The sequence below is a fragment of the Mycolicibacterium insubricum genome, assembly GCF_010731615.1.
Taxonomy (GTDB): domain Bacteria; phylum Actinomycetota; class Actinomycetes; order Mycobacteriales; family Mycobacteriaceae; genus Mycobacterium; species Mycobacterium insubricum.
On sequence record NZ_AP022618.1, the window covers coordinates 1,202,038 to 1,256,507 of the forward strand.

Below are 54,470 nucleotides of genomic sequence, written 5' to 3' on the forward strand. Positions count from 1 at the left end.
AGCATCGGCACGTCGTTGTAGCTGTCGGAGTAGGCCGTGCAGCGGCGCAGGTTGAGCCCTTCGCGAATGGCCAGCGCCCGAACCGCGTGCGCCTTGCCCGGGCCGTGCAGGATCTCGCCGACCAGTCGGCCGGTGAACACGCCGTCGACGGATTCGGCGACGGTGCCCAGCGCCCCGGTCAGGCCGAGGCGGCGCGCGATGATCTCGGCCAGCTCATACGGCGTGGCGGTGACCAGCCACACCTGCTGGCCGGCGTCGAGGTGCATCTGCGCCATCGCCCGGGTGCCGGACCAGATCTTGTCCGCGATGATCTCGTCGTAGATCTGCTCGCCGGCCTCGGTGAGCTCGGACGTCGGGCGTCCCTCGATGAACGCCAGCGCCTTGCGGCGTCCCTCGGCGACGTCGTCGCTGTTCTCCCGGCCGGTCAGCTGGAACTTGGCCTGGGCGAAGACGAACTTCGCCACGTCGGCGTAGGTGAAGTACTTGCGCGCGGCCAGCCCGCGGGCGAAATGCACCAGCGACGATCCCTGGACCAGGGTGTTGTCGACGTCGAAGAACGCCGCCGCGGTCAGGTCCGACGGCGACGGGATCGCCGGGTCGGCCCGCAGATCGGCCACGGCACGTTCGGCGCTGGCATCGCCGGCCTCTGCCGCTTCGAAGTCGTCGGGCATTGCTCCCCCTGATCAAAGGCGCTCGGACCACAACCTTAGCGAAATGTCAGAATGCTGCAGATGCGCCGAGCCGAAGTCCAGCTGCTGACCCGGGCCGGGTGCGGACACTGCGTCCGGGCCGGCGAACAGTTGACCGCGCTGGCCGACGAGCTCGGGTTCGACCTGGCGATCGTCGACGTCGACGCGGCCGCGGCGGCCGGGAACTCCGCGCTGCGCGCCGAGTACGGCGACCGGCTGCCGGTGGTGCTGCTCGACGGCGCCGAACACAGCTACTGGGAGGTCGACGAACCCCGGTTGCGGGCCGATCTCGGATAATTTGGCGGGCCGGACGGTGAACGTCTACCTTGGAATGAGTTTTCTTCTCGGGATTTTGGCCGGTGAGGGCAAGGGAGCGGGCACGGTGATGGCCTCCAGGATGGCGCGATGAGTGTCCTGCTGTTCGGCGTTTCCCACCGCAGTGCACCCGTGTCGGTGCTCGAACAGCTCTCCACCGACGAGGCCGATCAGATCAAGATCATCGACCAGCTGCTGGAGTCGTCGCTGGTGACCGAGGCCATGGTGCTGGCCACCTGCAACCGGGTCGAGGTCTACGCCGTCGTCGACGCCTTCCACGGCGGCCTGTCGGTGATCGGCCAGGTGCTGGCCGAGCGCTCCGGCATGTCGCTGGGGGACCTGACCAAGTACGCCTACGTGCGCTACGCGGAAGCCGCCGTCGAGCACCTGTTCTCGGTGACCGCCGGCCTGGATTCGGCGGTGCTGGGCGAACAGCAGGTGCTCGGCCAGGTGCGCCGCGCCTACGCCAGCGCAGAGTCCAACCGCAGCGTCGGCCGCACTCTGCACGAGCTGTCCCAGCGGGCACTGTCGGTGGGCAAGCGGGTGCACACCGAGACCGGTATCGACGCCGCGGGCGCCTCGGTGGTCTCGGTGGCCCTCGGCATGGCCGATACCAGCCTCGGTGGGCTGGCCGGGCACAGCGCCGTCATCGTCGGCGCCGGGTCGATGGGCGCGCTGGCCGCGGCGCATCTGGTCCGCGCGGGTATAGACACCGTGCGGGTGGTCAACCGGTCCCTGCCGCGCGCACAGCGGCTGGCGGCCAACCTCACCGAGCAGGGCCTGACGGCCACCGCGGTCGACCTCGACGACGTGGCCGCCGCGCTGGTCGACGCCGACGTCGTGATCAGCAGCACCGGTGCGGTGCGGCCGGTGGTGTCGCTGGCCGACGTGCACCACGCCCTGGCGCAGCGCAGCGCGGGCCGGGAGGACCGCCCGCTGGTGATCTGCGATCTGGGCATGCCCCGCGACGTGGACCCGGCGGTCGGCGGGCTGCCGGGCGTCGTCGTCGTCGACATGGACCGCATTCAGCGCGAACCCTCGGCCCAGGCGGCGGCCGGCGATGCCGAGGCGGCCCGCGCCATCGTGGCCACCGAACTGGCGACCTACCTGGCGCGCCAGCGGATGGCCGAGGTCACCCCGACGGTCACCGCGCTGCGCCAGCGCGCCGCCGACGTGATCGAGTCCGAGCTGCTGCGGCTGGACAACCGGCTGCCCGGCCTGGACACCTTGCACCGCGAGGAAGTGGCCCGCACCGTCAAGCGGGTGGTCGACAAGCTGCTGCACGCACCCACCGTGCGGGTCAAACAACTGGCCAGCGCGCCGGGTGGGGACAGCTACGCCGAGGCGCTGCGCGAGCTGTTCGAGCTCGATCCCAATGCCGTCGACGCCGTCGCGACCGCGGGCGAATTACCGCTGGTCCCGGCCGATCTCGACGCCATCGGCGACAACACCGAGTAGGGGTCAGACCATCTCCGACTTCAGTGAATCGGCCGGATTCACCCGATCGACGCCGATCCGGATCGGTACCCGGGGGAGCCTGCTGGCCACCACCCAGGCCGGCACCATCCGCGACGCCCTGATCGCGCTGGGACACCCCGCCGAACTCGTCATCATCTCCACCTCCGGTGACCGCTCGGCCGCCCCGGTCGCCGAGATCGGCGTCGGGGTGTTCACCGCCGAACTGCGCACCGCGATCGCCGACGACCGCGTCGATCTGGCCGTGCACTCCTTCAAGGACCTGCCGACGGCGCCCGACCCGCGGTTCGTCATCGCCGCCATCCCGCCCCGCGCCGACGCCCGCGACGCCCTGGTCGCCCGGGACGGTCTGGTGCTCGGTGAGCTGCCCGCGGGTGCCACCATCGGCACCTCCAGCGTGCGCCGGGCCGCGCAGCTTAGAGCACTGGGTCTCGGTTTGGAAATCCGCCCCCTACGAGGCAACCTAGATAGCAGGTTGAACAGGGTAGGCAGCGGTGAACTCGACGCCATCGTGGTTGCCCGGGCGGGCTTGGCCCGGATCGGACGCCTCGAAGCGATAACCGAGACGCTGGAGCCGGTGCAGATGCTACCGGCGCCGGCTCAAGGGGCGCTGGCAATCGAGTGCCGCAGCGGGGACGCCGACCTGGTGGCGATGTTGTCCGAACTGGACGACGCCGACACCCGGGTGGCCGTCACCGCGGAACGTGTCCTGCTCGCCGAGTTGGAGGCGGGGTGTTCCGCACCGGTCGGGGCGATCGCGGAAGTGGTCGAGTCGATCGATGAGGACGGCAACGTCTTCGACGAACTGTCGTTACGCGCATGCGTGGCGGCAACCGACGGATCTGACGTGATCCGTGCCTCCGGGATCGGCACCGCCGACCGGGCCGCCGAGCTGGGACGCTCGGTTGCCGGGGAGCTGTTCGAACTGGGGGCGCGTGAACTGATGGACTCCCAGCGCTAGCGGGACTCCACGATTGCAGTGGGAGAGATGGATGACCACGCGAGGGCGTAAGGCCAAGCCGGGCCGCATCACGTTCGTGGGATCGGGGCCGGGCGATCCGGGCCTGCTCACGATGCGGGCGAAATCGGTGTTGTGCAATGCCGCGTTGACGTTCACCGACCCCGACGTGCCCGAGGCGGTGCTGGCCATCGTCGGCTCCGAGCTGCCGCCGACGGTCGGGCCGGCACCGGCCACCGACACCCCCGACGGCGATGCCCCGGCCGTGGTGACCGGCGGCGCCGACGTCCGCCCGGCCCTCGGCGCGCCCGCCGAGGTCGTCAAGACCATGGTCGCCGAGGCCCGCGCCGGCGCCGACGTCGTGCGGCTGGTCCTCGGTGACCCGCTGTCGCTGGACTCGGTGCTGGCCGAGGTCAATGCCGTCGCCAAGAGCCAGGTGGCCTTCGAGATCGTGCCCGGGCTGCCCGCCACCACCGCGGTGCCCACCTACGGCGGCCTCCCGCTGGGCTCCTCACACACCGTCGCCGACGTCCGCGGTGACGTCGATTGGGCCGCACTGGCCGCCGCGCCCGGACCGCTGATCCTGCAGGCCGGCCCCGAGCATCTTGCCGATGCCGCCCGCACCCTCATCGACTACGGCCTGTCCGACTCGACGCCCTGCGTGGTCACCGCGCAGGGCACCACCTGCCAACAGCGCTCGGTGGAGACCACGCTGGCCGGGCTGACCGAACGCGCCGCGCTGGGCAGCTCCGACCCGGCCGGCCCGCTGACCGGCCCGCTGGTGGTGACCATCGGCCGCACCGTGGCCCATCGCGCCAAGCTGAACTGGTGGGAGAGCCGCTCGCTGTACGGCTGGACCGTGCTGGTGCCGCGCACCAAGGACCAGGCCGGCGAGATGAGCGAGCGGCTGGTCGGCCACGGCGCCCTGCCGATCGAGGTGCCGACCATCGCCGTCGAACCGCCGCGCAGCCCCGCCCAGATGGAACGCGCCGTCAAGGGCCTGGTCGACGGCCGCTTCCAGTGGGTGGTGTTCACCTCCACCAACGCCGTGCGCGCGGTGTGGGAGAAGTTCGCCGAATTCGGCCTGGACGCCCGGGCGTTCTCCGGGGTGAAGATCGCCTGCGTCGGTGAGGCCACCGCGGACCGGGTGCGCGCCTTCGGCATCAGCCCCGAGCTGGTGCCCGCCGGTGAACAGTCCTCGCTGGGCCTGCTCGACGAGTTCCCGCCGTACGACGACATCTTCGACCCGGTGAACCGGGTGCTGCTGCCGCGCGCCGACATCGCCACCGAGACCCTCGCGGAGGGCCTGCGCGAGCGCGGCTGGGAGATCGAGGACGTCACCGCCTACCGCACCGTGCGCGCGGCCCCGCCGCCGGCGCACACCCGCGAGATGATCAAGACCGGCGGCTTCGACGCGGTCTGCTTCACCTCCAGCTCCACGGTCCGCAACCTGGTCGGCATCGCCGGCAAGCCGCACGCGCGGACCATCGTGGCGTGCATCGGGCCCAAGACCGCCGAGACGGCAGCCGAATTCGGACTGCGGGTCGACGTGCAGCCGGAGACGGCCGCCGTCGGGCCGCTGGTCGACGCGCTCGCCGAGCACGCCGCCCGGCTGCGCGCCGAGGGCGCACTGCCCCCGCCCCGCAAGAAGAGCCGGCGCCGCTAGAGAACTGCCGTAACCTCGCCTCATGTTTCCCCGGCACCGGCCCCGACGACTGCGGACCACCCCGGCGATGCGCCGGCTGGTCGCCGAAACCTCGCTGGAACCCCGCCATCTGGTGCTGCCGATGTTCGTCGCCGACGGCATCGACGAGCCCCGTGAGGTTCCGTCGATGCCCGGCGTCGTGCAGCACACCCGGGACTCGCTGCGGGCCGCGGCGGTGCAGGCCGTCGACGCGGGCGTCGGCGGGTTGATGCTGTTCGGTGTGCCCGGCGAGGACGACAAGGACCCCGTCGGCTCCGCCGGGTCCGACCCCGACGGCATCCTCAACCGCGCGCTGGCGGACCTGGCCGCCGAGCTGGGCGACGCCACCGTGCTGATGGCCGACACCTGTCTCGACGAATTCACCGATCACGGCCACTGCGGGGTGCTCGACGACCGCGGCCGCGTCGACAACGACGCCACCAATCTGCGCTACGTCGACCTGGCGGTGGCCCAGGCCGCGGCCGGGGCGCACGTGGTGGCCCCCAGCGGAATGATGGACGGCCAGGTCGGCGCCATCCGCGACGGGCTGGACGACGCCGGTCACACCAATGTGGCGATCCTGGCGTACGCCGCCAAGTACGCGTCGGCGTTCTACGGGCCGTTCCGCGACGCCGTCGGCTCCAGCCTGGTCGGGGACCGTCGCACCTATCAGCAGGACAGCGCCAACATCCGCGAGGCGCTGCGCGAGATCGACCTGGACGTCGCCGAGGGTGCCGACGCGGTGATGGTCAAACCGGCGCTGGCCTACCTCGACGTGCTGCGTGCCGCCGCCGAGGTGTCCCCGGTGCCGGTGGCGGCCTATCAAGTGTCCGGCGAGTACGCGATGATCGCCGCCGCGGCGGCCAACGGCTGGATCGACGGCCCGTCGGCCGCGCTGGAATCGCTGCTGTGCATCCGCCGCGCCGGAGCCGACATTGTGCTGACCTACTGGGCGGTGCAGGCCGCCGGCTGGTTGGCGTGACCTAGGCTGGCCCGACGATGACTTTGGGTGAATCGACTGCGGACGAATCCGACGAGGTGGACCCGGCCCGCGACGAGCCGGTGCTGTTCAGTGAGCGCGGGGCCAGCCTGCTGTGGCTGCTGGCCGGCCCGGCGGCCGGCGGGGCGATGCTCTACATCCAGTCCCGCACCGGCGGCCACCTGGACTGGCGGGTGCCGACGGCGTTCACCGTGCTGGTCGGCTTCTTCGTCGGGATCATGGTGTTCGCCGCCCGCACCCACACCTCGGTGCTGTTGACCCCGTCCATGCTGCGCCAGGGCGCCCAGACGACCTCCACCGATGAGATCCTCGCGCTGTTCCCGCCGGCCCCGCGCGGGTCGCGGCCGGCGCCGACCGGCCCGGTGCGGATGAACCCGCTGACCGCGCGGGCGCTGCGCAAGGCAGGGGTCGACCAGGAGGAGGACGAGCCGGAACCGGAACCCGAGCCCGGCTCGGACGACGAGACGCTGCGCAAGTGGCAGTCCTCGCGGGCGCTGGGGGAGCTGACCGGGGTGCCGCGCGGCCGAACCCCCATCGGGCTGCAGTTGGTGGACAAGCGGGTGGCTCAGGCCTGGGCGCGTGACCACCGCAAGCTGCGGGCGGCCCTGCTCGGACTGTTGGAGCGACGCGACGGCGAGGTGCCGCGGTGAACCGGCGTTCGCTGTGGTGGCTGCTGGTGTCGGTCGCGGCTGCGCTGGCCTGCGGGGTGAGCTGGTGGGCGGCGCAGACCCGGGTCGACGTCGCCCCCATCGCGGACGGCGCCCCGGCGACGGTGTCGGTGGTCTACGACCCGCAGTTGGTCACGTTGGCCCTGCTGGCCGCTGCGGTGGCCGGGATTGCCGTGGTGTGTGCGGTTGAGCCGCTGCTGGCCCGCCGCCGAGTAAGTAGGCTGAGTTGATGCGCAGGATTCTCGCGATCGGTGCCGTTCTGGCGGCGACGGTGCTGACCGGTGCCCCGATCGCGGCGGCCGACCAGGAGAACCCGGACCCGTTCAACCCGGCCGACTGCATGGCCAACGCGAACGCCATCTGCAACCTGGGTCCCTACGGTCCCAACAGCCTGACCAATCCCGCCAATATCAACAGCCCGCTGAACCCGAACAGCCCGTCGAATCCGAACAATCCGAACAACCCGGCCAGCATCAACAATCCGAACAACCCGGCCAATCCGAATTCGATGATGAACCCGGCGAATCCGCTCAGCCCGCTGAACCCGATGAACCAGCACCATTGATCGGGGCCGCGACCGGCATCCAGTCTGCGCACGAGCCAGCCAGGAACATCAAAGCCCAGGATGGCTCGACCCGAAGCGGACGTCACGGAGCACTCGTCGAGTAAGTGGTCTTTCGAGCTTGCCGTGGGGCGCGAGCGCCCAGTTATGTACGGGCGCTACCGTCGACGGGCGGCAAAACCGCAGTTCACGGGCACGGGGGTGGGGTGTGCGTGTTCGCAAGTGGTCGCTCGCCGGATCGGGAGACGCCCAGCGACCAGTTGCCTTACACCTGAGGCCGGAAACGCGTGCTTCGGGGTTGAGTTACCGATGATTGGTAGTTCAACGGGCCGGAGTTACCAATGATGTGCGTGGTCCGGTGTCGCTCCGACTCCGCCGGTTACCCCCGGGTCAGCAAAACCGCCTGCTCGAACGGGATCTTCCCGAATGCCCGACGGGCCCCGCCGGTGACGTGCCCGGCGGCTTCCTCCCGGGACACCACCCGGGGGTCGGTCACCCGGAAGGTCTGCCCGCGGCGTTTCAGGGTGCCGCCGCCGGCCACGGTGATGTTCTTCAACCAGTCCCGGTCCGGGCCGTAGCTGAGCAGGATGGCCACCCCGTCGTCGGTGCTGAAGACGTTCAATGGCGTGCGATAGGTCTTGCCGGATTTGCGGCCGGTGTGCTCCAGGATGCCGAATCCCGGTGCCCACCCAGCCCACATCCGCTGGATCGGGTTGGTGACGTGCCGGTTGAACCGGGCGAGTCGCTGAGGAAGTTGCATACACCCATTTAACGCGGGTGCTCGGGCAGCCGCACCACCTGCGCCGCGTAGGTCAGGCCGGCGCCGTAGCCCAGCAGCAGGGCCAGGGCACCGGGCTTTGCGGCGCCGCAGGCCAGCAGCTGCTCCATCGCCAGCGGGACCGAGGCCGCCGAGGTGTTGCCGGTCAACTCGATGTCGTTGGCGATCACGACGTCCGGGCGCAGCTCCAGCTGGTTGGCCACCAGCTCGTTGATCCGGCCGTTGGCCTGGTGCGGAATGAAGACGTCGAGGTCGTCGGTGGTGACCCCGGCGGCCGCCATCGCGCGCCGGCCGACGTCGCTCATCTGGAACGCCGCCCAGCGGAACACCGCCTTGCCGTCCATCCGCAGATAGGGCCGCATCATCGACGGGTCGAGGCTGTAGTCGATCCAGCTGGTGTCCTGCACGATGGCCTGCGACTGGGACCCGTCGCTGCCGGAAACTGTTGGGCCGACGCCCTGTTCGGCCGTCGGTCCGACGACGACGGCGGCCGCGCCGTCACCGAAGATGAAGGCGCTGCCGCGGTCGGTCAGGTCGATGGCGTCGGAGAGTTTCTCCGAGCCGACGACCAGCAGGGTGCGGGCACTGCCGGCCCGCACCATGTCGGCCGCCACGCCGAGCGCGTAGCCGAAGCCGGCGCAACCGGCCGCGATGTCGAAGGCGGGGGTGGCCTGGGCGCCGACGGCGGTGGCCACCTGCGGCGCGCACGGCGGTGTCTGCCGGAAGTTCGTGCTGGTGGCGACGATCACCGCGTCGACCTGCTCGCCGGGCACCTCCGCGTTGGCCAGCGCAATGCGGCAGGCCTCGACGGCCATCGACGTCGCCGTCTCGTCGGCCGCCCCGAAGTGGCGGGTCCGGATGCCGGTGCGGGAGAAGATCCATTCGTCGTCGGAGTCCAGCGTCCGGCAGATCTCCTCGTTGGTGACGACCCGATCGGGCCGGTACGCGCCCACGCTGAGCAGGCCGACATTGGGGACGCCCGACGCCGTCGAGATGAGTGTCATCAGAGGTGTCCCCTATCCAGCCGCACGTCGGCCGGTGTCAATGTAACCGCTTGCTGTAACGCCACACCGGGAAGTACCGCCATCCGACTTCCGGTACAGAGTGCGAAAACTGTAACATTGTGTCTATGACGGAATTGGCGCATGCCGAGACGCTGCCCGACGCTGCACCGCTGGACGCCGGCTCGCTGGTCTGGCGCTGGTTCGGCGACAACCGGATGTACCTGATCGGCCCGCGGCCGGCCGTGCTGCAGAACATGCTCGCCGAGCTGGGGCAGGGGGTGCTGGATCACTCGGTGTTCTTCGCCGACACCGCCGAGCGGCTCAAGCGCACCATCGGCCCGATCTTCGACACCGTCTACGGCTCGCCCGACGACAACGCCGGCATCCGGGTCCGCGACTTCCACACCGCGATCAAGGGCGACATGCCCGACGGTTCGCGCTACCACGCGCTGAACCCGGACACCTACTTCTGGGCGCACGCGACGTTCGTCGAAGGGGTGCTGTACTTCGCCGACACCTTCGTGCACCGGCTCAGCGACGCCGAACGCGAACAGATCTACGCCGAGTCGAAGACCTGGTATCGCCGCTACGGGGTCAGTGACCGCGGCCTGCCGCCCGATTACGCCGCCTTCCGCGAGTACTGGGACACCATGATGGACACCGTCGTCGTGCCGCACAAGACCGCGACCTATGGCGTCGGCTACGTCACCAAGGGCTTCCCCAAGCCCAAGGCGATCTCGGGGTGGGCGTGGAAAATCATTGCGCCGGTGTTCAATCCGGTCGCTGCCTTCCTCACCACCGGCGGACTGCCGCCGCGGGCCCGGGGCCTGCTGGGCTTGCCGTGGACCGACCGCCAGGAACGCCGCTACCAGCGCTTCGCCGCGCTGTGGCGCTCGCCGGCGGTGAACCGGATCTGGGACCGGCTGCCGATGACGGTGCGCTACAACGGTTTTGCCCGACGCGGCTACGCGCGCGAGGCGGTGCGGCCGTGACCGCCCCGGACGCCCGTGCCGCTGCGATCCTGGACGCCGCACTGGCCGAATTCGAACAGCACGGATTCCGCCGGGTGGCGCTCGACGACGTGGCGCGTCGCGCCCGCGTCAGCCGCACCACCATCTACCGCCGGTTCACCGGCCGCGACGAGTTGATCGCCGCGGTCATCGACCGGGAGAATGCCGCCCTGTTCGCCGAGATCGCCGACCACATCACCACCGTCGGTCCGCAGTCGAACATCTACGCCGAGGCGTTCACGGCGGCCATCGTGAAGTTCCGCGGCCACCGGGTGCTGGACCGGCTGATCCGCGACGACCCGGAACTCGCACTGACCCTGGCGCACCGGCACTACGGCGCGGCGCTGACCCGCGTCGTCGAGGCGCTGGAACAGATCTTCCCGGCTGGTTTCGCCGAGCGGGTCGGACCGCGGGCGGTCAACGAACTCGCCGACGCAATCCTGCGCTACGCGCTGATGGCGCTGCTGCTGCCGGGGCTGCGCCCGATGGAATCCGTCGAGGACATCCGGGCGTTCGCGACGGGCGAGTTCCTGCCGAGCCTGCCGGTCCAGCTGCGCGTCGCGCGGGCCTGAACTCAGATCACACTGCTGGCGATGGCCGCGACCAGACCGGCGACGGTCAGCACCCCGACCGCGGTCGCCGCGGTGATCGCGCGAGCCTTCTGGTTGCGGCGGACGTAGTAGATCGCCAGCGCGATGCCGACGAAGATCAGCGACGCGTAGAGCACCAGCCCGAGCGTCAGAAGTGCCGCCGTGTTCGGGTCGCCGGTCGGTGTCGTGTCGTCCACCCGTCAAGTATGGACACCCGGGTCAGAGGCCGAGCAACCCCCGCAGCTCGGCGCGCCGGGTCTCGTCCAGCGGCAGCAGCGGTCGGCGCGGATCTCCCACCCCGCGGCCCAGCAACTCCAGACCCGCCTTCACGGTGGTGGGCAGGCCGCCCGCGACGATGAAGCGCAGCAGCGGTGCCAGGTCGTCGTAGATCAGCTGCGCGCCGACGGTGTCGCCGGATCCCACCGCGGCATAGAGGTCCAGGCACGGCTGCGGGCGCAGGCACGGCGCCGCGGTGCACCAGCCCTTCGCGCCGGCCGTCAGTGCGTCGAGCACCAGCGGGTTGGAACCGTTGTAGAACGGCAACCGGTCGCCGGAAAGCTCCTTGATTGCCAGCATCCGGTTCAGCTCCCCGGTGGACTCCTTGACCATGGTGAGGTTTTCGATGCTCTCGAACATCGAGACCAGCAGCTCCGGGCTCATGTCGACGCCGCTGGTGGCGGGGTTGTTGTAGGCCATGATCGGGATGCCGATGGCCGCACCGATCGCCGCGTAGTGGGTGGCGATCTCCCGATCGTCGAGCTTCCAGTAGGACACCGGCAGCACCATCACGGCGTCGGCCCCGGCCCGCTCGGCCTTGCGGGCCCGCCGGATGGTGTTGGCGGTGGTCAGGTCACCGGCGCCGACGACGACGGGCACCCGCCGGCCCACCGCGTCGACGGTGACGTCGACGACGGTGTCGAACTCGTCCTCACTCAGATAGGCCGCCTCGCCGGTACTGCCCAGCGGCGCGACGGCGTGCACCCCGGAGTCCACCAGGGTGTCGACCAGCCCGGCCAGTCCGGCGGTGTCGATCGCGGTGCCGTCGGCGGTGAACGGGGTGACCGGATAGGCGATGATGCCCTGGATTTCGGTGCTCACGGAGTGTCCTTTCAAAGGGTGTCGGTCAGTGCGACAGCGCGTCGGGGTGCCGGGCCAGCGCGCGCCGGGCGTAGTAGGCGAAATTGGCCTGGCTGCGCTTGGGGGTCAGCGTCCAGTCGTGGGCCTCGCGGGCCAGTTGCGGCGGCAGTTCGGCGATGGTGCCCGCGGCCATGGCGGCCAGCTGTAGTTTGGCCGCCCGTTCGATCAGCATGCCCAGCGAGCAGGCCTCCTCCACGCTGGCGCCGGCGATGACGTGCCCGTGGTGGGCCAGCAGCACGGCCTTCTTGTCGCCGAGCGCCGCGGTGATGATCTCGCCCTCTTCGTTGCCCACTGGTACGCCGGGCCAGTCCTTGAGGAACGCGCAGTCGTCGTAGAGCGGGGTGGCGTCCATATGGGAGACGATCAGCGGCACCTCCAGCATGGACAGTGCGGCGACGTGGAACGGGTGGGTGTGCACGATGCAGTTCACGTCGGGGCGGCCGCGATAGATCCAGGAGTGGAACCGGTTGGCCGGGTTGGCCATGCCGGTGCCGGCCAGGACGTTGAGGTCCTCGTCGACGAGCAGCAGGTTGTCCTCGGTGATCTCGTCGAAGCCGAGGCCGAGCTGCTGGGTGTAGTAGGTGCCGGGCCGTTCGGCGCGCGCGGTGATCTGTCCGGCCAGCCCGGAGTCGTGGCCGGCGTCGAACAGTGCTCGGCAGGTCAGCGCGATCTTCGCCCGGGTGCTCAGCCCGGAGTCCGCGACGTGCCGGTTCAGCCCGTCGAGGGCGCGTCGCATGAGGTCGGGTTTGCTGTCGTCGAGCGTGCTCATCGGCGTCTCCGTCGGTTTCGTCGGTGGCACCGACCATAGGACACAATGTGTCATTACGTCAATATTGTTTCCTCTGGGCGGTATTCTTGCGGCGATCACCGGAACGGAGGAGCCGCATGACCGCGCTGATGCGCACGGTGCGACGGCAACGCGCCCAGACGCTCGACGAACTAGCCGCCGTCACCGGGCTGACCAAGAGCTACCTGTCCAAGGTCGAGCGGGGCAGGAGCACTCCCTCGGTCTCGGCGGCGATCAAGATCGCCCGGGCGCTCGACGTCGACGTCGCCCGGCTGTTCTCCGACGACCCCACCGCCGCGTCGCTGACCGTCGAACGCGCTGCCGACCACGCGGGTGGCCGCAGCCACGCCATCGCGGCAACCATGCTCGGCAAGGCGATGGCGCCGTTCGTCGTCCGGCCCGGGACCCGGTTCACCACCCATCCGCACGCCGCGGCGTCCGGCCACGCCACCCACCCCGGTCAGGAGTTCCTGTTCGTCCACCGCGGCCGCGTCGAACTCGACCACGACGGCCGGATCACCGCCCTGGACGCCGGGGACTGCGCATACTTCGACGCGTCGGTGCCGCACGGCCTGCGTCGGGTCGGCGACGAGTCCGCGGAGGTCGTCGTCGTCACCTACGACGAGCCACGCAGAACGTGAGGGGTGACGGGGTGCACATCGGTGCTCCTGGAACACTGGTGCCCATGAGCAAGACCGACCTGTCGGCCGCCCTGTTCGCCGACGCCTGTCAGGTGATCCCCGGCGGAGTCAACTCTCCGGTCCGGGCCTTCCAGTCGGTCGGCGGCACACCGAGGTTCATCAGCTCCGCCCACGGCTGCCGGCTGACCGACGCCGACGGCAACAGCTATGTCGACCTGGTGTGCTCGTGGGGCCCGATGATCCTCGGGCACGCCCACCCGGCCGTAGTGGAAGCGGTCCGCGCGGCGGCCACCGACGGCCTGTCCTTCGGCGCCCCGACGGCCTCGGAATCCGAGCTGGCCCGCGAGATCATCGACCGCGTCGAACCCGTGCAGCGGCTGCGGCTGGTGAACTCCGGCACCGAGGCCACCATGAGCGCGCTGCGGCTGGCCCGCGGCTACACCGGCCGCGCCAAGGTGGTGAAGTTCGCCGGCTGCTACCACGGCCACGTCGACGCCCTGCTGGCCGCCGCCGGATCCGGCGTCGCCACCCTCGGCCTGCCCACCTCACCCGGGGTGACCGGAGCCACCGCCGCCGACACCATCGTGCTGCCCTACAACGACATCGCCGCCGTCGAGGAGGCCTTCGATCGCTACGGGCATGAGATCGCGGCCGTCATCACCGAGGCCAGCCCCGGCAACATGGGTTGCGTCCCGCCGCTGCCCGGCTTCAACGCCGCGCTGCGCCGGATCACCGCCGAACGCGGTGCGCTGCTGATCCTCGACGAGGTGATGACCGGCTTCCGGGTCAGCCGCAGCGGCTGGTTCGGCCTGGAACCCGTCGACGCCGACCTGTTCACCTTCGGCAAGGTGATGAGCGGAGGGCTGCCGGCCGCGGCGTTCGGCGGCCGCACCGAGGTGATGGAACACCTCGCCCCGCTCGGCCCCGTCTACCAGGCCGGCACCCTGTCCGGGAACCCGGTCGCCGTCGCCGCCGGGCTGGCCACGCTTCGGCACGCCGACGCCGACGTGTACGCCGCGCTGGACGCAGGCGCCGACCGGCTGGCCGGGCTGCTGACCGGGGCGCTGAGCGCCGAAGGCGTCGCGCACCGGGTGCAGCGCGCGGGCAACATGCTGAGCGTGTTCTTCACCGAGTACCCGGTGTTCGACTTCGCCACCGCCCAGGCCAGCCAGACCTGGCGGTTCCCGCCGTTCTTCCACGCGGTGCTGGACGCCGGTGTGTACCCGCCGTGCAGCGCGTACGAGGCGTGGTTCGTCTCTGCCGCCCTCGACGACGCCGCCTTCGACACCATCGCCGCCGCCCTGCCCGCCGCCGCGCGGGCCGCGGCCGCCGCGACCGACCCGGAGATCACCGATGCCTGAGAAAACGATCGTGCACGTCATGCGCCACGGCGAGGTGCACAACCCCGAGCAGATCCTCTACGGCCGGCTGCCCGGCTACCGGCTCTCGGACCGGGGCCGCGGCCAGGCCGAGGCGGTCGCGCAGTGGTTGGCCGACAACGACGTCACCTACGTGGTGGCCTCCCCGCTGCAGCGCGCCCAGGAGACCGCCGCACCGATCGCCGCGGCGCACTCGCTGGAGGTCAGCAGCGACCCCGAGCTGATCGAGTCGCTCAACGTGTTCGAGGGCCAGCGGGTCTCACCCGGCGACGGTGCGCTGCGCGACCCGCGCAACTGGCGCCACCTGCGCGACCCGATCACCCCGTCCTGGGGTGAGCCGTACCGCGACATCGCCGCCCGGATGACCGCCGCGATCGAGCGGGCCCGGATCGCCGCGGCCGGCCACGAGGCGGTGTGCGTCAGCCATCAGCTGCCGGTGGAGACGGTGCGACGGGCCCTGACCGGCAGCCGGCTGGCGCATTTCCCCACCCGGCGCATGTGCAATCTGGCCTCGTTGACGTCGTTCTATTACGACGACGACCGGCTCGTCGGGTGGGGTTACGCGGAGCCCGCCGGACGGTGAGGGCCTGGCTTGCCCTGGTGCTGGGCGCGGTGCTGCTGACGCTGACCGGATGCGCGACGGGAGACGACGCCGTCGCCCAGGGCGGCACGTTCGAATTCGTCTCACCGGGCGGCAAGACCGACATCCTCTACGACCCGCCGTCGGCCCGCGGGACCCCCGGCCGGATCGCCGGACCCGACCTGATGAACCCGGACCGCACCCTGTCGGTCGACGACTTCGCCGGGCAGGTCGTCGTGCTCAACGTGTGGGGTCAGTGGTGCGGGCCGTGCCGCACCGAGATGGGGGAGCTGCAGCGGGTCTATGACGCGACCAAGGCTTCCGGGGTGGCGTTCCTGGGCATCAACGTCCGCGACTACGACCGGGACGCCGCCGTCGATTTCGTCACCGATCGCCACATCACCTTCCCGTCGATCTACGACCCGTCGCTGCGCACCCTGATCGCCTTCGGCGGCAAGTACCCGACCAGCACCACCCCGGCGACCATCGTGCTGGACCGTGAACACCGGGTGGCCGCGGTCTTCCTGCGCGCGTTGCTGGCGTCGGACCTGCAACCGGTCGTCGAGCGCCTCGCCGCCGAGAAGGACGGCGCGTCGTGACCGGGGCCACCGAGCTCGCCGTCAGCGGCCCGTTGCTGCTGGCCCTGGGCGTATGCGTGCTGGCCGGGCTGGTGTCGTTCGCCTCGCCGTGCGTGGTGCCGCTGGTGCCGGGCTACCTGTCGTATCTGGCCGCCGTCGTCGGCGTCGAGGAGGGCACCGACGGTCCGGGACGGCGCGCCCGGCTGCGGGTGGCCGGGTCCGCGCTGCTGTTCGTCGCCGGTTTCACCGCCGTGTTCATCGCCGGCACCGTCGCGGTACTGGGCTTGACGACGACGGTGATCAGCAACCAGCTGCTGCTGCAGCGGGTCGGCGGCGTGCTGACCATCGCCATGGGCCTGGTGTTCGTCGGATTCGTCCCGGCCCTGCAGCGCCAGGCCCGGTTCACCCCGCTGCAACTGTCCACTCTGGCCGGGGCGCCGCTGCTGGGCGCGGTGTTCGCGCTCGGCTGGACCCCGTGCCTGGGCCCGACGCTGACCGGGGTGATCACCGCGGCGTCGGCGACTGAGGGCGCCAGCATCGGCCGGGGCGTGGCGCTGGTCATCGCCTACTGCCTGGGCCTGGGCCTGCCGTTCCTGGTGTTGGCGGTGGGCTCCACCTGGGCGGTGTCCGGGCTGGGCTGGCTGCGCCGCAACACCCGGGTGATCCAGGTCGTCGGCGGCCTGGCGCTCATCGCGGTGGGCATCGCCCTGGTGACCGGTGCGTGGAACGATTTCATCGGCTGGGTGCGCGACGCCTTCATCAGCGACGTGAGGCTGCCCCTGTGAGCGAGAGCAACCGTGAGGATCGCAGCGAGGACCGCAGCGCAGCGAGGACCGCAGCGAGGACCGGAGCGGGTGCGAAGCGAACCAACAATCCTGTGACCAACAATCCTGTGACCAACAATCCTGTGATTGCCTTCCTCCGCAACACCTGGCGTGGCCTGACCTCGATGGGCACCGCGCTGGTGCTGCTGTTCCTGCTGGCACTCGGCGCGGTGCCGGGCGCGCTGCTGCCGCAGCGCTCGCTCAACGCCGGCAAGGTCGACGATTACCTGGTCGAACACCGCCTCTACGGGCCGTGGCTGGACCGGCTGCAGATGTTCGACGTGTTCTCCAGCTTCTGGTTCACCGCCATCTACGTGCTGCTGTTCGTCTCGCTGGTCGGCTGTCTGACCCCGCGGATGATCGAGCACCTCAAGTCCCTGCGCGCGGTGCCGGTGCCCGCCCCGCGCAACCTGTCCCGGCTGCCCAAGCACGCCGAGGGGGAGCTGCCCGGGGAGCCACCGGCCGTCGCCGAAGCCCTCGCCGGACGGTTGCGGGGCTGGCGCACCGTGGTGCGCCCGAGCGCCGACGGCGGCGCCGAGGTGTCCGCGGAGAAGGGATACCTGCGCGAGTTCGGCAACATCGTCTTCCACCTGTCGCTGCTGGGCCTGCTGGTGGCGGTGGCCGCCGGCAAGCTGTTCGGCTACGAGGGCAACGTCATCGTCATCGCCGACGGCGGTCCGGGCTTCTGCTCGGCCTCGCCCTCGGCGTTCGACTCGTTCCGCGCCGGCAACACCGTCGACGGCACCTCGCTGAACCCGATCTGCATCAAGGTGAAGGATTTCGACGCCCACTATCTGCCCAGCGGGCAGGCGCTGTCGTTCGCCTCCGACATCTCCTATCAGGCCGGCGACGACCTGGCGGCCGACCACTGGCGGGACTACCGCCTGGAGGTCAACCACCCGCTGCGCATCGGTGGCGACCGCATCTACCTGCAGGGACACGGCTTCGCGCCGACGTTCACGGTGACCTATCCGAACGGGCAGACGCGCACCCAGACCGTCCAGTTCAAGCCGATGTCGCCGCAGACCCTGCTCTCGGAGGGCGCGATGCGGTTCGACCCGCCGGCCGGCATGTACGCCACCTCGCCCGAGCGCCGCAAACACCAGATCGGCATCGAGGGTCTGTTCGCCCCGACCGCCCAGTTCACCGAGATGGTCGGCAAGGACGGCAAGAAGGGCGAGGTGCTCTCGTCGAGCTTCCCGGAGATGCGTGACCCGGCCGTCGCGGTGGACATCTACCTCGGTGATACCGGACTGGACTCCGGCCGGCCGCAGTCGTTATTCGCCCTGGACCACAAGATGTTCGAGACCGGCCAGAAGACTCGGAGGAACCTGCGCGTCGGCGAGTCGGTCGATTTGCCCGACGGGGCCGTCGTCACCTTCGTCGGCGCCAAGCCCTTCGTGAACCTCCAGGTCAGCCACGATCCGGCGCAGGTGTGGGTGCTGGTGTTCGCGCTGACCATGATGGCCGGTCTGCTGGTTTCGCTGGTCGTGCGCCGTCGCCGGGTGTGGGCGCGGATTGAGCCCGACCCAGTGCACCCGGGTACGGTAAGGGTCGACCTGGGCGGGTTGGCGCGTACCGACAACTCCGGTTGGGGCGACGAGTTCGAGCGGTTGACCGCCCAGCTCCTCGGACCCGGAGTCGCTTCTGCTGGGAGATTCGGATGAACACAGAGCACGTCAACATCGGGCTGGCCCGCTATTCGGACGCAGCATTCACCTCGACGATCGTGGTCTTGGTGTTGGCGCTGCTGCTGCTGGCCACCGAACTGGCCTACAGCCGCAGCCGCCGGGTGACCGAACGGCAGCTGGTCGGCGCGGGTGCTCCGGTCGACGCGGCCGCCGACCGGCCCGGCGTCATCGCCGAGGCACCCCGGCGGTCGGGCGAGGAGCGGGTGGGCCGGGCCGGCCTGGCGCTGGTCTACCTGGGCATCGCGCTGCTGGCGGCCTGTATCGTGCTGCGCGGCCTGTCCACCTCGCGGGTGCCGTGGGGCAACATGTACGAGTTCATCAACCTGACCTGTCTGTCCGGCCTGGTGGCCGCCGCGGTCGTGCTGCGCCGGCCGGCCTACCGGTCGCTGTGGGTGTTCGTGTTGCTGCCGGTGCTGATCCTGCTGGCGGTGTCGGGCAAGTGGCTCTACGCCAACGCCGCCCCGGTGATGCCGGCGCTGCAGTCCTACTGGCTGCCGATCCACGTGTCGGTGGTCAGCCTGGGCTCCGGGGTGTTCCTGGTCGCCGGTGTGGCCAGCATGCTGTTCCTGCTCAAGACGTCCAAGTGGGGACAACCGGGAGCGACGGGCCCGATCGCGAACCTGGTCGCCAAGCTGCCCGACGCGGCGACGCTGGACCGGATCGCCTACCGCACCACCATCTTCGGCTTCCCTGTCTTCGGCTTCGGCGTCATCTTCGGCGCGATCTGGGCCGAGGAGGCCTGGGGCCGGTTCTGGGGCTGGGACCCCAAGGAAACCGTCAGTTTCATCGCCTGGGTGGTCTACGCCGCCTACCTGCACGGACGTTCGACGGCCGGCTGGCGTGACCGTCGCGCCGCCTGGATCAACGTTGTTGGCTTCGTGGCGATGGTGTTCAACCTGTTCTTCATCAACCTGGTCACCGCCGGCCTGCACTCGTACGCCGGCGTCGGCTGAAACAAGGAGCTTTTGTGTCCGAGCAGTCTTCCCACGGCCTCGATGATCAGCCCGGCCGCGATGTCGAGGACGCGCCGACCAGCCTGATCGAACCGGTGCCCGCCGATCTGCCCCGGTTGGGCACGCACGGCGATTTCCGCGCCGAGCGGCGCTTCGTGTCCCCGGCGCCGATGAACCCGGTCCCGATGACCCCGCCGACCGGGATGCCGGCCGTCGACCCGTTCGGTGGCGCGCCCAGCTTCCCGGGCGGGCTGTTCGGCGGCGATCCGGGCACCGCGCCGGTGCCCCGCCCGGCCGCTGCCCCCGCCGGCGCACCCGTGCCGGTGCCGCCGCGGCCCGACGTGCCCGCCACGCCGTACCCGGATCTGTCCAGCAGTTCGCTGCTGCGCCAGCCGGCCGCCGCGCCGTCGGAGGGCTGGCGGCGCTGGCTGTACCTGGCCTCGGGCAAGCTGATCAACGTCGGTGAGGGTCCGCGGGCCCAGCGCCGCGCAGCGCTGACCGCCCAGGCCGACCAGCCGCTGTCGGGCTGCTACCGGATCGCGCTGCTGAGCCTCAAGGGCGGCGTCGGCAAGACCACCATCACCGCGACGCTGGGCGCCACCTTCGCCGCGGTGCGCGGTGACCGGGTGGTCGCCGTCGACGCCAACCCCGACCGCGGGACGCTGAGCCAGAAGGTGCCGCTGGAGACGCCGCGCACGGTGCGCGACCTGATCCGCGACGCGGATGACATCGACAGCTACAGCGACGTGCGGCGCTACACCTCGCAGGGGCCGAGCCGGCTGGAGGTGCTGGCCTCGGATGCCGACCCGGCCGCCTCCGAGGCGTTCAGCGCCGAGGACTACCTGCAGGTGCTCGACGTACTCGAGCGCTACTACAGCCTGGTGCTGACCGACTGCGGGACCGGGCTGATGCACTCGGCGATGTCGGCGGTGCTGGCCAAGGCCGACACGGTGATCCTGATCAGCTCCGGATCGGTCGACGGTGCGCGCAGCGCCTCGGCGACCCTGGACTGGCTCGACGCGCACGGGCACCAGGACCTGGTGCGCAACTCGGTGGCCGTCATCAACGCGGTGCGGCCGCGCAGCGGCAAGGTCGACCTGCAGAAGGTCGTCGACCACTTCTCCCGGCGCTGCCGGGCGGTCCGGTTGGTGCCGTTCGACCCGCACCTGGAGGAGGGCGCCGAGGTGGACCTGGCGCGGTTGCGGCCGCAGACCCGGGAGGCGCTGCTGGAACTGGCCGCCGTCGTCGCCGACGGTTTCGCAGCACCGTCGCGGAGCTGACCTACCTCCTACCTCAGAGGCTGCGCAGGAAGTCCGGGTCGTCGTCGGGGCCGATGACCCGGCCGGCGGGCTTGTGCGGACGCACCGAACGCATCCGCCACACCAGATACGTCAGTGCGGCCAATGCGATGAACAGCAGTACGAATTGCACGAAGAACCTCCCGCATTCGAATATACGCGCTCTCGGTAGGCTCATCACGTGGCAGAAGAGCGCCCGACGGGCCGACTGATCGTTGACATCCTCGTCTACACGGCGGCCCGGATCGTGCTGGTGGTAGCGGTGACGGCGGCCATCTACTACGGCGCGCTGCAGCTGGGCTTCCAGGTTCCGCTCGTCGTGGCCCTGCTGTTCGGGTTGATCATCGCGATGCCGCTGGGCATCTGGGTGCTGCGCGGGCTGCGGGAGCGGGTGACGGCCGGGATCGCCGTCGCCGACGAACGTCGCCGTCTGGACCGCGAGCGGCTGGCCAGCCGGCTGCGCGGCGAGGACGACGAGTCGGCGGCTTAGCCCCAGGGCGCCCACAGCGCCACGGCGACGATGATCGCCCAGCCCAGCATGGTCGCGCCGGTGCCCGCGAGCACCGGGATCAACGCGGCGCCGGTCGCCCCCCGATAGACCGGCCGGGCGGCGCGTAGTGCCAGCGGTGCCACGGCGAAGCCGGCCAGTGCCCACGGTGTGGCGGCGGCCAGCCCGGCGGTCGCCACGGCCGGCACCACCATCAGATTCAGATAGAGCCGACGGGTCCCGGTGTCGCCGAGGCGCACCGCGAGGGTGACCTTGCCGGCAGCGGTATCGGTCGGGATATCGCGCAGGTTGTTGGCCACCAGCACCGCGGCCGACAGAGAACCGATGGCCACCGCCAGCGCCAGCCCGACGACGTCCACCCGCAGCGCCTGGGTGTACTCGGTGCCGCAGACGGCCACCAGCCCGAAGAATACGAATACCGCGACCTCGCCGAATCCGGCGTAGCCGTATGGTTTTGAGCCGCCGGTGTAGAACCAGGCGGCGGCGATGCAGACGGCGCCGACGGCGATCAGCCACGGATTGCTGACCAACGCCAGCGCGATGCCGCAGATGCCGGCGACGGCCAGTGCGGTCACCGCCGCGGTCAGCACCGCCCGCGGTGACGCGAGCCCCGACCCGACCAGGCGCAGCGGACCGGTTCGGTCGTCGTCGGTGCCGCGGATGCCGTCGGAGTAGTCGTTGGCGTAGTTCACCCCGATGATCAACGCCAGCGAAACCGACAGTGCCAGCACCGCTTTCCACCATACGGCCGAATCGAGGAACGCTGCGGCCCCGGTGCCGGCCACCACCGGTGCGACGGCATTGGGCAGCGTCCGGGGGCGGGCGCCGGTGATCCATTGCGCGGGGGTGGCCATTGCGCAATCCTGTCACGGGTCAGTGCAGGTTGATCAACCCGGCGATCAGGTTGATGGTGATCCCCAGGATCACCACGCCCAGCACGAACGACACCATCGCCTGGGTCAGCACGGCCCGGCGCATGCTGCTGCTGCGCAGGTTGGTGTCGGCCACCTGATAGGTCATCCCGACGGTGAAGGCCAGATAGGCGAAATCGGAGTATGTGGGCTCGATGTCGGCCTGGTTGAAATCGATGGTGCGGTCGGGGAAGTACAGCCGGGCGTAGCGCAGGGTGAAGACCGTGTGCACGGTCAGCCAGGAGCCGATGACGCTGCCGATGCCGACGGCGGTGGCGGCGATATCGCCGCCGGCGGCCTGGGCGGCCAGCAGGTAGCCCACCCCGGCCAGGCTGGCGATCGCCGCCAGCACCACGATCAGTTCCACCATCCGCGGCGTGGAATCGTCGCGATCGTGGCGGGTGGCGTGCGCGCGGGCTTCTGCCGGGTCCATCGGGCCGATCAGCAGCCAGGTCCAGGCGAGGTAGATCGCCGCGGTGACCATCCAGCCGCCGGCCGGGGCGTACGGCCAGCCGACCGTCGCCGCGACCACCGCCGCGGCGAGCACACCGACGACGACGGCGGTGGCGAGCCGGATGATCGAAGGTCCGTCGGACAGGCGCACGGTCACGCCGTTCAGATTACGTACCGAGGGGTGAGATCAGGCGTGCGTGCCGGCCGCCGCGCAGGCCCACTGAACATCCTGGGCATCGGAGTTCATGTTGGTGGCGGTGGTGTTCAGCGAGTTACCGCCGCCGTGCAGCCCCATCAACAGCACCAGCTTGGTCGCGCGCAGCGACCAGGACCGCATCGGCGAGGAGATCGACGGGTCCAGACCGGGGGTGTTCGACGCTTCCATGGCGGAGCCGGCCGCCTGGCGCAGCGCAGTGCGCCCGGTCTGGTTCGAACTCACCACGGTGGGGTCGCGGTAGTCGACCGAGTTCCCGTCGCCGGCGGTGTTGTAGGCGAAGTCCTCGTAGTTCTGCGCGGCGTAGTTCAACGCGACGGAGAACATCTTGCAGGCGGTGACGGCCGGGACGGCTCCGCTGTCGGCGGCGGCGTCCGCGGCGGGGGCAGCGGCCGGATCGAGTGCTGGCGCAGCGTCGGCGGGAGGGGCGGCCGGACCCGGCGCCGGGGTGCTTTCGGCGGGCGCAGATGCCGCGACCGGAGTCGCCGCCACCGGTTCGGTGGCGGCGGGCGGCGCGGCGCCGGGCTGGCCGGTGGCCGACTCAGCCGGCACGGCTGGTTCGACATCGGCGACGGTGACGGGTGCAGAGGCCAGCGCAAAACCGGTGGCCAGCAGCGCGGCGAGGGCGCGACGGGGTCGCATCATCGGGACGGGTTCCTTTCCTCGGCCGCACCGAGCGCGCACCGACATGGGAGTGAGTGTGCGCAAAGCGGCTCAGCATCGCATGATCGGCGGGCGATATGTCCGAACGGTAAACGCCGCGCCAACAGCGTGTCGGCGATTGGAATCAGCGTGATTTCAGTGCGCGCCCGGTAAACCGCATTGTGCGCCAATGGCTTTTAGCTCAGATAACAGAAATTGCGGCAGCTCATGTCAGTTTCGGGCGACAGGCGAAGAGTTGTTTCGAGGTTTACCTTTTCGACACCTGATTGCTCAAGTATTCCCCGGGAACGGCCCCGTCGGGGTCGCGCAGATTCGAGAGGCGTCAACTTTCATGATGCAGCGTATTGCCGCCGTGGCAGCCACGGTGCTGCTGGTGCCGCTGGTCGCGGCCACGCCGGCGCTGGCCGACCCGGCGCCGGACGTGCAGCCGGTCGCCAACTCCGACGCCCCCGCGCCCGAGGGCGCGGTACCACCGCCCGGCGGCCCGGCCGGCCCGGTGCCATCGGCCCCGCCCGGGACGCTGGTCACCCCGGACGGCTGGACCCTGAACGTAGTCGGGAAGGAGGAGTCGATGGAGCCGGTGGCCTCGCTCACCGGCGCCCCGACCTCGCGGGAGTACATCGTCGACGGCACCTTCACCGGTGAGGTGACCGGCAAGGGCAGCACCGAGCTGGGCGGCGGAACGCTGGAGGCCGGCTACCAGATCGGTTGCGGCATCATCCAGGACGACATCGAGTCCATCACCACCGCGGGCATCACGCCGTTCATCTCCTCGCCCATCCACCTGTTTCCGACGCCGAGCCTGGATCAGCGTGGCTTTTTCCCGGCCGGCATCGCCGGCGCCGTCACCCAGCAGATCAAGATCGACCTCAAGCCCGGAACGGTGAACATCGTTCCGGTGGGCAAGAAGTCGTTCAAGGGCACCAAGCCGCGCATCTCGATCACTGGCTTCCGGATCAAGATCGACGGTTGCGCCGGCCAGTCGTTCGTCCGATCGTATGCCACCCTGACCAGCTCCACCGACAACACCGATGACGTGATCACGTATCTCGGTGTGACCAAGGCCGTGTGAGGAAGCCCATCATGAAAACATTCGCAACGATCGCCGCCACCGGCCTGCTGATGGCCGTCGCCGCGGCCCCGTGCGCAATTGCCGACCCGAGTCCGGACGCGGCGCCCGCCGATCCGGCTGCCGCCGTCGAGCCGGTCGCCGATGCCGGGCCGCCGCCGGACACCGGTGTGGTGGCCTCCGGACCCGACGGAGTGGCCCACACCCCCGACGGCCGCACCCTGACCGTACGGGCCAAGGACGAGACCCAGCTGCCCATCGCGCCGCTGACCACCTCGCTGTCTTCCCGGGAATGGCTGGTCGGGGCGACCTTCACCGGCGAGGGCATGGACAGCGTCAAGGGTGGCACGCTGGAGGTCGGCTACCAGATCGGCTGCGGCATCGAGATGGACAAGGTCAAGCTCAACGGCTCGATCGGTCTGGGCACCGGTAACTTCGCCTACGACCCCACGATCGCCGACCCGACCGGCCGGCTCGGCACCGTCTTCACCATGCCCATCCAGGGGCAGATCGAGGTCGAGCCCCGCCCCGGCACCATCACCAGCGTGATCGTCGACAAGAAGTCGTTCAAGGGCAACAAGACCCGCGTCACGGTGCGCGACATCCACATCAAGATCGACAACTGCGTCGGCGCCTCGACCCTGCGGTCTTACGCGGTGCTGACCAGTTCGGGCACCGACGCCGACGACATCGTCGCCTACTACGGCGTCGCGAAGACCTTCTGATGATTCGGAAGGTGCTGGCCGCCGGACTGCTGACCGGTGTGGCGCTGGCCGGCGCGGCCACCGCCGCCGCGGACCCCGATCCGGCGGCTCCGGTGGTCGATGCCCAGGCGCCGGCCGCCCCGGATGCACCCGCTCCGGATGCACCGGCGGCACCGGGCCTGACCGAGCACCCGGGCACGCGCAGCGGCAACGGCCTGACGGATGCGTTCAGTCACCCTTATGAGCTGCAACTCGGCCAGGCGCCGTCGAATGCCATCGGGTATGACCCGAGCCTCAACAACCCGCTGTCGCAGAGCGATTTCCTCAACCCCAAGCGCTATCGGGTACCCGGTGCTGAGGCGGACAACCAGTACGCACTGCAGCCCGGTGTCGACGGCCCGTTCGCCCGGGTCGACGGGCTGAAGGGCACCCACGCCATGCTGCACGGCGCGCTGGGCCGGATGCCGCACGAGCAGATGTCGCAGCCGCTGCCCGGCACCGCCCCCCCGCCCGGCACCAATATCCCGGTCGGCGAGCTCGGCAACCTCGACGATCCCGAGGCCGCAACCGTCCCGGTGTACGGCACGGCGCCCGCCCCGGCGGGATCCGCCCCGCGGCTGGCCCAGCCCGCCCCGCCCGTCGAAGACGCTCCCGCTCCCTAGCGGGAGAATCGCCGGGCCAGCCCGCGGCGATCCGGTTTCCCGACGCCGAGCCGCGGGAGTTCGGTGACCACGTGCACTTCCCGCGGCGCGGCGGTCACCGGCAGCCGTTGCGCCACCCGGTGTCTCAACGCGGCCAGGGTCGGCGCCGTCGCACCGGCGGCGAGGGTGATCGCCGCGACCACCCGTTGGCCCAGCCGCTCGTCGGGCACCCCGAATACGACGGCCTCGGCCACGGCCGGGTCTTCGTTCAGCGCGGCCTCGACCACCTGCGGCAGCACCTTCAGCCCACCGGTGGCGATGGCGTCGTCGACCCGACCCAGCACCCGCAGTCGTCCGGTTGCGTCGAGTTCGCCGAGGTCGTCGGTGCGAAACCAGCCGGGTTCGGCGAACGGGTCAGGCGCCGAATCGATGCGGCGGTTCCCGCTTCGACTCCGCTCCGCAAGCTCCGCGGAGCCTCGCGAAACCGCTGAATCGATGCGGCGGTTCCCGCTTCGACTCCGCTCCGCAAGCTCCGCGGAGCCTCGCGAAACCGCCGGCGGATTGCGGTAGCCCGACGCCAACGTCGGCCCCCCCAGGTGGATCCGGCCGTCGTCGAGGCGCAGGCCGACCCCGGCCAGCGGCACGCCGTCGTACACGCAGCCGCCGGCGGTCTCGCTCATTCCGTAGGTTCGGACCACGTTGATCCCGATGGCTGCGGCCCGTTCCAGCAGTGCGGCCGGCGCCGGGCCACCGCCGAGCAGCACCGCGTCGAGTTCGGCCAGGGCGGCGGCCGCGCCCGGATCCTCCAGCGCCGTCGCCAGCTGATTGCTGACCAGCGAGGTGTAGCGCCGGCCGGGGCCGAGTGCGGCGACCGCCCCCGGCAGTGCCGCCGGGTCGAAACCGGGGGTCCGGATGCGCACCGGGGTGGTGCCGGCGGCCAGCGCCCGGATCAGCACCTGCAGCCCGGCGATGTGGGTCGCCGGCAGTGCCAGCAACCAGTTGCCGGGACCGCCCAGGCGTTCGTGGGTGGCGGCCGCCGCGGCCAGCAGCGCGTCGGCGCTCAGCTGGGCGCCCTTGGGGGAGCCGGTGCTCCCGGAAGTGGGCACCACCAGCGCGATTCGCCCGTCGATGGGTTCGCCGACCCGCAGCGCCGCCGCCGTCTGCCGGCTGTGTTCGTCGGTACCGGCCAGCGGCAACAGCGCGTCATCGGCTCCGGCCAGCACCCCGGCCAGCCGGTCCAGCAGCGCCGCGTCGGTCAGTTCGGCCGGCAACAGCGCCCGCAGGACGGCTATTCGAGGTTCCCGTCGACCGAGCTGTTGTGCGGTTCGTCGAGCGGCCAGCCGCGGGCGATCAGCCGCTCCCGGACCCGCTCCACGTCGACCGGGTCGGGCAGGTCGTCGATGACGGCCAGGATCTCACTGCCGATGTCGATGTCGTCGAATTCCCCGGGCCGCGAAGCCAACTGCTCGGCGATGAACTTGACCTCTTCGACGGTGAGCTGGCGGCGCAGCAATGCGAACAGCGGCAGGTAGTCGTTGCGGGGCACGCCGTCGGGATAACCGGCCCGAAGCCACGCCACCACCCTGTTCAGAAAATCGTTCATGCGGATCACCTCCCGAGCTGGCCCCTCCGGCAAGGGCCGGAAGCGGGCCGGACGCAACCGATGCTAGTCCTATTCCGGGTGCTGTGACCTGCCGGAATAGGCCAACCTGGGCCTCCGTGAAGATGAATAACAGATGAACTCCTTCCGCGCCTGGGCAAACCCGCTCCTCAGGGGCTTAACAGGGTTTGCCATCAGCTAGGCAAATCGGGGCCCTTACCCGCAGAATTGCAGCCATGAGCGCAGAGATGATCATTCTGGTGCTGTTGATCGCCACGGCGTTGGCGTTCGACTTCACCAACGGCTTCCACGACACCGGGAATGCCATGGCCACCTCCATCGCCACGGGGGCGCTCAAGCCCAAGGTCGCGGTGCTGCTCGCCGGGGTGCTGAATCTGGTCGGTGCCTTCCTCTCCGTCGAGGTGGCCGTCACCGTCACCACGTCGGTGCTCAAGGTGCAGGACGGCAAGACCGGGCACCTGGTCGAGGGCATCGACGCCTCGATGGGCCTGACCATCATCTTCGCCGGCCTGATCGGCGGCATCCTGTGGAACCTGCTCACCTGGCTGTTCGGCATTCCGTCCAGCTCGTCGCACGCGCTGTTCGGCGGCCTCATCGGCGCCGGCCTGGCGGCGCTGGGCATGTCCGGGGTCAACTGGCCCGGCGTCATGCAGAAGGTGATCATCCCGGCGCTGGCGGCGCCGCTGATCGCCGGCATCGTGGCCGCCTGCGGCACCTGGTTGGTGTACCGGCTGACCCGGACCGTCATCAAGAAGCGCCGGGAAGAGGGCTTCCGCTGGGGTCAGATCGCCACCGCGTCGCTGGTGGCGCTGTCCCACGGCACCAACGACGCGCAGAAGACGATGGGTGTCATTGCGCTCGCGCTGATCACTACCGGACACCTCACCGGCGACGTCAAGAACGACGGCCTGCCGATCTGGATCATCACCAGCTGCGCCCTGGCCATCGGCCTGGGCACCTACATCGGCGGGTGGCGGGTCATCCGCACCCTCGGCAAGGGCCTGGTCGAGATCGAGTCGCCGCAGGGTCTGGCCGCCGAGGCGTCCTCGGCAGCCATCATCCTGAGCTCCAGCGCCGCCGGCATGGCGCTGTCCACCACCCACGTCGCCACCGGGTCGATCCTGGGCAGCGGCGTCGGCAAGCCCGGCGCGCAGGTGCGTTGGGCGGTCGCCGGCCGGATGGCCGTCGCCTGGCTGGTCACCCTGCCCGCCGCCGCGCTGGTCGGTGCGCTGTCCTTCTGGCTGTCCAGCGCGATCAAGGATGTGACCAACTCCGATCTGGCCGGCGACGGGGTCATCTTCGTCCTGCTGGTCGCGCTGTCGGGCTACATGTGGTGGCGTGCGCAGCAGCAGAAGGTCGACCACAGCAACGTCAACGCCGACTGGGACGAGTCCACCAACTCCGTGGTGCCCGCCGAAGTCCGGGGTGCCGCTGCCACCGACGCCACCAAGACCGCCGTCTGAGACGTCGGGCAACCGAAGGAACTGTGATAATGGCTTATTTCGAGAGCATTCTTCGCGTGTTGCTGGTGGGCCTGGTCCTGGGTGCGGGTCTGCCCGCGCTGTTCGCCATCGGCCTGACCGCCTTCTCCCGCGGGGCCGGCGACATGAACGCCGACGGCACCTCGCAGGCCGCCAACCCCGCGCTGAAGTTTCTGGGGCTGTTGCTGTTCGGCTTTGTCAGCTTCATCATCCTCATCGCGATCCTATGGATCACCCGCTCCACGATCATGCACCATTTCCACATCGATCCTTTCTTCGGCTTCGGCCTGAAGAAGTAGGGACCCGGACATGACTGAGCACAATCCGCTCGACGAGGTTCTGGGCTGGCTGCACCAGGGCTACCCGCAGGGCGTCCCGCCCAAGGACTACTTCCCGCTGCTGGCACTGCTCAAGCGCAGTCTGACCGAGGACGAGGTGGTCCAGGCCGCCCGGGAGGTGCTCGGCGAGGCCGTCGACCAGCCCGCGGTCACCACCGGCGAGATCCGCCAGGCCATCGAGCGGGTCACCGAGAAAGAGCCCAGCGTCGAAGAGGTGCACCAGGTCGCGGCGCGGCTGGCCTCGGTCGGCTGGCCGCTGGCAGCTCCCGCGCGCTGATCAGACTTTGGGCGCGGGGCAGGTCTATTGCGGCGGTCCCAGCTTCCCCTCGGCTCCGCCGGCACTCACTGCGCTCGCGCCACCTCCGCCGAGCCTCGCTGAACCGCCCAGGCCTATTGCGGCGGTCCCAGCTTCCCCTCGGCTCCGCCGGCACTCGCTGCGCTCGCGCCACCTCCGCCGAGCCTCGCTGAACCGCCGCGCAGCGGATGCGTGGCGGGCACCTCGACGAAGATGAGCTCCATCCCGTCGGGATCGACGGCGTGCAGCTCGATCAGTCCCCAGGGTTCGGTCTGGGCCTCCCGGGTGATCGGCACGCGCGCGTCGCGCAACTGCTCTGCGGCGGCCGCGATATCGCGGACCTGAAGCCACAGCACCGTTCCCACCGGTCGCTGCACCGGGTCTCCGTGACCGGCCAGCTCGATCAATGACCCGCCGGCGAAAAAGACTGTGCCGCCCGGATATTCGCGGGCGACCGGCAACTTCAACTGCTCGGCGTAGAACCGCAACGACAGTGCGTAGTCCGTCGGTCGCAGCAGGATCCGGGTGCTCAGGATCTCCACGGCTACTCCGGCATGGGGGTGGGCTGGATCCACTGGTTGCGGAGCACCTCGGTGACCAGCGACGGCGAGGCGACGTCGAAGGCCCGCATGGTGACCGCCATCCGCGGCGCGATGCGGATCGGTCGGGTGCGCGCGGCGGTCAGCATCCAGTCGGCGGCCTCGGCGGCGGACAGCGCGGGCAGGTCGTCGTAGGCGCGGGTCGGGGAGATCATCGGGGTCGCGACCAGCGGGTAGTAGAGGCCCGTGCAGTGCACGCCCCTGGCGGTCCATTCGGTGTCGGCGACCCGGCTCACCGAGGCCAGTGCGGACTTGCTGGCGTTGTAGGCCCCGAACAGCGGTGCGGCCTCGTTCATCACGCCCCAGGTCAGCACGTTGATGATGTGACCGTCGCCGCGCTCCAGCATCCCCGGGACGAAGCCTCGCATCAGCCGCATGGGTGCGTAGTAGTTCACCGCCATGGTGCGTTCGACGTCGTGCCAGCGTTCCAGTGACTCGGCCAGCGGCCGGCGGATCGAGCGGCCCGCGTTGTTCACCAGAATGTCAACGGCACCAACCTCTTCCACCAGTGCGTCGACGGCATCCATATCGGTGACGTCGCAGACGGCGGTGCGTATCTCGCCGCCGGCGGCGCCGATGCGGGTGGCCAGCTCGTCGAGCAGATCCCCGCGCCGGGCCACCGCGATGACCTCGGCGCCGGCCGCGGCGAACTTCTCGGTCGCCGCCGCGCCGATGCCCGACGACGCCCCGGTCAGCAGTACCTTCTTGCCGCGCAGCTCGACATCGGGCCGGCCTAGCCGGGGCAGTCCCAGCGGTGGCCGCATGGCGGCCGTGATGAACGTGTCGGTGAGGCGGCGGCGCAGTGATTTCCCTGCCATGGTGTGGGCCTCCTGTAGGGGGTTAGAAGTAGCGGGGGAAGGTGTCGAAGTTCGGGTCGCGCTTCTGTAGGAACGCGTCGCGGCCCTCGACGGCCTCGTCGGTCATGTACGCGAGCCGGGTCGCCTCGCCGGCGAACAGCTGCTGGCCGACCAGGCCGTCGTCGAGCAGGTTGAAGGCGTACTTCAACATCCGTTGTGCCTGTGGGGATTTGCCGTTGATGGCCTGGGCCCACTCCAGCGCGACGGTTTCCAGGTCGGCGTGGTCGACGACCTCGTTGACCGCACCCATGTGGTGCATCTGCTCGCCCGAGTAGGCGCGGCCCAGGAAGAAGATCTCGCGGGCGAACTTCTGCCCGACCTGGCGGGCCAGGTAGGCGCTGCCGTAGCCGCCGTCGAAGCTGCCGACGTCGGCGTCGGTCTGCTTGAACCGTGCGTGCTCGCGACTGGCCAGGGTCAGATCGCACACCACATGCAGGCTGTGCCCGCCGCCGGCCGCCCAGCCGTTGACCAGAGCGATCACCGGCTTGGGCATGAACCGGATCAGGCGCTGCACCTCCAGGATGTGCAGCCGCCCCGCCCGGGCGATATCCACGGTGTCGGCGGTCTCACCGGAGGCGTACTGGTAGCCGCTGCGGCCGCGGATCCGCTGGTCGCCGCCGGAACAGAACGCCCAGCCGCCGTCCTTGGGCGACGGCCCGTTGCCGGTGAGCAGCACCACCCCGACATCCGGGCTCATCCGCGCGTGGTCGAGCGTCCGGTACAACTCATCGACGGTGTGCGGCCGGAACGCATTGCGAACCTCGGGCCGGTCGAAGGCCACCCGGACCGTCGGCTGCGGACGCCCGTCGATGACGTGCCGGTGGTAGGTGATGTCGGTCAGGTCCGCGAACTGCGAGTCGATGTTTGCGACCGGCTCCCAGAGCGTGGGATCGAAGGGGTTGTTGCTCACGGGTTCCCACGCTAGACCTTTGCCGACACCCGGAGCGACGACGGTCGCCGTGTTAGTTTCGCTGCATTGCGCGTCCGGTGAGGGGAGCAGCGGTGACAGATCCGTATCAGCAGTGGGGGCAGGGTATGCCCGCCGGGCAGTACCCGGGCACCCCGGGCGCTCCGATGGCCTCGGGCCCACCCCCGGCGCAGGCCCCGGGCTGGGCCGGATACCCGGGCCAGCAGCCGCCCCGCGGCTCGGGCCTGGATCTGGGCCGGATCGGCGCGGCGATCCTCGCCGTCGCCGGCCTGGTGGTGCTGTTCGGTTCGCTGGCGTCGCTGTACTCGGTGACGGTGACCCCCTCGGCGCTGGACGTGAAGAACAACGACGCACCGACGGGCGCGGTCAAGGTGGCCATCGGGTTCTACGACATGGTGCCGTTCGCGCCGCCCATCGTCGCCCAGGCGATTCCGGTGCTGATGCTGCTGGCTGCTCTGACGGCGCTGCCGGTGGCCCTCGGGTCCGCCAGGGCAACCGTGCTGCCCGCGGTGTGCTCCGGCGCGGCCACGCTGCTCGGGCTGGTGCTGGCGATCAGCAACCCGCTGCCGTCGGTGCAGCTCTCCGGTGAGATGGCCACCGAACTGTCCAAGGAGACCGGCGGGCAGACCATCGACAAGATGGTCGACGCGGTGGTGTCGATCTCCCCGGGCGCGGGGTTGATCGTCGCGATCATCTTCTCGCTGCTGGCCTGGGTGGTCGGCGTCTGGCTGATGATGCGCCGCGATCCGGCCGCAGCACCGCCCGCGCCCGCCGCACCCGGCTACCCGGCCCCTCCGGGGTACCCGGCCGCTCCGGCGTACCCAGCGCCCCCGGCCGCCCCCGGCTACGCCGCACCGCCGAGCGCCCCCGCCGCCCCGGGGATGCCGCCCGGCGTCGGCGGCCAGTGGTCGTCGTGACTCCGACCACCACGATGACGCGCGTAATCGGAGCGGCGGCCGGACTGATCGCCCTGCTCGGGCTGGCGGCGACCTTCCTGCCCATGTGGACCGTGGCCATACAGTCCAGCGACATGATTGCCGGTGGTCGTGAACTGCGCGAACTGGGCATCGCCCCGATGAGCGCGGACGTCCGGCTGAAGGTCGGGTTCTACGACTGGTTCGTCTCGTCGCAGCCCGCGGTCGCCGTACTGCCGCTGGCGCTGGCGATCGCCGCCGGGATCGGCCTGACCGCGTTGGCCGCCGGCGTTGACCGCCGGTTGTGGGCCGGGGCCGGCCTGACCGCGCTGGCCGCACTGGTGATCGTGATGATGACGGCGATCCAGCCGGAGTCCCGCCACGAGGTGACCGGCCGGCTCGCCGATGAGATCAGCCTGGACAACAGCTACCTGAACCAGGCCAGCCAGGTTGCCGTCACCGTGGGACCGGGGTTGATCGGTGCGGGCATCGCGGCGCTGATGGTGGCCGTGCTGGCCGGCTGGCAGTACTTCGCGGCCGGCTGGGGGCGCCCGCAGCCCGGATTCAGCCCGCGGTAGCCGGATCCAGTCGGAAGACCGCGCAGGTACCGGTCAGCTTTTCGAACTCGTCGGGCGTGCCCTCGGTGACCAGGCCGGCGTTGCGGATGAACCCGACGCCGGTGGGCACCAGCACCGGGAACTGCCGCAGCAGCGGCCGGGCCTGCGCCGGGGTCATTTCCACCATCCGGACCTGCTGCTTGTGCCGGCCCTGGGCCAGCGTCGCGTCCGGGTTCACCCGGGCGTTGCGCACCCAGTCCGCGCCCGGGAAGCCGCCGACGACGTAGCGTTGCCCGTCGACGGTCATCGGGGTGACCGGGGTGGAGCGCGGTTGGCCGGATTTTCGGCCGGTAACCGTCAGGACGACGGGCCCGCTTCTGCCGCCCACCGGGATGCCGAGGCGCAGCACCCCCATGAAGACCTTGTTCATCGGTTTCAGCCACCACGGTGGCCGGATGGATTCGGCTGCCATTGCACCGAGGATAGCCCCGCGAGCGAATTGTTCAAGACGCCCGCTGCGCACACCGGCGAGACTGCCGTCATGACCGAACCCGACTTCACCCCCGCGCTGGGCCGCCTCGCCCCGGCACGCTTCTTCGACGCCGTGGTCGCACTGACCCGGGAACGGCTGTGGCGCGCACTGACCGCCGCCTACGCAGCGCCGCGCCCCGGCGAGGTGATCGTCGACGTCGGCTGCGGCACCGGAACGCTGGCGTTGCAGCTGAAGCGCGTCGCTCCGGCAGCGACCGTCATCGGGGTGGACCCCGACCCCGACGTGCTCGCGGTAGCCCGGACGAAGGTGGGCGCACCCGGCGTGCACTGGCGGGCCGGCATGGGGGATCGGCTGGTGGAGCTGCTCGGCGCCTCCTCGGCGGACACCGTGGTGTCCAGCCTGGTACTGCACCAGTGCCCGATCCCGATGAAAGAGGCGATCCTCGCCGCGATGTACGACGTGCTGCGCCCGGGCGGCCGGCTGGTCATCGCCGACTTCGGACTGCAACGAACATGGTTGATGCGCAACCTGTTTCGTATCGTTCAACTGGCCGACGGGAAGACCGACACCCAACCCAACGCCGACGGCGTACTGCCCGAACTGATGCGGGCCGCCGGCTTCCCGGAGGTCCGCGAGGCCGAGGTGGTGCCCACCGTCAACGGCACCATCTCGATCTACGTCGCGGTGAAAGGCTGAGCGCCGAGATTGGCCAGCAGCGGCGCGACGGCCGCGGGTGTCAGCCCCATCATGTCGCGCATCTGCCTGCTCAGGTGCGCCTGGTCGGAGAAACCGGCCGTTACCGCGGCGTCGGCGACCGACGCGCCGTCCCGCATCGCTTCGGCGGCCCGGCGCAGCCGCGACCACACCCGCCACCGGGCCAGCGGCATGCCCAGCTGGCCGCGCGCCAGCGCCCGCAGTCGTTGTGGTGAAAGATCAACGGCTGCAGCGATATCCGGTATCGCCGCACTGCGGTTGCGTAACAGATCCAAAGCGCTGATCAACCGCGGATCCAGCTGTGACGACGCGGTGGCGCCGACTGCCGCGATGTCCTGCTCGCGCAGCGCGCCCAACTCTGGCGCGGGGTTGATCCCGCTGTCGTAGCGGGTGCGCAGGGTGTCGGCGAACGCGCATTGCGGATCGACGTAGTAGGTCAGCAGGTCGGGGGAGGCCTCGATGCGGTGCGGGGCCATCGGGGCCACCAGCAGGGTCGGAGCCCGGTAGCGGATCCCCGTCGGGCCGGCCATGGCGACCTCGCCTTCGATCGCGATGGCGATCTGAAAGGCGCCGTGCCGGTGGATCGGTCCGTCCGTGACCGGCCCGCGGTACACCGCGTACCCGTCCCGCACGGCGAACCGGGGAGGGGTGGGCGCCGTGTCGTGCACTCAACCGATGCTACGGCCGGCACCTTCCCAGAACCGTGCCCGCACCGCCTTCTTGTCCGGCTTGCCCAGGCCGGTCAACGGCAGCGCATCGACCACCACGATCTGCTTGGGCACCTGCACCGAGCCCTTGCGTTCCTTGACCGCCGCCTGGATCTCCGCCGACATCGCTGCGATCGAGGCCTCATCGGTGCCGGCGTCGGGCCGCAGCACGACCACCGCCGTGACGGTCTCGCCCCACTTGTGGTCGGGGGCGCCGACCACGCACACCTGGGCGACCGAAGGATGCTCGGCCACAACGTCTTCCACCTCGCGCGGGTACACGTTGAACCCGCCGGTGACAATCATGTCCTTGACCCGGTCGACGATGAACCAGAAGCCGTCGGAGTCCTCGCGGGCCATGTCGCCGGTGTGCAGCCAGCCACCGGAGAACGTCTTGGCGGTCTCTTCGGGCAGCTTCCAGTAGCCACCGGCCAGCAGTGGCCCGGACACGCACACCTCGCCGACCTCACCGCGCGGCACCGGGTTGCCGTCGGGGTCCAGCAGTGCGCAGCGGGCGAACAGCGTCGGGCGCCCGCACGAACTCAGCCGCAGGTCGTCGTGCTCGTCTTTGGCCAGGTAGCTGATCGCCATCGGCGCCTCGGACTGGCCGTAGTTCTGCGCGAAGATCTTTCCGAACCGGGAGATCGCCTCGGCCAGGCGCACCGGGTTGATAGCCGAGGCGCCGTAGTACACCGTCTGCAACGACGACAGGTCCCGGGTGCGTGAATCGGGATGATCCATCAGGGCGTAGAGCATCGCCGGGACCACGAACGTCGCGGTAATCCGGTGCTCCTCGATGTAGCGCAGCGCCTCGCCCGGGTCGAAGCGCGCCATCACGTGCATCTCGCCGCCCTTGACCAGGGTGGGCAGGAAATACGCCGCCCCGGCGTGCGACAGCGGGGTCAGCATCAGGAACTTCGGGTGCTCCGGCCATTCCCATTCGGCGAGCTGAATCGTCGTCATGGTGGTGGTGGCCTGCGTCGTCATCATGACGCCCTTGGGCTTGCCGGTGGTGCCGCCGGTGTAGGACAGGCCGTTGACGTAGTCCGGGGCGAGGTTGGCCGCCTCCAGCGGGCGCGGTTGGTACTTGTCGGCCTCGGCGGTCAGGTCGACCACCCGCGCCCCGGTGGCCGCCAGTTCCGGGGGCACCGGGCCGATGGTCAGCACCTGGCGCAACGCCGGCACCTTGCCCAGCAGGCCGATCGCCCGCTCGGTGAACGCCGGGTTCGGGTCGATGATCAAGCTGGTGGCCCCGGAATCGGCCAGCACGTAGGCGTGGTCGTCGAGCGAGCCCAGCGGATGCAGGGCCAGCCGCCGGTAGCCGCGAGTCTGGCCGGCGCTGGTGATCATCAGCACCTCGGGGCGGTTCAGCGACAGCAACCCGGACACCTCGCCGGATCCGGCGCCCAGGGCTTCGAAGGCCTGGGTGTACTGGCTGATCTTGTCGGCCATCTGGCCACCGGTCAGGGTGGTGTCGCCCAGGTGCAGCACCGGGGTGTCGCGGTGGCGTTTGAGGGCACCGATCAGCAGGTGGCCGGAGTGGACGGGGTGGCGCAGCAGGTCGTCGGGCACACAAGCAGACTAGAACGTGTTCCAGTTTTCGTACAGGTGCCCGCGGCTACGGGTGCCTACCATCGAGGCATGCACCTCCCGGACCTCGACGACCTGCTGGACCGGGTGCACGTGGTGTCCCTGCCCATGCGGGTCCGGTTCCGTGGCGTCACCGTGCGCGAGGTCGCGCTGATCGACGGGCCCGCCGGGTGGGGCGAGTTCGGCGCCTTCGCCGAATACGCCGCGCCCGAGGCCGCGCACTGGCTGGCGGCGGGCGTCGAGGCCGCCTACCGGCCCCTGCCGCCGGTCCGGCGTGACCGCATCGCCATCAACGCAACCGTCCCCGCGGTACCGCCCGAACAGGTGCCCGCGGTACTGGCGAGGTTCCCCGGTGCCCGTACCGCCAAGGTGAAGGTCGCCGAACCCGGTCAGACCCTGGCCGACGACGTCGCCCGGGTCGGCGCCGTGCGCGCACAGATCCCGACGGTCCGGGTCGACGCAAACGGCGGTTGGACCGTCGAGCAGGCCGTCGCGGCGGCCGCCGCGCTGACCGCCGACGGACCGCTGGAATACCTGGAACAACCCTGCGCGACGGTCGCCGAGCTCGCCGAACTGCGTCGTCGCACCGACGTCCCGGTCGCCGCCGACGAATCCATCCGCAAGGCCGACGACCCGCTGCGGGTGGTCCGCGCCGGCGCCGCCGACGTCGCGGTGCTCAAGGTCGCCCCGCTGGGCGGGGTCGGCCCGCTGCTGCGCATCGCCGATCAGGTGAATGTGCCCGTCGTCATCTCCAGCGCCCTGGACTCGGCCGTCGGCATCGGCATCGGGCTCGCCGCCGCCGCCGCGCTGCCGCAGTTGACCCACGCCTGCGGCCTGGGCACCGGCCGGCTGTTCGTCGAGGACGTCGCCGACACCCCGGACCCCGTCGACGGTTTCCTGCCGGTGAACCGGGCGGCGCCGGACCCGGACCGGCTCACCGCACTGGCCGCCCCGCCCGACCGTCGGGACTGGTGGCTGGACCGGATCCGGGAGTGCCACGGGCTGTTGGATAGCGTGGCACGGTGACCAACCTGGCCTACCACGACGGCGGCACCGGCGACCCGGTGCTGTTCATCGCCGGGCGCGGCGGCGCCGGGCGCACCTGGCACCTGCACCAGACGCCCGAATTCCGCCGGCACGGCTACCGCGTCATCACCTTCGACAACCGCGGTATCGGCGCCACCGCCAACGCCGAGGCGTTCGACATCAACACCATGGTCGCCGACACCGCCGAGCTGATCGACACCCTCGTCGGCGGCCCGGTGCGCATCGTGGCCGTGTCGATGGGCTCCTATATCGCGCAGGAACTCATGCTGGCCCGCCCCGAGCTGGTCACCCAGGCCGTGCTGATGGCCACCCGCGGCCGGCCGGACCGGATGCGCGAGATCGGTGCCGTCGCCGAGCGGGCGATGATCGACTCCGGCGTGAAGCTGCCGGTGGAGTACGAGGCCCGCAACCGCATGCTGGAGAACTTCTCTCCGAAGACCCTGTGCGACGACCGGGCGGCCTCCGACTGGTTCGACATGTTCACCATGTGGCCCGCCGAGAACACCCCCGGCGTGCGCGCCCAGCTGCACGTCTCACCGGAGACCAACCGGCTCGCCGCCTACCGGGCGATCACCGCCGAGGTCCTGGTCATCGGTTTCTCCCACGACGTCCTGCTGCCGCCGGCGCTGAGCGCCGAGGTCGCCGCGGCCATCCCCCGGGGCAGCTACCTGGAGATCCCCGACACCGGCCACCTCGGCTTCATCGAGGCCCCGGGCCCGGTCAACGCCGCCATGCTCGAGTTCTTCGGCGGCCCCGGGTCGCTCAAGCTGGTGTGACGAGCGTGAATTCCTCGACGGCACAGGCGCAGATCGTCGTCGACGAACTGATCCGCGGTGGTGTGCGCGACGTGGTGCTGTGCCCCGGCTCGCGCAACGCCCCGCTGGCGTTCGCGCTGTCCGACGCGGACGCCGACGGGCGGCTGCGGCTGCACGTGCGCATCGACGAGCGCACCGCCGGCTACCTGGCCATCGGGCTGGCCGTCTCCGCCGGATCCCCGGTCTGCGTCGCGATGACGTCGGGCACCGCGGTCGCCAACCTCGGTCCCGCCGTGCTGGAGGCCAACTACGCGCGGGTGCCGCTGATCGTGCTGAGCGCCAACCGGCCGTACGAGCTGCTGGGCACCGGCGCCAACCAGACCATGGAACAGTTCGGCTACTTCGGCACCCAGCTGCGGGCGGCGATCAGCCTCGGGCTGGCCCCGCAGACCGGCGAATCCGCCCCCATCGAGGCGCTCAACGCGCAGTGGCGCTCGGCGACCTGCCGGGTGCTGGCGGCGGCCACCGGATCCCGCACCGCCAACGCCGGCCCGGTCCAGTTCGACATCCCGCTGCGCGAGCCCCTGGTGCCCGACGACGACGAGGCGCAACCCCCGGCCGGGCGCCCCGACCGCCGGCCGTGGACCTACACCCCGCCGGTCAGCTTCGACCAGCCGCTGGACATCGACCTGACGCCGGACACCGTCGTCATCGCCGGGCACGGAGCGGGGGTGCACCCGAACCTGGCCGCCCTGCCGACCGTCGCCGAACCGACCGCGCCGGTGCCGGCCAACCCGCTGCACCCGTTGGCGCTGCCGCTGCTGAACCCCGAACAGGTCATCATGATCGGCCGGCCCACCCTGCACCGACCGGTGTCGACGCTGCTGGCCGACCCCGCGGTGCCGGTGTACGCGCTGACCACCGGACCGCGCTGGCCCGACGTGTCCGGAAACTCGATGGCCACCGGCACCCGCGCGGTCACCCACGGTCACCCCGATCCGGCGTGGCTTCACCGCTGCGCCGAACTGCACCGGCGCACCGTCGACACCGTGCGCGACGAGCTGCGCCGAAACCCGGCGACCACCGGCCTGCACGTGGCGGCCGTCGTCGCCGACACCCTCGGGCCGGGCGACCAGCTGGTGCTCGGGGCCTCCAACCCGGTCCGCGACATCGCCCTGGCCGGCGGGGTGGCCGACGGGGTCCGGGTGCGCTCCAACCGCGGCGTCGCCGGCATCGACGGCACCGTGTCGACGGCCGTCGGCGCGGCACTGGCCCACGACGGGCACACCGTCGCGCTCATCGGCGACCTCACCTTCCTGCACGACGCCGGCGGCCTGCTGATCGGGCCCACCGAACCGGTCCCGCAGCGGCTGACCCTGGTGGTGTCCAACGACAACGGCGGCGGCATCTTCGAACTGCTCGAACAGGGCGACCCGCGGTTCTCCGACGTGTCCTCGCGGGTGTTCGGCACCCCGCACGACACCGACATCGCCGCGCTGTGCCGCGGCTACCGCGTCGAACACCGCAGCGTCGACGTCGCCGATCTCGGCGCTGCGCTGACCGCGGAGTTCACCGGGATGCGGGTGCTCGAAGTCACGGCCGACCGCGCGCCGCTGCGCGGATTGCACGCCGGGATCCGGGCCGCACTGCGAGCCGCCGGGTGAGCTGGTTGAGCCGGTTCGGCGCGGTGCTGCGGCTGGCCGGGATCTCGGCGGCCGGCGTCGTCCTGGCACTGTGGGCGGCGATGCTGCACGGCCCCGGCGGGCAGGTGTCACACACCCGCTCCGGACGCATCATCCGGCGCGTGCGCATCGGCGTGCTGATCGCCACCGCGCTGATCACCCTGCAGGCGGTGCTGCTGGTGGCCGGTGCCTGGCGCAACGACAAGCAGATCGAGGGCAATATGGGGGTGGCCGCCGCCGAGGTGCTCGACGCCGGGCCGCGCCGCTCCACCATCGCCTTCGTCACCCCGGACCGGGTCACCTACCGCCCCGAGCTGGGCGTGCTGTACCCCTCGGAACTCGACACCGGGATGCGGATCTACGTCGAATACGACCGCGACGACCCGAACCTGGTGCGGGTGCAGCACCGTGACGCCCGACTGGCGATCATCCCGGCCGGCTCGATCATCCTGCTGGCCTGGCTGGTGGCCGGTGCGTTGCTGATCGGGCTGGCGGTGCTGGAGATCCGGCTGGACCACCGCCGCGCGGTCAACGCCGTCAGGTGACGGCGTGGGTGAACAGCCGGTCGAACCAGTCGTCGTCATCGATGTCGATCACCTTGCCGGTCGCCTGATTGATCACCGTCGGCGTGGCGCCGGTCGCCGCGATCAGCGCCTCGCGGTTCTGCTTCGACATCGTCGCGACGTCGACGCCGCCGGCCCCGGAACCGATCCGCGCGACGACGGCGTCGGGCAACCCCGCCTCCCGCGCGATGTCGGCGAAATCGGAATTGCGGTAGTCGTCGCCGGCCACATCCTGGTTGTCCATCAGACCCTCCAGGTACAACTGGAATCCGACGGCGGTGACATCGGCGCCCGTCCCGGCCAGGAACAGCGTGTTGGCGACGGTCGCCGAGTAGCCGTCGGCCTTGTCCAGGTCCAGGAAAGTCACCGGGCGGTAGGTGATGGCCAGCGCCCCCATGGCCAGCTTGCTGCGGAAATCGGGGCCGTAGTCCGCCTCGAACGCCGCGCACGCCGGGCACTGCGGTTCGACGAAGATCTCCAGCTGCACGGCGGCGTCGGCCAGGCCCACCCGGATGCCGAACCCGTCGGCGGACACCGCCACCCCCGGTGGCGGGGCGGCTTTCGGTGTGCCCGCGACGGCATGTGAACAGCCGGTCAGCAGGAACAGGACTGCGCAGAGGGCCAGTAGCGGCCATCGGGGCCGGGGCATGCGCATCCCGACACGCTACCGCCGCCCGGTGATCGACGCCCGTTGGTGTCGGCGCCGGCCGGGCGTAACCCGGTGGTCACCGCGGGGTGTCACCGTAGAGCTCGTGCGCGTCGCCATCGTGGCCGAGAGTTTCCTGCCCAACGTCAACGGCGTGACCAATTCCGTGCTCCGGGTGCTCGAACACCTGCGGGCAGGTGGGCATGAGGCGCTGGTCATCGCCCCGGACACCCCGCGCGGTGAGGATCCCGCCCCGCGCCTGCACGACGGCGTCCGGGTGCACCGGGCACCGGCGTTGATGTTCCCCGGAGTGACCTCGCTGCCGCTGGGCGTCCCGCTGCCGCGGCTGGTGCGGGTGCTGCGCGGGTTCGACCCCGACGTCGTGCACCTGGCCTCGCCGGCCTCGCTCGGCATGGGTGGGGTGTTGGCGGCTCGGCGGGTCGGCGTCCCCACCGTCGCGGTGTTCCAGACCGACGTCGCCGGTTTCGCCGCCAGCTACGGGATGCCGGCGGCTTCCAGGGCGGCCTGGGCCTGGGCCCGACGGTTGCACTCGATGGCCGACCGTACCCTCGCGCCGTCCACGGCGACCATGGAAGCCCTTGCCGTCCAACGAATCCCGCGGGTGCACCAGTGGGCCCGCGGAGTCGACATCACCGGGTTCGCGCCGTCGGCCCGCAGCGAGGAACTGCGCCGGCGATGGTCGCCCCAGGGACTGCCGATCGTCGGGTTCGTCGGCCGGTTGGCCCCGGAGAAACACGTCGAACGTCTCGCGGTGCTGGATCGGATGCCGGGGGTCCAGGTGGTGGTGGTCGGCGACGGGGTGGACCGCGCGAAGCTGGAACGCACGCTGCCGTCGGCGGTGTTCACCGGGGCGCTGTACGGCCCGGAGCTCGCGCAGGCATACGCCAGCATGGACGTCTTCGTGCACACCGGCGAACACGAGACGTTCTGCCAGGCCGTGCAGGAGGCGATGGCGTCCGGACTGCCGGTCGTCGCCCCCGACCAGGGCGGCCCGCGTGATCTGGTCACCCCGATGCAGACCGGGCTGCTTTTGGGCGTCGCCGAATTCGAGGCGCAGCTGCCCGCCTCCGTCGGCCACCTGCTGGCCGAACGGCGCCGCTACGCCGTCGCCGCGCGGCGCTCGGTGCTGCACCGCACCTGGCCGGCGATCTGCGAGGAACTGCTCGGGCACTACCGGGCGGTGGCCCGCACGCCGATGCGCGGTCCCGGACCGAGCCCGCAGGCGCTAACGTCGTCGGGGTGAATCGCGCGACGCTGGACAAGGACCCCCATGAGGTGGCATCGATGTTCGACGCCGTCGCACGGCGGTACGACCTGACCAACACCGTGTTGTCCCTGGGGCAGGACCGGCACTGGCGGCGCGCGACCCGCTCCGCCCTGCAGATCGGGCCGGGGGACCGGGTGCTGGACCTGGCCGCGGGCACCGCGGTGTCCACCGTCGAGCTCGGCCGGTCCGGGGCGTGGTGTGTGGCCGCCGACTTCTCGGTGGGCATGCTGGCCGCCGGCGCGTCGCGGGCGGTGCCCAAGGTCGGCGCCGACGCCACCCGGCTGCCGTTCGCCGACGAGACCTTCGACGCGGTGACCATCAGCTTCGGGCTGCGCAACGTCGTCGACCACACGCTCGGGCTGGCCGAAATGGCCCGTGTCACCAAACCCGGCGGGCGGCTGGTGGTGTGCGAGTTCTCCACCCCGGTCATCCCGGTGTTCGCCACGGTGTACAAGGAGTACCTGATGCGGGCGCTGCCGGCGGTGGCCACGGCCGTCTCCAGCAACCCGGAGGCCTATGTGTACCTCGCCGAGTCCATCCGGGCCTGGCCGGATCAGCCGACGCTGGCCGCCCAGATCGCCGAGGCCGGTTGGTCCCGGGTGCGCTGGCGCAACCTCACCGGCGGCATCGTCGCCCTGCACGCCGCCCGCAAGGACTAGATCCGGCCACCGCTTCGCCGACCGTCGCGCTCGTCGCCCAGCCGACGGTGCTCAATGGCGCGTCTGGTGTCCTCGCGCTTCGCGCTCGTCGCCCAGCCGACGCAACCCATCCCTGATGGCGGCCTGGGCCGCGACGTCGTCCTCGTTGTAGCGCAGGCACCACGCGCGCGCGGCCTCGGCGGCCGGGCCGGTGCCGCGGGCCTCCTCGATGCGCAACTGCGACGTCAGTCCGCCGGCGTCCTCGGTGCCCCAGTCGAAACCCAGCAGCGGCGCCACCGCCTTGATCGACGACGAACCCCGGGCGAAGAACTCCCGGTTGAACCAGGCCATCAGGTCCACGCTCACCCCGGACAGGGCCGCGGCCACCCGCGGGAACCGGGCGGACTGGGTGAGCTCCACCGAACTCCAGTGAAAAACCTTCAGGCTCTTGCCATCCCGATCCGCATCAGCGCGCAGCCGGGTCAGCCGGTCGGCCATCTCGTCGGCCAGGGCGGCCTCGGCGGCATCGTCGAGCGGCGCAAAGCTCATCACCGGTTGGTAGCGGGCCGTCGCATCGTCGTGGCCGTCGCGGATTCGCAACCCCCACTGGTAGATCCGATTGTCGAGATCCCATTCGATGTCGAAATCGACCTCGACGTCGGCCGACGGAATCACCGGCCACTTGCCGCCGACGGGTTCGAAATCGGTGCCCGACAACGTCATCGAGGCGCGCCGCACGGCACTGGCCAGCCGCGCTCTGGGATCCCTGGTTCCGATCGACTGCGCCCGGAAGTCCGCGGCGCACCCGTCGACGTCGACGGCCGCCAACTGGGCGACGCTGAGGGTATGACCGTCGCCGGCCGTGGCATACAGGTGGCGCCACTCGCGGTCGTTGAGGTGACCGGTCAGCAGAGCGAACGACGCATCGTCGGGGCCGGCGACCTGCGCGCAGTGCTCCAGCCACGGGCATTCGTTGCATTCGCCGATCCGCAGCGGCCGAACCAACTCGTCGCCGCGGCGGGCGGCCGCCGCGACCTGCAACCGGAACCCGAACTCGTCGTCGTAGCGATTCAGCATGGAGCCGGTGGCGTCCAGCGGGTCGGCCAGCCGGTGCCAGACGATGCCGAGGGGATCGCCGAGCAGCTCACCCAGGTCGGTGGTGCCCACCACGCCGCCGACCAGGAGCTCCGGATCGCCGGCGCCGGCGTGGTGGCCGAGTTCCTGCAGCATCCGCGTGTAGTGCGCCAGCTGCATCCCGTCGCGCCGACGTTTGTCGGCGTCGGCCTTGAATCCGGCGATGTCCCGCCAGTCCACCGGATCGGCCAGCGTCGACACCGCCACACCGCTCTTGCTCTTGCCCGGGCGCGGCGAAGTCAGCGTCTTGTGGCCCTTGATCTCCACCGGCAGATACCCGTGGAAGCAACGGACCAGCGCGTCGGGCGCCCCGGAGCGGCCGTTGACGTCGGGCAACCGGCCCCCGGCGATCACCGGCACGCCCCGGTTCATCGCCGCCACCGTCTGGGCGGTCGCCACCTGCGGGCCCACCTCGCGATCGATCACCAGCAGTCCGTCATAGCACCGGCCCCACGCCGCGAGGACGTCGTCCTGGAACTGCAGGCCGCGGTCGAACCGCGCTTGCAGCGCGGCATCCGGGGGACCGAGCTTCGGTGCCCCCGGATCGAAGTCGTTGTGGGTGCGACGGGCGCAGCGCTGCGCCGGATAGCCCCCCAGGAAGATCTCCGCCATGACCCGGTCAACACTACGGCCGAGTGCCTGTTGCCCCTAGTGGAACGGTTTGCGGCGGTCGCCCAACCGTGAGCCCGCCCCGGCGATCCGCCACAGCCGGGCCACCGCGTCGGCGTCTTCGTCGGTCACCAGGTTGCCCATCACCCGCACCGCGATTTTCATCATCCGCGGTGACCGCAGACCCAGCGGGCCGGCCAGCGGCAGGAACCGGGGCACCGTCAACAGCAGGCCCAACCGTCGGGCCACCGAGAAGCCACGCCCGTAGTGGCGTGCCAGGGTGTCCGGCCACGCGGCTGAAACATCTTCCGTGCCAAGCAGTTCCGCGGCCATCCGGCCCGACTCCAACCCGTAGTCGATGCCCTCGCCGTTGAGCGGGTTGATGCATGCCGCCGCATCACCGATCAGCATCCAGTTCGGCCCGGCCACCCCGGACACCGCGCCGCCCATCGGCAGCAGCGCCGAGGCCACCGCCCGCGGGGAGCCCTGGAAACCCCAGTCTTCGCGGCGCAGGTAGGTGTAGTGCTCCATCAGCGGCCGCAGCGCGATGTCGGCCGGACGCCGGGCGGTGGCCAGCGCGCCGACGCCGATGTTCACCTCGCCGTTGCCCAGCGGGAAGATCCAACCGTAGCCGGGCAGCACCGAGCCGTCGACGGACCGCAGCTCCAGATCGGAGGAGATCCATGGCTCGTCGTGGCGGGGCGAGGCCAGGTAGCCGCGCGCGGCCACCCCGTAGACCGTCTCGCGGTGCCAGGTCCGGCCCAGCACCCGGCCCAGCGTGGAACGCGCACCATCGGCGACGATCAGCCGTCGGCATCCGATCCGCGACCCGTCGGCCAGCAGCACCGCGCGCAACCGCCCGGCCCCGTCGTACTCGACGTCGACGGCCTTGGCGCCCAGCCGCATGGCCGCCCCGTCCTTCTCGGCGACGCTGCGGATGGTGTCGTCGAGTTCGGTTCGCGGCACCGCCGAGCTGGTCGACGGGAACCCCGGCCCCGGCCACGGCACCTCGACGGCCGAACCGAAGCCGCGCAACCGCAGCCCGGTGTGGCTGATGTGCCGGCCGAGCCAGTCGCCCAGCCCCAACAGGCGCAGTTCGGCCACCGCGCGCGGAGTGAGACCATCGCCACAGGTCTTGTCCCGCGGGAACTCGGCGGCGTCGATGACCAGCACGTCACGGCCCGCGCGGGCCGCCCAGGCGGCAGCCGCGGATCCTGCCGGTCCGGCGCCGACCACTGCCACCTCGACGTCGGTGTCCATGGTTTCAGTATGTTTGACCAATGAAGACGCCCGGCAGCGTGGTGGCAGGAGTGGACTTCGGGGACGCCGAACTCGCGCGCGCGGTCCGCGACGGGGTGGACCGGGTCGAGGTGCTGATGCGCGCCGAGCTGGGCCGCGCCGACGATCTGATGGCCGAGGCGGTGCAGCATCTGTTCACCGCCGGTGGCAAGCGATTCCGGCCGCTGTTTACCGTGCTGTGCGCGCAACTGGGCCCCGACCCGGATTCCGAACAGGTCACCGTCGCCGGTGCCGTCATCGAGATGGTGCACCTGGCCACGCTGTATCACGACGACGTGATGGATGAGGCGCAGGTGCGCCGCGGCGCACCCAGCGCCAACGCCCGGTGGGGCAACAACATCGCCATCCTCGCCGGCGACTACCTGTTCGCGACGGCCTCCCGGCTGGTGTCCCAGCTGGGCCCGGCGGCCGTACTGATCATCGCCGACACCTTCGCCGAACTGGTCACCGGCCAGATGCGCGAGACCCGCGGGGCGACCGACGGCAACGACGAGATCGAGCACTACCTGAAGGTGGTCTACGAGAAGACGGCCTGCCTGATCGCCGCGTCCGGCCGGCTCGGGGCGACGTTCTCCGGCGCCGACGACCAACAGATCGAACGGCTGGCGACGCTCGGCGGAATCGTCGGCACCGCCTTCCAGATCTCCGACGACATCATCGACATCGAGAGCGAGGCCGACGAGTCCGGCAAGTTGCCCGGCACCGACCTGCGCGAAGGTGTGCACACCCTCCCGGTGCTCTACGCGCTGCGGGAAACCGGGCCCGACGCCGATCGGCTGCGCACCCTGCTGGCCAAGCCGCTGACCGACGACGACGAGGTCGCCGAGGCCCTGGCGCTGCTGCGGGCATCCGGTGGCATCGCCAAGGCCCGCGAGACCGTGCGCGACTACGCCCGGCGGGCCGACGAGCAACTGGCCGCCCTGCCCGACCTGCCCGGCCGCCAGGCCCTGGCCTCGCTGGTCGAGTACACCGTCACCCGGCACGGCTGAGCCGCCGCCGGGCACCGGGCGCTCAGACGGTGACGGTCGGGTCGGCTGCGTCGATGGCGTACACCCAGCTCTGGGTGCCGTCGGCGCTCGTGGTGGTCATGTAGACGTGACCGTCGGAGCCGACTTGGAAAGCCGACGGTGTGCCCTGGCCGGTGAAGACCGTCTGCTGCGCCTGGTTGCTGTCCTTGGCCAGTGACCACACGGTGACGGTGCCGTCCTTTTGGGTCGCGAAGTAGAGCGTGCCGTCGGGTGCGGCGACGCCCGCGGCGGGCACCGAATGCTCGTCGATGGTGACGACGGGCTGCAGCGGGTGATTGGTCTGATCGGCGTCGGCATCGGACAGTCGGAACACCGTGGTCACCCCGGAGTCGTCGGTGTTCTTCGTGCTGGTGACCTGGTAGGCCTGGCCGCTCCCGGTGACCACGGGCGAGTTGTAGGTGGCGGTGCTCGACGGGCCGAGAGCGACGACGATCGGGGTGGTCTCTCCGGGCCGGATGATGCCGGTCCTCAGCGTGGTTCCATTGACGCCGTCCACCATGCCCTGATACACCGTGCCGTCGGCGCCGGCGACGGGAGTGCCGTAGCCGAAGTTGCTGTCGCCGGGGAAGGCGATGACTTGTGGATCCACGCCCGCAGTTGGGCCGCCGACCGGGAACGTCACCATTCGCGACTGATAGCTATACGGCGCACTGGAGACGCCTGTCGGCAGCAGCAGCACTTGTTGTTGGTAGACGGTGCCATTGGCGAACACGGTGCCCGCATTGATGGCTTGAGCGGCACTGGGAGCCGCCGGCATGGCGACGGTCTTCTCCACGGTTCTGCTGCTTGGATCGATGATCTCGACCTGCCCGCCTGACGCTGTGCTGGTGCCGATGTAGCCCTTGCCGTCGGGGCCGAATGCGACCTTGAGGCCGCCTCCGGTTGTCCCGCCGAGTGGAATCACCGTGGCGCCGTCGTTCGCTGCGGCGGTGTCGACGTTGTCGGGGTCTATGACCCAGATGTTGCTGGTGGGGCTCCACTGCACGACATAGAGCCTGCCGCTGCTGTCGGTCGACAGACCCGACTGTTTGATGCCGCCCGCGGTGCTGAATCCCGGTGAGAACAGTCCCGGAATGTCTACTGCGGTCGGTGAGTAGCCTGGGTCCGCGATCTTGCTGGTGTCCACGACCGCAACCTGGCAATTGCTGCAGGCGATACCGTCGTTGGTGGATGGGGTGGGGTTCACCGACTGATAGATGATCCCGTCCGCCCCTGCCACCGCGTCGCCGACAGGTTTGCCATTGAGATTGTACGTCGCGGACTCCGGCGGGGCGTCGAACGTCGTGAGAACCGCTGGGGCGAGGCGGGCGAAACTTTGCGGGGCCGGTGCCGGCGATGCGGTGGGCACAACCACCAGGGCGTAGGTACCGTCGGCGCGTTGAATGTTCTGGACCACGGCACTATCGGTGATGAGCGGGTCCTGGCCCTCGACGGGCTTTCCCTCCAGATCCACCACCTTGGTGATACCGGTGGAATCGCGGACCGCCAGCGCATAGATCGTCTGATTGGTGGCGGTGTCGGTGTGGGATGCATATTGCGCGGCGGTGCCATTGCTTCCGACGAATGAATTCCCACTGCTGCTATAGCCAACCGGTAGGTCCATGGGCACCGGGGTGATCTCGGGCCCGTGCTGCTCGACGTCCTGCGGCGGAACGTTCACCACCACCGTTTTGGTGTGGCCGCCGTCGGGGGCGAACAGCCCGGCCAGGCCGTGCAGGTGGAACCCGCTGTCGGCGTCGCTGACCGTCACGGTGAAGCTGGTGGCCTCGGTGTGGCCCGCCTCGGGGGTGTAGGTGAACACTCCGGGGCTGGTCTGCTCGACGGAGCCGACGGCGGGCTGGGTGACGGTGTAGGTCAGGGGGTCGCCGTCGGGATCGGTGGCATCCAGCGTCAGGGTGTTGCCGGTCATGGTGACCGGCGTGCTGGCCTGCGGTGCGGCGTTGAACAGCTCGCGGCGTACCCATCCCACCAGCGCCAGGGCGATGGGGTTCTCCGTGCCGCCGGTGTGGCCGGGGTTGGCGGAATCCCCGGACATCAGGGACCCGAGCACGCCGAGCATCCGCTGGATCACTCCGCCCGGTGCGGACGGAGTGGTTGTGGTGGTCAGGGTGCCGCGCTGCTCGACGCCGGGGGTGGCGGTTTCCGGTGCCGACGGTGCGGCGAAGGTAACCGCGCCGACCAGTTTGGCGGTGAATGCCGTTGCCGTGTCCTCGATATGCGCGGCCAGGGTTGGCACCCGCTGTTCGGGCCGCTCCGGTGCCCCGGTGAACTGCGCGATGCTGATCCGGGGGATCGATACGGGCGCCGCTGATGTCTTGCGCGGCGTGGACAGATCCGCGAGATCGGGCAGGGAGTGTTGAGGCCGGGGACGGTCGGGACGTTCGGCGGCCGCGGGTACGTCGCGCTGACGCGGCAGCCGGGTGCCCAGGGGGAGGGTGTCGGGACGGTTTGTTTCGGACGTGGAGTCGATTGTGGTGGAAACGTTCTCGCTTCGTGTCTGACGGTCGGCGGGCAGCGGCGTATGGCTGATCGCCGTGCGACCCTGCTCGGCCACCGAGCGCGCGATGTCACGGATGGCGGCCAGCGGTTGTCGGTGTGTGCGCGAGGTATCGCGTTGCCGGGGCCCATCCGCGGCGTCCCGATGCGTGTCCGGGGCGTCGCGGTGCTCGGTGTTGGTCCCGCCGTCGGCAGCGGCCGACGGAATACCGCCGGCAGCGACTGCTGCGCCCAGTCCGAGTGCCAGCGCCAACCCGGCGATGCGCGCAGTATTTGTCTCGACGTTCAACTTGCCCCCAAGGCGGAAGAATCCCGACCCGCTAATACGCTAGACCGTCGCAGGCGTCAAGGGAACAAGGTCCTAATATTTGGCTGAGAGGTCCTTCTGCTCACCGGTGGAATCCGGGTTTGAATAGTGGGCGGAACCCGCCCGGCGCCGCCGGCGTTGGACAGGTCGGGGATTATGGCGACCGGGGAACAAGGAGGACCTCTCGTGCACTGGCATCCCACCGAGAACCGGTTGAAGACCTTCGTGCTGCTGGTCGGGTTCACCGCGCTGATCTCGTTCGTCGGCTACCTGTTCTCCGCGGCGACGGGCAACCGGATCTGGATCTGGGTGGCGCTGGTGTTCGCGCTGGCCACCAATGCCTACACCTACTTCAACAGCGACAAGCTCGCGCTGCGGGCGATGCACGCCCAGCCGGTGACCGAGCTGCAGGCGCCGGCGATGTACCGCATTGTGCGGGAATTGGCCACCGCCGCGCACCAGCCGATGCCCCGGCTCTACATTTCCGACACCGCCAACCCCAACGCGTTCGCCACCGGCCGCAATCCGCGCAACGCCGCGGTGTGCGCGACCACCGGCATCCTGGCGATCCTCGACGAACGAGAGCTGCGCGCGGTGCTCGGCCACGAACTGTCGCACGTCTACAACCGCGACATCCTGATCTCCTGCGTCGCCGGTGCGATGGCCTCGGTGATCACCGCCCTGGCCAACCTGGCTTTCTTCGCCGGCATGATGGGCCGCGGCGACAGCCGGGGCGGTGGAAATCCGCTGGCGCTGTTGCTGATTCAGCTCCTCGGGCCGCTGGCCGCGACGGTCATCCGGCTCGCGGTGTCACGGTCGCGGGAGTACCAGGCCGACGAGTCCGGCGCTGAACTCACCGGTGACCCGCTGGCTCTGGCCTCGGCGCTGCGCAAGATCTCCGGCGGCGTGCAGCAGGCGCCGCTGCCGCCGGAACCGGCGCTGGCCGACCAGGCGCACCTGATGATCGCCAGCCCGTTCCGGGCGGGGGAGAAGATCGGACGGATGTTCTCCACCCACCCGCCGATCGAGGACCGGATCCGGCGACTGGAGAAAATGGCGGGCCGCTTGGGTCACTGACCCGCCCGACGGCGCGTTAGTCCTTCTCGGCCCTCGACGGGCGGTGCCGGACACTCGGCTCGGCGTGCTGGGCACTGGGCTCGCCGTGTTTGACCCCCAGGTTGGTGGCAACCTGCCGGGCCACCGCGCGGGCGCTCGGCAGTTTCGGTGTGGTAATCGTCGGCGTCGCGGCCGGCCCGCCGCGCACCGTGAACCGAGTCGCGGAGGAGCCGGCGGTCAGCGTGGCGGCGCCCTGGTTGACCCCGGTTCGGAAGTTCTTCAGGAAGGTCCGGGTCTCCGAGGCCGACGGCACCAACCCCGCGGGCTGGTAGATGCCCGGGTTGCCCAGCGGATCGTTGTCCGGGTAGCCGTAGTTCACGACGGCACGCAGCGCCGGCTCCGCGGCGCCGGCCAGCTGGTTGCCGACGGCCCCGCCGTAGTTGCGCAGCGGGCTCAGCAGCGGCAGATGGTCGGTCCGGTAGCCGACGTAGGTGACTCCGCCGACCTTGGTGACCTGGGCGTCGACCTCCTTGCCGTCGACGGTCACGGTGTACGTGCCGTCGTCATTGGGATGGCACGCTGATGCAATCCCGCAGCCCGGGGTCCCGTCGTCGTTCACCGGCAGGGTCAGCGCGCTCTGGCCGAGGCGTTTGTCCAGATACGTCGCCAGCGAGTTCAGGTCGGCGACCGGATTCAGGATGTACTTGGGCGCGCTGCTGTTGAGGTCGTACTCGGTGGCCGTCGAGATCACCACCGGGCTGCCGTCGGGCAGCGCGGTGGGCAGCGGATTCACCCCGATCGCGGCGAACACCGGATACCGGGTGCCGAAACCGCCGTTCGGGTTGGTGACGTTGTTGTCCAGCACCCAGGTGCTGTCGGCGGGCACCGGCTGACCGGTGGCCTGCAGCGCCGACAGCAACAGGCTCGCGTTGGCCGCGCCCCAGCCCGACGACAGCACGGTGTTGTGCCCCGGGCTCGCCTGCAGCGCCTGCCAGATACCCAGCGGCCCGGTCAGGAAGTTGACGACGACGGGCGTGTCGCCATCCTTGAACCGGCCGCCGTAGAAGTCGGCGATCCCGTCGCCGCCCTGGTTGGTCGAACTGCCCTCGATGATCAGCGCGACCTGGGAAAACGGCACCGTGACCGGGTCTCCGGCCGGCGTTACCGCCAGGGTGGCGGTAACGGTAGCCGCAGCCATCGCGATGGTCATCGTGATCGACGTGACGGATCCCCGCACCCCGGCCCCCTCCCAGCCGGACGCCCCCATAAGTCGCCCGGAACGGGGAGCATAGCCGTCGATGCCGACAGTGAGGTGACGACTTATGGTGAGTGACATGCGCAGCACAGTCCTGATCGGTGCCGTCGCGGCCACGGTTCTCGCCGCCCCGACGGCCTGGGCCGACCCGGAGCCCACCCCCGAGCCGCCGCCGGTCAACGCCCAGACGCTCACCATGATCTCGCCCAAGCCCTACATGGTGAACGACGGCGTCTACGCCTTCACCGCACCGATCGGCGTGACCTGTGTGATGACCAAGGCCAGCCGCAGCTACGGGTGCAGCGGCACGCTGCCCGGGGCGCCGGGCGGGGCCAACGTGGTCACCGGCGGTCCGTCCGGGGAACCCGGCTTCGCCAGCACCGACCGGCCGATCTACGGGTTCTCCGAGACCCCGAAGGAACTGCCCGAGGGAAGCCGGCTGGGCATGGGAACCGTCAGCTGCGGCGTGCTCGCCGGCGGGGTGGTGTGCTCCAACAGCTACGACCAGACCGGCTTCGTCATCGCCTCCGGCGGCAGTTACGCCTTCGGGGCGGTGAACCCGCTGCTCGACCGCCCCGAGGGCACCAACCCGTACGCCAACTGACTCCGTTGTAGTTGGTCCCGGCTTCACTTCGGCTCCGCCGGCACTCGCTCCGCTCGCGCAACTCCGCCTGCGTTCGCCGAACCGCCCGGCTCAGAACCCGCTGCCGTACACCTCGTGGCCGGGCTTCTCGGCGATCAGTCCGCGATAGGCCTGCTCGACGGACGCGCCGTGGTTGATCACCGCGTCCACCTCGCGGGCGATGGGCATGTTCAGCCCGTACTCGTCGGCGAACTCCATCACGACGCTGGCCGCCTTCACCCCCTCGGCCACCTGGTTCATCGAGGCGATGATCTCCTCGACCGTCTTGCCTAGGCCGAGCTGCTCGCCGACGTGCCGGTTGCGGCTGCGCTGGCTGGTGCAGGTGACGATCAGGTCGCCCATGCCGGCCAGGCCGGCGAACGTGTCGCGCTGGCCGCCGACCGCCTCGCCGAGCTTCGACATCTCCCGCACCGCGCGGGCCATCACCATGGCGCGGGTGTTCTCCCCGATGCCCAGCGAGTAGCCCATGCCGACGGAGATGGCGTACACGTTCTTCAACGCTCCCGCCATCTCAACGCCGATCACGTCGTCGGTGGTGTAGGTACGGAACCGCTTGGTGCGGAACAGTTTGGCCAGGTTCGCGGCCAGGTGCTGATCGGGCATCGCCAGTACGGCGGCGGCGGCGTACCCCTCGGCGACCTCGCGGGCGATGTTCGGCCCGGCCAGGATACCGGCCGGATGCCCGGGCAGCACCTCCTCGACGATCTCGCTCATCCGCAGGTTGGTGCCCTGCTCCAGGCCCTTCACCAGGGAGACCACCGGGACCCAGGGCCGCAGCTGGGTGGCCAGTTCCTCCAGCACGCCGCGGAACCCGTGCGAGGGCACCGCCATCACGATCACGTCGGCGCAGTTGGCGGCCTCGGCGAAATCGGTGGTGGCGCGCAGCGAGTCCGGCAGCACCGCCTCGTCGCCGAGATACGCCGAGTTGCGGTGGTTCTCGTTGACATCCGCCGCGGTCTCCGCCGAGCGCATCCACTGCAGGGTGGGTCCACGACGGGCGCAGATGGAGGCGACGGTGGTTCCCCAGGACCCGCCGCCGAGTACGACGACCTTGGGCTCGCGTTGTGCTGCAGACATGCCCTTCAGGCTAGGGTGCCGACGGCGCCCGCGGGGGAAGTTGACGAAGCCGCCGACCGGCCGAACACCATCTCGGGACCGATCCGGT

At 70.4% G+C, this 54,470-nt stretch carries 62 protein-coding genes (2 of these 62 only partly in view); 37 read left to right on the top strand and 25 right to left on the bottom strand.

What is annotated here, in order from left to right; genetic code table 11:
- Positions 1–671, bottom strand: partial view of an HAD family hydrolase gene (locus G6N16_RS05520; RefSeq protein WP_083031495.1) — the 5' portion only. 196 nt of this gene lie to the left of the window's left edge; 671 of the gene's 867 nt are visible here — the first part of the coding sequence; its start codon is at positions 669–671; its stop codon lies beyond the left edge, outside the window.
- Positions 672–731: 60 nt separating this feature from the next.
- Between G6N16_RS05520 and G6N16_RS05525 the strand changes: the two genes are divergently transcribed.
- From G6N16_RS05525 to G6N16_RS05560, 8 genes are all read left to right on the top strand, one after another.
- Positions 732–986: a glutaredoxin family protein gene (locus G6N16_RS05525; protein ID WP_083031531.1), complete on the top strand. Its 255-nt coding sequence runs from the start codon at positions 732–734 to the stop codon at positions 984–986.
- A 108-nt stretch (positions 987–1,094) separates the two neighbouring features.
- Positions 1,095–2,462 carry a glutamyl-tRNA reductase gene (locus tag G6N16_RS05530; RefSeq protein ID WP_083031494.1) on the top strand — a complete coding sequence of 456 codons (1,368 nt, stop codon included), beginning with the start codon at positions 1,095–1,097 and terminating at the stop codon, positions 2,460–2,462.
- Positions 2,380–3,441, top strand: a complete 1,062-nt coding sequence (gene hemC / locus G6N16_RS05535) for a hydroxymethylbilane synthase (protein ID WP_083031492.1) — start codon at positions 2,380–2,382, stop codon at positions 3,439–3,441. Before G6N16_RS05530 ends, hemC begins: the two co-directional genes overlap by 83 nt.
- A 31-nt stretch (positions 3,442–3,472) precedes the next feature.
- Positions 3,473–5,104: a bifunctional uroporphyrinogen-III C-methyltransferase/uroporphyrinogen-III synthase gene (locus G6N16_RS05540; protein WP_083031491.1), complete on the top strand. Its 1,632-nt coding sequence runs from the start codon at positions 3,473–3,475 to the stop codon at positions 5,102–5,104.
- A gap of 22 nt (positions 5,105–5,126) precedes the next feature.
- Positions 5,127–6,104: a porphobilinogen synthase gene (gene hemB, locus G6N16_RS05545; RefSeq protein WP_083031489.1), complete on the top strand. Its 978-nt coding sequence runs from the start codon at positions 5,127–5,129 to the stop codon at positions 6,102–6,104.
- A gap of 17 nt (positions 6,105–6,121) precedes the next feature.
- Positions 6,122–6,772 (top strand): transport-regulating membrane protein Mce1N, encoded by a 651-nt coding sequence (locus G6N16_RS21725; RefSeq protein ID WP_234805882.1) that lies wholly within the window; start codon positions 6,122–6,124, stop codon positions 6,770–6,772.
- Positions 6,769–7,020 (top strand): hypothetical protein, encoded by a 252-nt coding sequence (locus tag G6N16_RS05555; protein ID WP_083031488.1) that lies wholly within the window; start codon positions 6,769–6,771, stop codon positions 7,018–7,020. The genes G6N16_RS21725 and G6N16_RS05555 overlap by 4 nt, the downstream gene beginning before the upstream one ends.
- Positions 7,020–7,355, top strand: a complete 336-nt coding sequence (locus G6N16_RS05560; RefSeq protein ID WP_083031486.1) for a hypothetical protein — start codon at positions 7,020–7,022, stop codon at positions 7,353–7,355. Before G6N16_RS05555 ends, G6N16_RS05560 begins: the two co-directional genes overlap by 1 nt.
- A 376-nt stretch (positions 7,356–7,731) precedes the next feature.
- On the opposite strand, the gene G6N16_RS05565 is transcribed toward G6N16_RS05560, so the two are convergent.
- Complete coding sequence (locus G6N16_RS05565; protein ID WP_083031485.1) at positions 7,732–8,112, bottom strand: nitroreductase family deazaflavin-dependent oxidoreductase; 381 nt, start codon at positions 8,110–8,112, stop codon at positions 7,732–7,734.
- 8 nt (positions 8,113–8,120) lie between these two features.
- Positions 8,121–9,134, bottom strand: a complete 1,014-nt coding sequence (locus G6N16_RS05570; RefSeq protein WP_083031483.1) for a beta-ketoacyl-ACP synthase III — start codon at positions 9,132–9,134, stop codon at positions 8,121–8,123.
- 125 nt (positions 9,135–9,259) lie between these two features.
- Between G6N16_RS05570 and G6N16_RS05575 the strand changes: the two genes are divergently transcribed.
- Both G6N16_RS05575 and G6N16_RS05580 read left to right on the top strand, forming a co-directional pair.
- Positions 9,260–10,126, top strand: coding sequence for an oxygenase MpaB family protein (locus G6N16_RS05575; protein WP_083031482.1), 867 nt, complete (start codon positions 9,260–9,262; stop codon positions 10,124–10,126).
- The gene (locus G6N16_RS05580) at positions 10,123–10,716 is read left to right on the top strand and encodes a TetR/AcrR family transcriptional regulator (protein ID WP_083031480.1); all 594 of its coding nucleotides are present in this window, start codon (positions 10,123–10,125) and stop codon (positions 10,714–10,716) included. The genes G6N16_RS05575 and G6N16_RS05580 overlap by 4 nt, the downstream gene beginning before the upstream one ends.
- Before the next feature lie 2 nt (positions 10,717–10,718).
- On the opposite strand, the gene G6N16_RS05585 is transcribed toward G6N16_RS05580, so the two are convergent.
- The 3 genes from G6N16_RS05585 to G6N16_RS05595 are packed head-to-tail and all read right to left on the bottom strand — an operon-like array spanning position 10,719 to position 12,640.
- Positions 10,719–10,931, bottom strand: a complete 213-nt coding sequence (locus G6N16_RS05585) for a hypothetical protein (protein ID WP_083031479.1) — start codon at positions 10,929–10,931, stop codon at positions 10,719–10,721.
- Positions 10,932–10,953: 22 nt separating this feature from the next.
- Entirely contained in the window at positions 10,954–11,832 is an 879-nt protein-coding gene (locus G6N16_RS05590) for a dihydrodipicolinate synthase family protein (protein ID WP_083031478.1), read from the bottom strand.
- A gap of 25 nt (positions 11,833–11,857) precedes the next feature.
- On the bottom strand, positions 11,858–12,640 hold the full coding sequence (locus G6N16_RS05595; RefSeq protein ID WP_083031477.1) for an aldolase: 783 nt from the start codon (positions 12,638–12,640) through the stop codon (positions 11,858–11,860).
- A gap of 116 nt (positions 12,641–12,756) precedes the next feature.
- Between G6N16_RS05595 and G6N16_RS05600 the strand changes: the two genes are divergently transcribed.
- The 8 genes from G6N16_RS05600 to G6N16_RS05635 all read left to right on the top strand — a co-directional run bounded on the left by G6N16_RS05600 (position 12,757) and on the right by G6N16_RS05635 (position 20,584).
- Positions 12,757–13,299 (top strand): helix-turn-helix domain-containing protein, encoded by a 543-nt coding sequence (locus G6N16_RS05600; protein WP_083031476.1) that lies wholly within the window; start codon positions 12,757–12,759, stop codon positions 13,297–13,299.
- Between the two features lie 44 nt (positions 13,300–13,343).
- Positions 13,344–14,660, top strand: coding sequence for a glutamate-1-semialdehyde 2,1-aminomutase (gene hemL / locus G6N16_RS05605; RefSeq protein ID WP_083031475.1), 1,317 nt, complete (start codon positions 13,344–13,346; stop codon positions 14,658–14,660).
- Entirely contained in the window at positions 14,653–15,261 is a 609-nt protein-coding gene (locus G6N16_RS05610) for a histidine phosphatase family protein (RefSeq protein WP_083031474.1), read from the top strand. Before hemL ends, G6N16_RS05610 begins: the two co-directional genes overlap by 8 nt.
- Positions 15,258–15,857 carry a TlpA disulfide reductase family protein gene (locus tag G6N16_RS05615; RefSeq protein WP_083031473.1) on the top strand — a complete coding sequence of 200 codons (600 nt, stop codon included), beginning with the start codon at positions 15,258–15,260 and terminating at the stop codon, positions 15,855–15,857. The genes G6N16_RS05610 and G6N16_RS05615 overlap by 4 nt, the downstream gene beginning before the upstream one ends.
- Entirely contained in the window at positions 15,854–16,621 is a 768-nt protein-coding gene (locus G6N16_RS05620) for a cytochrome c biogenesis CcdA family protein (protein WP_083031472.1), read from the top strand. The genes G6N16_RS05615 and G6N16_RS05620 overlap by 4 nt, the downstream gene beginning before the upstream one ends.
- 164 nt (positions 16,622–16,785) lie before the next feature.
- Positions 16,786–18,327, top strand: a complete 1,542-nt coding sequence (gene resB, locus G6N16_RS05625; protein ID WP_163787960.1) for a cytochrome c biogenesis protein ResB — start codon at positions 16,786–16,788, stop codon at positions 18,325–18,327.
- A complete protein-coding gene (ccsB, locus tag G6N16_RS05630; protein ID WP_083033845.1) occupies positions 18,324–19,304 on the top strand; it encodes a c-type cytochrome biogenesis protein CcsB in 981 nt (326 codons plus the stop codon). Before resB ends, ccsB begins: the two co-directional genes overlap by 4 nt.
- Positions 19,305–19,318: 14 nt before the next feature.
- A complete protein-coding gene (locus G6N16_RS05635) occupies positions 19,319–20,584 on the top strand; it encodes a MinD/ParA family ATP-binding protein (protein WP_407663619.1) in 1,266 nt (421 codons plus the stop codon).
- A 13-nt stretch (positions 20,585–20,597) separates the two neighbouring features.
- Here the strand turns inward: G6N16_RS05635 and G6N16_RS21540 are convergent, their stop codons facing one another.
- Positions 20,598–20,735 carry a hypothetical protein gene (locus G6N16_RS21540; RefSeq protein WP_165756851.1) on the bottom strand — a complete coding sequence of 46 codons (138 nt, stop codon included), beginning with the start codon at positions 20,733–20,735 and terminating at the stop codon, positions 20,598–20,600.
- A 48-nt stretch (positions 20,736–20,783) separates the two neighbouring features.
- Between G6N16_RS21540 and G6N16_RS05640 the strand changes: the two genes are divergently transcribed.
- Entirely contained in the window at positions 20,784–21,092 is a 309-nt protein-coding gene (locus G6N16_RS05640) for a DUF4229 domain-containing protein (RefSeq protein ID WP_165756850.1), read from the top strand.
- Here the strand turns inward: G6N16_RS05640 and G6N16_RS05645 are convergent.
- The 3 genes from G6N16_RS05645 to G6N16_RS05655 are packed head-to-tail and all read right to left on the bottom strand — an operon-like array spanning position 21,089 to position 23,333.
- On the bottom strand, positions 21,089–21,964 hold the full coding sequence (locus G6N16_RS05645; protein WP_083033843.1) for a 1,4-dihydroxy-2-naphthoate polyprenyltransferase: 876 nt from the start codon (positions 21,962–21,964) through the stop codon (positions 21,089–21,091). The two genes, G6N16_RS05640 and G6N16_RS05645, sit on opposite strands and share 4 nt — an antisense overlap.
- Positions 21,965–21,983: 19 nt before the next feature.
- Entirely contained in the window at positions 21,984–22,631 is a 648-nt protein-coding gene (locus tag G6N16_RS05650) for a DUF1345 domain-containing protein (RefSeq protein WP_083033841.1), read from the bottom strand.
- 30 nt (positions 22,632–22,661) lie between these two features.
- Positions 22,662–23,333, bottom strand: coding sequence for an Rv2240c family protein (locus G6N16_RS05655; protein ID WP_234806045.1), 672 nt, complete (start codon positions 23,331–23,333; stop codon positions 22,662–22,664).
- A gap of 349 nt (positions 23,334–23,682) precedes the next feature.
- Here G6N16_RS05655 and G6N16_RS05660 point away from each other — a divergent pair, with 349 nt between their 5' ends.
- From G6N16_RS05660 to G6N16_RS05670, 3 genes are read left to right on the top strand one after another with little or no spacing between them, the layout of a single operon-like run.
- Positions 23,683–24,423: an MspA family porin gene (locus G6N16_RS05660; RefSeq protein ID WP_083033839.1), complete on the top strand. Its 741-nt coding sequence runs from the start codon at positions 23,683–23,685 to the stop codon at positions 24,421–24,423.
- A gap of 8 nt (positions 24,424–24,431) precedes the next feature.
- Positions 24,432–25,145: an MspA family porin gene (locus G6N16_RS05665; RefSeq protein ID WP_083033849.1), complete on the top strand. Its 714-nt coding sequence runs from the start codon at positions 24,432–24,434 to the stop codon at positions 25,143–25,145.
- Positions 25,145–25,786 (top strand): hypothetical protein, encoded by a 642-nt coding sequence (locus G6N16_RS05670; RefSeq protein ID WP_163787785.1) that lies wholly within the window; start codon positions 25,145–25,147, stop codon positions 25,784–25,786. The genes G6N16_RS05665 and G6N16_RS05670 overlap by 1 nt, the downstream gene beginning before the upstream one ends.
- Here the strand turns inward: G6N16_RS05670 and G6N16_RS05675 are convergent.
- Both G6N16_RS05675 and G6N16_RS05680 read right to left on the bottom strand, forming a co-directional pair.
- A complete protein-coding gene (locus G6N16_RS05675) occupies positions 25,783–27,057 on the bottom strand; it encodes an AMP-binding protein (RefSeq protein WP_235674080.1) in 1,275 nt (424 codons plus the stop codon). The genes G6N16_RS05670 and G6N16_RS05675 overlap by 4 nt on opposite strands.
- Positions 27,054–27,368 (bottom strand): DUF3349 domain-containing protein, encoded by a 315-nt coding sequence (locus tag G6N16_RS05680; protein ID WP_083033925.1) that lies wholly within the window; start codon positions 27,366–27,368, stop codon positions 27,054–27,056. The genes G6N16_RS05675 and G6N16_RS05680 overlap by 4 nt, the downstream gene beginning before the upstream one ends.
- A gap of 233 nt (positions 27,369–27,601) precedes the next feature.
- Here G6N16_RS05680 and G6N16_RS05685 point away from each other — a divergent pair, with 233 nt between their 5' ends.
- Genes G6N16_RS05685 through G6N16_RS05695 form a run of 3 tightly spaced genes read left to right on the top strand, consistent with a single transcriptional unit; the run spans position 27,602 to position 29,482 of the window.
- Positions 27,602–28,849 carry an inorganic phosphate transporter gene (locus tag G6N16_RS05685; RefSeq protein WP_083033910.1) on the top strand — a complete coding sequence of 416 codons (1,248 nt, stop codon included), beginning with the start codon at positions 27,602–27,604 and terminating at the stop codon, positions 28,847–28,849.
- Positions 28,850–28,878: 29 nt separating this feature from the next.
- A complete protein-coding gene (locus tag G6N16_RS05690; RefSeq protein WP_083033912.1) occupies positions 28,879–29,166 on the top strand; it encodes a hypothetical protein in 288 nt (95 codons plus the stop codon).
- A gap of 10 nt (positions 29,167–29,176) precedes the next feature.
- Positions 29,177–29,482, top strand: coding sequence for a DUF3349 domain-containing protein (locus G6N16_RS05695; protein ID WP_083033914.1), 306 nt, complete (start codon positions 29,177–29,179; stop codon positions 29,480–29,482).
- Between the two features lie 113 nt (positions 29,483–29,595).
- On the opposite strand, the gene G6N16_RS05700 is transcribed toward G6N16_RS05695, so the two are convergent.
- Genes G6N16_RS05700 through G6N16_RS05710 form a run of 3 tightly spaced genes read right to left on the bottom strand, consistent with a single transcriptional unit; the run spans position 29,596 to position 31,866 of the window.
- Positions 29,596–30,042, bottom strand: coding sequence for a VOC family protein (locus tag G6N16_RS05700; RefSeq protein WP_083033916.1), 447 nt, complete (start codon positions 30,040–30,042; stop codon positions 29,596–29,598).
- A 2-nt stretch (positions 30,043–30,044) separates the two neighbouring features.
- Positions 30,045–30,917 carry an SDR family oxidoreductase gene (locus G6N16_RS05705; protein WP_083033918.1) on the bottom strand — a complete coding sequence of 291 codons (873 nt, stop codon included), beginning with the start codon at positions 30,915–30,917 and terminating at the stop codon, positions 30,045–30,047.
- A gap of 22 nt (positions 30,918–30,939) precedes the next feature.
- The gene (locus G6N16_RS05710; protein ID WP_083033920.1) at positions 30,940–31,866 is read right to left on the bottom strand and encodes a 1,4-dihydroxy-2-naphthoyl-CoA synthase; all 927 of its coding nucleotides are present in this window, start codon (positions 31,864–31,866) and stop codon (positions 30,940–30,942) included.
- 92 nt (positions 31,867–31,958) lie between these two features.
- Here G6N16_RS05710 and G6N16_RS05715 point away from each other — a divergent pair, with 92 nt between their 5' ends.
- A complete protein-coding gene (locus tag G6N16_RS05715) occupies positions 31,959–32,801 on the top strand; it encodes a hypothetical protein (RefSeq protein ID WP_163787700.1) in 843 nt (280 codons plus the stop codon).
- Between the two features lie 14 nt (positions 32,802–32,815).
- Positions 32,816–33,376, top strand: a complete 561-nt coding sequence (locus tag G6N16_RS05720; RefSeq protein ID WP_133053003.1) for a hypothetical protein — start codon at positions 32,816–32,818, stop codon at positions 33,374–33,376.
- On the opposite strand, the gene G6N16_RS05725 is transcribed toward G6N16_RS05720, so the two are convergent.
- On the bottom strand, positions 33,363–33,827 hold the full coding sequence (locus G6N16_RS05725; RefSeq protein WP_083033296.1) for a nitroreductase family deazaflavin-dependent oxidoreductase: 465 nt from the start codon (positions 33,825–33,827) through the stop codon (positions 33,363–33,365). The two genes, G6N16_RS05720 and G6N16_RS05725, sit on opposite strands and share 14 nt — an antisense overlap.
- Before the next feature lie 69 nt (positions 33,828–33,896).
- On the opposite strand from G6N16_RS05725, the gene G6N16_RS05730 reads away from it, so the two are divergent.
- Positions 33,897–34,544: a class I SAM-dependent methyltransferase gene (locus tag G6N16_RS05730; protein WP_083033315.1), complete on the top strand. Its 648-nt coding sequence runs from the start codon at positions 33,897–33,899 to the stop codon at positions 34,542–34,544.
- On the opposite strand, the gene G6N16_RS05735 is transcribed toward G6N16_RS05730, so the two are convergent.
- Positions 34,523–35,230, bottom strand: a complete 708-nt coding sequence (locus G6N16_RS05735) for a helix-turn-helix domain-containing protein (RefSeq protein ID WP_083033298.1) — start codon at positions 35,228–35,230, stop codon at positions 34,523–34,525. The genes G6N16_RS05730 and G6N16_RS05735 overlap by 22 nt on opposite strands.
- Positions 35,231–36,841, bottom strand: coding sequence for a fatty-acid--CoA ligase FadD8 (gene fadD8, locus G6N16_RS05740; protein WP_083033299.1), 1,611 nt, complete (start codon positions 36,839–36,841; stop codon positions 35,231–35,233).
- Positions 36,842–36,910: 69 nt separating this feature from the next.
- Here fadD8 and G6N16_RS05745 point away from each other — a divergent pair, with 69 nt between their 5' ends.
- The 4 genes from G6N16_RS05745 to G6N16_RS05760 all read left to right on the top strand — a co-directional run bounded on the left by G6N16_RS05745 (position 36,911) and on the right by G6N16_RS05760 (position 40,888).
- The gene (locus G6N16_RS05745; protein ID WP_083033301.1) at positions 36,911–37,885 is read left to right on the top strand and encodes an o-succinylbenzoate synthase; all 975 of its coding nucleotides are present in this window, start codon (positions 36,911–36,913) and stop codon (positions 37,883–37,885) included.
- 5 nt (positions 37,886–37,890) lie between these two features.
- Positions 37,891–38,682 carry an alpha/beta fold hydrolase gene (locus tag G6N16_RS05750; RefSeq protein ID WP_083033316.1) on the top strand — a complete coding sequence of 264 codons (792 nt, stop codon included), beginning with the start codon at positions 37,891–37,893 and terminating at the stop codon, positions 38,680–38,682.
- Positions 38,683–38,687: 5 nt separating this feature from the next.
- Complete coding sequence (gene menD, locus G6N16_RS05755; RefSeq protein ID WP_083033318.1) at positions 38,688–40,325, top strand: 2-succinyl-5-enolpyruvyl-6-hydroxy-3-cyclohexene-1-carboxylic-acid synthase; 1,638 nt, start codon at positions 38,688–38,690, stop codon at positions 40,323–40,325.
- A gap of 80 nt (positions 40,326–40,405) precedes the next feature.
- A complete protein-coding gene (locus G6N16_RS05760) occupies positions 40,406–40,888 on the top strand; it encodes a DUF3592 domain-containing protein (protein ID WP_083033319.1) in 483 nt (160 codons plus the stop codon).
- Here G6N16_RS05760 and G6N16_RS05765 read toward each other — a convergent pair.
- A complete protein-coding gene (locus tag G6N16_RS05765; protein WP_083033302.1) occupies positions 40,881–41,561 on the bottom strand; it encodes a DsbA family protein in 681 nt (226 codons plus the stop codon). The genes G6N16_RS05760 and G6N16_RS05765 overlap by 8 nt on opposite strands.
- 97 nt (positions 41,562–41,658) lie before the next feature.
- Between G6N16_RS05765 and G6N16_RS05770 the strand changes: the two genes are divergently transcribed.
- Together G6N16_RS05770 and G6N16_RS05775 are read left to right on the top strand one after the other, a co-directional pair.
- Positions 41,659–42,816, top strand: a complete 1,158-nt coding sequence (locus G6N16_RS05770; RefSeq protein ID WP_083033304.1) for a glycosyltransferase family 4 protein — start codon at positions 41,659–41,661, stop codon at positions 42,814–42,816.
- Positions 42,813–43,499 (top strand): demethylmenaquinone methyltransferase, encoded by a 687-nt coding sequence (locus G6N16_RS05775; RefSeq protein ID WP_083033305.1) that lies wholly within the window; start codon positions 42,813–42,815, stop codon positions 43,497–43,499. Before G6N16_RS05770 ends, G6N16_RS05775 begins: the two co-directional genes overlap by 4 nt.
- Positions 43,500–43,550: 51 nt before the next feature.
- Here G6N16_RS05775 and G6N16_RS05780 read toward each other — a convergent pair whose 3' ends face one another.
- On the bottom strand, positions 43,551–45,224 hold the full coding sequence (locus G6N16_RS05780) for a ribonuclease H-like domain-containing protein (protein ID WP_083033307.1): 1,674 nt from the start codon (positions 45,222–45,224) through the stop codon (positions 43,551–43,553).
- A 36-nt stretch (positions 45,225–45,260) separates the two neighbouring features.
- Positions 45,261–46,481 (bottom strand): menaquinone reductase MenJ, encoded by a 1,221-nt coding sequence (gene menJ, locus G6N16_RS05785; RefSeq protein ID WP_083033309.1) that lies wholly within the window; start codon positions 46,479–46,481, stop codon positions 45,261–45,263.
- Between the two features lie 20 nt (positions 46,482–46,501).
- On the opposite strand from menJ, the gene grcC1 reads away from it, so the two are divergent.
- The gene (gene grcC1 / locus G6N16_RS05790; RefSeq protein ID WP_179961184.1) at positions 46,502–47,509 is read left to right on the top strand and encodes a nonaprenyl/(2E,6E)-farnesyl/geranylgeranyl diphosphat synthase; all 1,008 of its coding nucleotides are present in this window, start codon (positions 46,502–46,504) and stop codon (positions 47,507–47,509) included.
- A 22-nt stretch (positions 47,510–47,531) separates the two neighbouring features.
- On the opposite strand, the gene G6N16_RS05795 is transcribed toward grcC1, so the two are convergent.
- Entirely contained in the window at positions 47,532–50,333 is a 2,802-nt protein-coding gene (locus G6N16_RS05795; protein WP_133053004.1) for an Ig-like domain-containing protein, read from the bottom strand.
- A gap of 204 nt (positions 50,334–50,537) precedes the next feature.
- Between G6N16_RS05795 and htpX the strand changes: the two genes are divergently transcribed.
- The gene (gene htpX / locus G6N16_RS05800) at positions 50,538–51,428 is read left to right on the top strand and encodes a zinc metalloprotease HtpX (RefSeq protein ID WP_083033312.1); all 891 of its coding nucleotides are present in this window, start codon (positions 50,538–50,540) and stop codon (positions 51,426–51,428) included.
- Positions 51,429–51,444: 16 nt separating this feature from the next.
- On the opposite strand, the gene G6N16_RS05805 is transcribed toward htpX, so the two are convergent.
- On the bottom strand, positions 51,445–52,644 hold the full coding sequence (locus G6N16_RS05805) for a PE-PPE domain-containing protein (protein WP_133053005.1): 1,200 nt from the start codon (positions 52,642–52,644) through the stop codon (positions 51,445–51,447).
- 97 nt (positions 52,645–52,741) lie between these two features.
- On the opposite strand from G6N16_RS05805, the gene G6N16_RS05810 reads away from it, so the two are divergent.
- Positions 52,742–53,266, top strand: coding sequence for a hypothetical protein (locus tag G6N16_RS05810; protein WP_083033367.1), 525 nt, complete (start codon positions 52,742–52,744; stop codon positions 53,264–53,266).
- Between the two features lie 90 nt (positions 53,267–53,356).
- On the opposite strand, the gene G6N16_RS05815 is transcribed toward G6N16_RS05810, so the two are convergent.
- Entirely contained in the window at positions 53,357–54,382 is a 1,026-nt protein-coding gene (locus G6N16_RS05815; protein ID WP_083033361.1) for an NAD(P)H-dependent glycerol-3-phosphate dehydrogenase, read from the bottom strand.
- Between the two features lie 5 nt (positions 54,383–54,387).
- Positions 54,388–54,470, bottom strand: partial view of a flavin-containing monooxygenase gene (locus G6N16_RS05820; RefSeq protein WP_083033360.1) — the final stretch only. It continues 1,417 nt past the right edge of the window; 83 of the gene's 1,500 nt are visible here — the last part of the coding sequence; its start codon lies off the right edge, out of view; it ends in the stop codon at positions 54,388–54,390.

Bases quoted from the DNA above. Each gene is read 5' to 3' on its own strand.
- G6N16_RS05525 (WP_083031531.1), top strand. From the start codon at position 732: ATGCGCCGAGCCGAAGTCCAGCTGCTGACCCGGGCCGGGTGCGGACAC.
- G6N16_RS05530 (WP_083031494.1), top strand. From the start codon at position 1,095: ATGAGTGTCCTGCTGTTCGGCGTTTCCCACCGCAGTGCACCCGTGTCG.
- hemC (WP_083031492.1), top strand. From the start codon at position 2,380: ATGCCGTCGACGCCGTCGCGACCGCGGGCGAATTACCGCTGGTCCCGG.
- G6N16_RS05540 (WP_083031491.1), top strand. From the start codon at position 3,473: ATGACCACGCGAGGGCGTAAGGCCAAGCCGGGCCGCATCACGTTCGTG.
- hemB (WP_083031489.1), top strand. From the start codon at position 5,127: ATGTTTCCCCGGCACCGGCCCCGACGACTGCGGACCACCCCGGCGATG.
- G6N16_RS21725 (WP_234805882.1), top strand. From the start codon at position 6,122: ATGACTTTGGGTGAATCGACTGCGGACGAATCCGACGAGGTGGACCCG.
- G6N16_RS05560 (WP_083031486.1), top strand. From the start codon at position 7,020: ATGCGCAGGATTCTCGCGATCGGTGCCGTTCTGGCGGCGACGGTGCTG.
- G6N16_RS05565 (WP_083031485.1), bottom strand. From the start codon at position 8,112: ATGCAACTTCCTCAGCGACTCGCCCGGTTCAACCGGCACGTCACCAAC.
- G6N16_RS05570 (WP_083031483.1), bottom strand. From the start codon at position 9,134: ATGACACTCATCTCGACGGCGTCGGGCGTCCCCAATGTCGGCCTGCTC.
- G6N16_RS05575 (WP_083031482.1), top strand. From the start codon at position 9,260: ATGACGGAATTGGCGCATGCCGAGACGCTGCCCGACGCTGCACCGCTG.
- G6N16_RS05595 (WP_083031477.1), bottom strand. From the start codon at position 12,640: ATGAGCACGCTCGACGACAGCAAACCCGACCTCATGCGACGCGCCCTC.
- G6N16_RS05600 (WP_083031476.1), top strand. From the start codon at position 12,757: ATGACCGCGCTGATGCGCACGGTGCGACGGCAACGCGCCCAGACGCTC.
- hemL (WP_083031475.1), top strand. From the start codon at position 13,344: ATGAGCAAGACCGACCTGTCGGCCGCCCTGTTCGCCGACGCCTGTCAG.
- G6N16_RS05610 (WP_083031474.1), top strand. From the start codon at position 14,653: ATGCCTGAGAAAACGATCGTGCACGTCATGCGCCACGGCGAGGTGCAC.
- resB (WP_163787960.1), top strand. From the start codon at position 16,786: ATGGGCACCGCGCTGGTGCTGCTGTTCCTGCTGGCACTCGGCGCGGTG.
- ccsB (WP_083033845.1), top strand. From the start codon at position 18,324: ATGAACACAGAGCACGTCAACATCGGGCTGGCCCGCTATTCGGACGCA.
- G6N16_RS05645 (WP_083033843.1), bottom strand. From the start codon at position 21,964: ATGGCCACCCCCGCGCAATGGATCACCGGCGCCCGCCCCCGGACGCTG.
- G6N16_RS05655 (WP_234806045.1), bottom strand. From the start codon at position 23,333: ATGATGCGACCCCGTCGCGCCCTCGCCGCGCTGCTGGCCACCGGTTTT.
- G6N16_RS05660 (WP_083033839.1), top strand. From the start codon at position 23,683: ATGATGCAGCGTATTGCCGCCGTGGCAGCCACGGTGCTGCTGGTGCCG.
- G6N16_RS05670 (WP_163787785.1), top strand. From the start codon at position 25,145: ATGATTCGGAAGGTGCTGGCCGCCGGACTGCTGACCGGTGTGGCGCTG.
- G6N16_RS05680 (WP_083033925.1), bottom strand. From the start codon at position 27,368: ATGAACGATTTTCTGAACAGGGTGGTGGCGTGGCTTCGGGCCGGTTAT.
- G6N16_RS05685 (WP_083033910.1), top strand. From the start codon at position 27,602: ATGAGCGCAGAGATGATCATTCTGGTGCTGTTGATCGCCACGGCGTTG.
- G6N16_RS05690 (WP_083033912.1), top strand. From the start codon at position 28,879: ATGGCTTATTTCGAGAGCATTCTTCGCGTGTTGCTGGTGGGCCTGGTC.
- G6N16_RS05695 (WP_083033914.1), top strand. From the start codon at position 29,177: ATGACTGAGCACAATCCGCTCGACGAGGTTCTGGGCTGGCTGCACCAG.
- G6N16_RS05705 (WP_083033918.1), bottom strand. From the start codon at position 30,917: ATGGCAGGGAAATCACTGCGCCGCCGCCTCACCGACACGTTCATCACG.
- G6N16_RS05720 (WP_133053003.1), top strand. From the start codon at position 32,816: ATGACGCGCGTAATCGGAGCGGCGGCCGGACTGATCGCCCTGCTCGGG.
- G6N16_RS05725 (WP_083033296.1), bottom strand. From the start codon at position 33,827: ATGGCAGCCGAATCCATCCGGCCACCGTGGTGGCTGAAACCGATGAAC.
- G6N16_RS05730 (WP_083033315.1), top strand. From the start codon at position 33,897: ATGACCGAACCCGACTTCACCCCCGCGCTGGGCCGCCTCGCCCCGGCA.
- G6N16_RS05745 (WP_083033301.1), top strand. From the start codon at position 36,911: ATGCACCTCCCGGACCTCGACGACCTGCTGGACCGGGTGCACGTGGTG.
- G6N16_RS05760 (WP_083033319.1), top strand. From the start codon at position 40,406: ATGCTGCACGGCCCCGGCGGGCAGGTGTCACACACCCGCTCCGGACGC.
- G6N16_RS05765 (WP_083033302.1), bottom strand. From the start codon at position 41,561: ATGCGCATGCCCCGGCCCCGATGGCCGCTACTGGCCCTCTGCGCAGTC.
- G6N16_RS05780 (WP_083033307.1), bottom strand. From the start codon at position 45,224: ATGGCGGAGATCTTCCTGGGGGGCTATCCGGCGCAGCGCTGCGCCCGT.
- menJ (WP_083033309.1), bottom strand. From the start codon at position 46,481: ATGGACACCGACGTCGAGGTGGCAGTGGTCGGCGCCGGACCGGCAGGA.
- grcC1 (WP_179961184.1), top strand. From the start codon at position 46,502: ATGAAGACGCCCGGCAGCGTGGTGGCAGGAGTGGACTTCGGGGACGCC.
- G6N16_RS05810 (WP_083033367.1), top strand. From the start codon at position 52,742: ATGCGCAGCACAGTCCTGATCGGTGCCGTCGCGGCCACGGTTCTCGCC.
- G6N16_RS05815 (WP_083033361.1), bottom strand. From the start codon at position 54,382: ATGTCTGCAGCACAACGCGAGCCCAAGGTCGTCGTACTCGGCGGCGGG.